We start from the raw sequence: 57,671 nt of genomic DNA, 5'->3' as shown, positions 1-57,671 counted from the left end.
CAATGAGTATAATAACATGTTGTTCAAACTGGAGGCCAGTAAGAATGTCCTGGCCAGTACAGAAAAAGAGTCTGCCTGGAGAGAGATGGCCAAACAGGTGGCCCATGAGATCAAAAATCCCCTGACCCCGATGAAACTGACCCTGCAACATCTGCTCAGGTTGCAGTCAGAGGGAAAAATAGATGACCCCAAAAAACTTAAGAAGCCGATTGAAACATTGATCCATCAGGTAGACACCTTAAGTGATATAGCTACATCGTTCTCCACTTTTGCAAAAATGCCGCTTCCAAAGAATGAATTGATGGATTTCCGAAAGGTGGTTCAGGATACATTGGAGTTATTCAAAAATAGGGAGAAAGGTACGATCAGCTTTGAAGATTTGAGCCACTCGGACAGGCTTAAGATTATGGGGGACGACCATCTGTTTGGAAGGGTTATTTCCAATCTGATCATCAATGGTATACAGGCTGTTGAAGAACCCGATAAACCTGAGATCAAAGTCCGTCTCAAAGAAGAGGAAGGGCAAGTGATTTTGGAAATCCAGGACAATGGAAAAGGAATTCCTGAAGAATTAAAGGACAAGATTTTTATTCCAAATTTCAGCACCAAATCCGAGGGGTCTGGGCTTGGCCTTGCGATTGCCAAAAGAGGTGTTGAAACTGCCGGTGGTCGTATTTGGTTTGAAACGGAATTGGGAAAGGGCACTTCTTTCTTCTTGTCTTTTGATCTGGTCAACTGATTTTTTCAGGATACGATTTCAATTTTTCTGTAGGCTAACTCCCTGATTTTAATTCTTCATCCATAAAATTTACCTTAGTATGTATTTTGTGTGTGAATATGCTTAGGGTTAGTGCCATTTTAATTTTCCTTTTGTGCCTTACAAGCTTCGGTAAATGGGCAAGTGCCCAGACTGAAACCTGTAAAACAATCTCAGGAGAACTCGCAGCCCAAACTTTTATTTTAGATTCTTTATCTGTTCTGGAAGAAACCATCCGCATTACAGATAGCAAGGAAAGAGCATATGATTTTTCCTATCATCTTGGTTCGGGTATCATAAAGATACATTTCCCTGATGTTAATAGACCAGATTCTTTGCTGATCTGTTATCGAACTATACCGATTGCTTTTCATGAAAGGGTGGCGAAAAGAACCCTCTTGGCAGATTACGATTCCATGGCCTATTTCAAAGATAGGAGGATGGCCGCTTCTCCTCTGTTTGATTTTAGGGAGGAATTGTTCCCGTCCACCAACCTCAACAAATCGGGAAACCTTACCAGAGGGATTTCATTCGGTAATACTCAGAATTTATTTGTCAATTCCTCTTTGAATCTGCAAATGAACGGTGAGCTTTCGGAGAATCTGAATATCAGGGCAAGCATTACTGATCAAAATGTACCTTTTCAACCGGAAGGCAATACCCAACAATTACAGGATTTTGATAATGTACTGGTGGAGCTTTACAATGAGCGGTTTAACCTGGCAGCGGGGGATGTGGTATTGCAACAGCGTAAATCAGAGTTTCTTCGGCATTATAAAAATGTCCAAGGGGCGCAGTTGACGACTAAATATGCGATAGGAGATAAATGGAAAGCTTCCACCCAGGCTGCGGCTTCTGTGGCAAAGGGTAAATTTGCTTCCATAAACTTGGAAGTTACTGAGGGTACTCTTGGGCCTTATCGGATTCCCGGGCCACAGAACGAGCGCTTTGTGATCATCATGGCCAATTCCGAAAGGGTTTTCCTAGATGGTAAGCAGCTGCAAAGGGGCTTTAATTACGATTATGTCATAGACTATAACCAAGGGGAAATCACTTTTACCCCTAATGTATTGATTACCCAATATACCCGTATAAGGATAGATTATGAATATGCCGAAAGGAATTTTACCCGGTCTATCCTGACAACTAACCATATTCAGGAAACAGATAAGGTTGCTTTGTATATGAATTTTTACAGGGAAATGGATAACCGAAACCGCCCGCTTTTTTTTGAACTCAGCGATGCGGATAAAAGACTGCTGGCCTCCGTCGGGAATGACTTAGAGTCAGCTGCCGTTCCAAGGGTGGATTCTGTAGCTTTTGATCCAAACCGTGTATTGTACAGGAGGGTACTGGATGTAGATGATCAAGGCAATCCCATAGTTTTTTATGAATATTCAACTGATCCAGAGCAGACCCATTTTGCCATCGGATTCTCGGAAGTTGGACAAGGTAATGGGGATTATGTGAGGGACCGGCAATTGGCCAATGGGCCGGTATTTGTGTTCAGACCTAGGGTCAATGGTGTGCCCCAAGGGAATTATTCCATCTTATCCCCTCTTCCAGCTCCCAATAAAAAACAGATGTTCACTACGGGCGCCAGGGTAAGGCTCAGTTCATTTGAGCAGGTTTATACAGAAATGGCTTTCTCCAACGTGGACCAAAACCTGTTTTCTGAAATTGATAATGAAACCAACAATGGCTTTGGTATCAAGTCAGGCTTTGTTTCAGAAAATAGACCCTTGGAAAAGTTAAAGGGTTACCGCTTCAATGCCCTGACGGAATTTGAATATAACTCGGATAATTTCAGCTTCATTGACCGGTTACGGTATATAGAATTTGACCGGGACTGGAGCTTGAGCAGAGAGGATATGCTGGAAGCTGGACATGAGCGGATCTTTAATGCCGGTTTCGGGTTCATGAAGGACCAGCATAATGAATTGAGCTATCGCTTTAATTTTAGGAACCGTGGAGCCATTCAGTCCGGAACCCAGCATATGGCCAAATTCAACCAGCAATTGGGAAGAAGGTTTTTTCTTAAAAATGAGCTTTTTGTGCTGGATTCAGATGTCCGGAATCTCAACTCCGATTGGTTCAGATATACCGGAGATTTTCAGTATAGATCCAAAATTTTGGTTCCCGGTTACCGGCTAATGCTCGATAGAAATGCGGTCAGAAACATGGAAACGGATTCTGTGGTGAGTACCGCCATGAACTTTGTGGAGCATATGGCCTATCTTAACAGTAACGATACTTTGCCTTATTCTTTTTTTATCAATGCTTCAGTTAGGGAAGATCTTTTTCCTGTGAATGGTATTTTGGCTCCTGATACAGAAGCATTTCAGACCATGTTTGGATTGAAGAGGAGGTTCAAAGGGCATGACCTTAGCGCAAGTTTTACTTACCGGGAACTGGAATTTTTGAGGCTGGATGGAGAAAAAGAAACCACTGTTTTGGGAAAGGTGGATTACTTGGGAACAATGGCTAAGGGAGCAATAAGGAACGAACTCAGCTATGCCTTGGGCAATGGCAGGGAATTCCGCAGGGAGTTTGTCTTCCTTCCAGTTCCTACAGGAGAGGGTACCCATACCTGGAGAGATGACAATGGAGATGGGATTCAGCAGTTGAATGAGTTTTACCTGGCCTTCAATCCGGAAGAGAAAAATTTTATAAAGGTATTTGTGCCTACCACTGAGTTTGTACAGGCCTATACAACCATTTTTAATTATCGCCTCAATGCCAGATTTCCTGATTCCTGGAGAAAAGAAGGGGGGATGAAGCAGTTTCTGCAGAAATTTTCCAATACTACAAGCCTGAGTATTGAGAAGAAGATTACTTCCAATGAATTTTGGGACAGGATCAACCCTTTTGTGGGGGGATTCGCGGATGAGGACTTGATTTCGGTCAGGCAGGTGATCCGTTCTTCTTTCTTCTTTAACCGTTCTTCTGCCAAGTATGGTTTTGATGTGTCAGTTTTTGACAGTCAAAACAAACAACTGCTGGCCGGAGGATTTGATGATTTGTTACAAAAGGATTGGCGCTTGAATACGCGTTACAATATCAATCCAAATCTCAATTTACGCTTGATAGGGCAATCGGGCAGGAGAATTGCCGATTCAGATTTTTTGGACAACCGCAATTATTCCATTCAGCAATATGGGTATGGTCCCGAATTCGCTTATCAGCCCAGCAATGTTTTTAGGACAACCATCATGTACCAGTATATGGACAAAGTGAATCAGGCCAATACAGAGTTTGATGAAAAAGCAATGATCCACCAAGCTGGTCTTGACTTTAGGTTTGCCAAGGCCATAAAAACCACGATCAATGCCAACTTCAGGTACATCTATATTGATTATAACGGACAGGCCAATACCCCTACTGGATATGAGATGTTACAGGCTTTGACTACTGGGAACAATGTGACCTGGTCGTTGAATTGGCTGCAAAAAATCGGGGAGGGATTACAGATGAATATGGTGTATGAGGGAAGAAACTCTGAGGGTTTGGGCAGACTGGTGCATATCGGAAGGATGCAGGTGACGGCATTGTTTTGAACCACAACAGTGAGAAAAGGGGACAAAAGAAATGTTGTTTTAATGCTTTGGATATTTTGGCTATTGTGACTTTTGTGGGCTTTTGCGGTTAAAATTTCAATTAGAGTTGTGGCTGAAGATCAAAGGGAAAGCCATCAATCATTGGATTTTATTGAACCACAACAGAGACAAAAGGAAACAAAAGAAATGTTGTTTTAATGCTTTGGATATTTTGGCTATTGTGACTTTTGTGGGCTTTTGTGGTTAAAATTTCAATTAGAGTTGTGGCTGAAGATCAAAGGGAAAGCCATCAATCATTGGATTTTATTGAACCACAACAGTGACAAAAGGAAACAAAAGAAAGGTTGTTGTCAAGGCTTTAGGTAGTATGGCAGTTCTGACTTTTGTGGTTGATTTTGATTTGATTAAGAAAAGCCAATATTTTTGCCACAAAGACACTAAGGTACTAAGGTCTTTTCTTTTCGGATCTTTGTGACTTGGTGCCTTTGTGGCATTTTAAAGTTTTGTCAGTTCCAGCTTCCTAAACTCCACTTCTGCCCCTTCGGCCTGAATGGCGATTTTGCCTTTGCTGGCGGTGGCTCCAAAACCATGGTTGACCAGGTCGCCATTTACCCATACTTTGACCTCATCTCCTTGGCATTCGATCAGCATACGGTTCCATTCTCCCAAAGGTTTTTCTGAGCCGTCAGTGAGGTTAAGAATTCGCCGTCCTTTTCCTTCAGTTACTCCCCAGTTCTCCCTTGGACCTCTTCGGGCTTCCATCTCAGGAACTTGGATATCTTCTCCGATTACCCAAAAATCTCCGGCATTTTCATGCATCATCTGTACTTCTATGGATTTGGGAAACATGTCATAGAGGAATCGGTGGGAAGAAGCATGAACCAAAACGCCACAATTCCCAGGCGCTCCCGGAAAGCGGTATTCTACTTCCAAGCGGTAATTTTCAAATTCTTTTTCCGTAATCAGGTGTCCTAATGGTGTCCCAAGACTTACCAACATCCCTTCCCGTACGATAAAAGGCTTCCTCAAGGAAGCGTCTTTATCAAGTTCGGGTACATCCATATACCAACCGCTAAGGTCTTTTCCATTAAAAAGACTTTGTGCGGAGCTTTCCAAAGCTAAAAGTAAAATCAGGAAGGTGAAGCGAAATTTCATATCGGAAGATACAGAAATAATAGCTTTTCCAGAAAACTTTTGTAAGGACTTGAATTCATTCCATTTGAATTTATTAAAAGACTGAACTTAGTGGTGTGATTTCTATGTATTGTAAACTGTCTTTTTCAAAATAATTAAATAAATGGTTGTTTGGCCCAAAATGAACGGGCATATGCTGGATATCAATTAATACTGCTGTAGGAGTATCATCAAGAGCACATTTTATCAAATGTCGGCTTAATGTTTTCCTGTCTGAATGCTGTGTTACAATTAATAAAAGCTGATCATTGTAAAGTGTGAAATCCATTACTCTGGTGTATTCTTGTAGATCAACCTCTGCTTTAGCGTATTCCTCCATTGTGGCATACCGCTTGTTTTCCGTGAAATTATAGTTGATTTCTTCAGGTACTGAAAATTTTCTTTTCGAAATCAATTTCCCTTTTTTATCAATAGTGAGTAGAAGTTGATAATATGGATTTAAAAGGTGGAATTTGTCGCCTTCTACAAGCACTTGGACAAATTCTGCAACAGGATGTTCCAAGGTTTCTTCAAACAGGAGCTTTGAAGTTTGGGTCTTGATATTGTATAAATAAGTTTTGGATTGATTTAGTTTTTCGAATACAAAAGTGGTTATGATAAGGTGGTTATTATCGAACTTGGTAAAATCTGAAATGAATTCGGTAGAGGGAATGTCTATGGTTAATACCTTGACATTATAGGGGTTTTCAGTGTCGATAAAATGAAATTCATTCGGAGATATTTTTAGAATCGCAAGAGTCTCCGAGTCGAAATAATTTAATTTGGAAACATATTGCCCCTTGATTTCAAATCCTGCATAAGTTTCCTTCATCTCGACCAGCTGAATGGCTGAATCCAATTTGTTCTCCTTATATATATCCAGCTGTGTACGGAAGTTGTGGAGGACAAAAATAGCATCTTGATGAAAAGACATAAGCAGTTCATTGGGGTTTCTGATTTTTTCAATCTTTAATGTTTGCTCAATATCATGAAATGATTCCTTGTGGTTTTCGCAGGAAGATTGAAAAATCAGATGGCAAAAAAGACAGATACACCAAAGGTAATGTTTTGCTGATTTCATTTAATAGAGGAGTTAGTTTGGATGTAATAACTGCTTTTTTCCAAATAATTTTCAAAATAACGCGTGCTGTCCCAAAGAACTTTAATCTTATTTTTACTGCCAAACAACATGGCTTTTTTCTTGGAATTGGAAAGCACTATCACTAAAGTAGATGAATCGTTTGTGCTTAAATTCAATTTGTCGCTGTATTCTGAGAAGCAGGAATTACAACGGTCCAAATCAATGATAGCAAAATGGGGTGCCGACTTGACTGCATTTTCAAGTTCCGGATTTGTTTTTTTAGGCTTTCCAAGGCAGGATAGCAACAAGAGTATTAAAGCAAATGAAATTTTATTTCGCACTGAATACATCATATACTATTTCATCTTCATTTAGATTTTTATAATTGGGGTGGATCCTTGGTAAGTATATGCCGTCAGGGCCTAAAAAAGGGACTAATGGATCATAAATGCCAGCCTTGAATTTGGTGCTTCCAAAAAATTCACCATTGAGGTTATAGGTGAGAATTTCAAAGTCCTTTGAAAGATAAATATTTATAATGTCGCTATTTTTTGTTTTTGACTCGGCTAGTGGAAGGAACCGAATTCTGTGTATAATGTTTTTTTCCAAATCCAATAAAATTCTTCCATAAACATAGCCTTCAGACATCATTTTAGGCCATTTTTCTTTGTACTTATCTTTAGGAACAGGCTGTGGTTTGGTACTTATTTCTCCATTCATAGGAATTGGTATTGACTCAATTAAAACTCCATTTTCTCCTTTGATATGATAAACTGTGTCTGATAGGTTCCATGAAAAATACCATTCTTCTGGACCAATTTTTACCCTTTTAAATGTTTCCTCGATCCATCTTTGATCATGAAAAACATTGGGTTTTTTTACGTAGTTATATGAAGTAAAATCACCTGAAATTAAATTGAGGCTATGTTCCGTTATAAAATTCCCATCCTGAAGACTTGCATCCAACAAAGGATAGACTGAAAAATGTAATTCGTTTCCAAAAAGAATCGATGGAACAGAAGGTGTTCCAACATGATTTATTAAACCATCAATATCACTGGTAAATTCATTGTGCTTGATCCGGTCTACAATATTTCCACTTAGGTCTACGATAAGTGAGTTTTTCAAAAGGAATTGAGGGAATAAAAAAATAGAGTCAGCATTGTGATAATAGAATGTGTTTAACCTTTCCAATCCATTTACCCCTTCTCTCTCTACAGGTATCCTGTGGATCAGTTTTTGGTCAGACAAACTGTAAAAATCCAAAGAATAATTGACCTGGTTCAAAACCAACAAAGTGTCTCGGACTACCTGATAAATGTAAAATTCATAGGTGGATTTTTCGTCTAATGGTAACCGTAAAGATTTTGTTTTCACCAAAAACTGGTTTTCTGGAACCTGGAGATTTTGGGAAAAATTACAGGAGGAAATAAAGATTAAACTGATATAAGATAAAATGATTTGTCTTCTCATAAAAGCATTATTTGAAGGTAAAAAGATAATAAACCGCTTTGAAATCCTAGGAATGCAAAGCGGTTTTAAATTTGTCTACTGTTGCGCCCCACCTCCACATATGATTTGTGGAGGACAAGAGCTTCCAGTTCCAGCGCAAGCACCTCTGTCTACTTTATTGAATGCACAAAACATACAATCAATTGATTGATCGTAGGCACATGCGCTCTCACTTGAAAAACAAATACCTGCTGAAATCATTACTGTCAGAAGGGAGGCTTTAAAGAAATTTTTCATAATTGTTAAATTTTGGTTAAAGATTTAGTTTTTGAAAACTAAAAAAAAAACAACAACTATGTCAAGAGTTTTGTCTGATTTTTCACAAATTTTCCCTTGAGATGAATCTCATTAGCTCAGAAAAAGGATAAGTTGACAAACGGTATTGCCATAAACATATTTTTTCGGGTATTTCAAATTCTAAAAGAAACCCTTATGAGAATCAGATCCCTCGCATTGAGTGTTTTCGGCGCGCTTATTTCCATTTCTGTAAAGGCTCAAGTGATTCAGCAATCCTACAAAGATCAGGTGGAAACTTTGGTACATGATCCTGCTGTAAAAAAGGCTTTTGAATATATCCTTCGTATCGATGAGCAGACCGTACAGGACATGATTACCCTGACCGAAATTCCATCGCCATCCCATCATGAAGAAGAAAAAGGAAAGGTTTTTGCCCAGATGCTAAGGGATGCGGGAGCAGATTCTGTCTGGACAGATGAGGTTGGAAATGTGATAGGGCTTAGGAAGGGAACCAAAGGCCAAAAGACTTTTTTGGTGGAAGGGCATTTGGATACAGTTTTTCCTTTTGGCACCGATGTAACCGTCAAGGAAAGAGGGGATACCTTATTTGCTCCCGGGATTACAGATGCCAACAGGTCCCTGGCTATTGTAGTGGCTTTACTCAAAACCATGGTACATGAAAATATCCGCACGCAAGATGACATTTGGTTTGCCGGGACGGTGGGTGAAGAGGGTTTGGGAGATCTTAAAGGTATGAAGTTTCTGTTTAGGGAGGGTGCACATCCATTAGCGGCCCATATTGCCATTGATGGAGGAGGACTGGAAGATATCGTGAATGGGGGAATTGGTTCCTTAAGATATAAGGTGACTTTCAAAGGGCCAGGAGGGCATTCTTATGGGGCATTTGGGATAGGAAATCCTCATAATGCTTTGGCCCAGGCCGTGGTTGCCTTTGTGCCTAAAGCTGATGCTTTTACCAAGGAAGGACCTAAAACCACCTACAGTGTTTCAGTACTTGGAGGAGGTACCTCGGTAAACTCTATTCCATATGAATCCTGGATGCTGGTGGATATGCGTTCAGAAAGTCAGGAAAAACTACAGGGCATCAATCAATTGTTTTTGGAGTCCATACAGGAAGGATTGGAAAAAGAAAATGCCATTATCCGACAAGGCAAAGCTTTGACCGTGGATATTGAAAAAGTTGGGGACAGACCCAGTGGATTGGCAGACCCTGATTCCCCTTTGATTCAGCGGACCATGGCCATAGCCAAGCACCTTTCAGGGAATGATCCGGAATTAAGTATCAGCTCGACCAATAGCAATGTGGCTTTTTCATTGGGCATTCCCGCAGTGACCATTGGCCGTGGAGGAGAAGGAGGCGGTGCCCACAGTCTGGATGAATGGTGGGTAAACAAGGATGGACATTTGGCTATTCAGCAGGCTCTTTTGTTGATTTTGATGCAGGGGGGCTGGATTTAGAGAAGAGAAATTAGAAGCGAGAAGCGAGAGCAAATCTGCATTCGAATTAAATTGTATCCCAAAAGCTATCCAATTCCAGTCGGTAAGCTATAGAAAGAAGCATTTCCTTGTCATGCCGAGTATTGAACATTTACGAAAAAGTACAGAAAGGTTAATGAAAAAATTACGCCTCATGCTCAGATTTTAAAATTTGGCATTTAATGCCGTTTAGTTAGTGGTTATTTGAGTGAAATTCATTATATTAGAGGTATAAAATAAGGCTTCCGAAAGCAGGGAGTGCTGGAAGCCTTAAAACTTTAATTGTAAATGAATTCAAGTTAAAACTAAGTTATGAAAAATTTATCATCGAAAGTAGGACTTCGGTGAAAGATTTTCTTCGTGACCGTTTCTTTTCTTTTGAAGTTCTTGTGCTTTTTATTTTGTCAAAGAGCAACAAAGGACTTAATATCTGCCTTGAAGAGTTTTTTGGGGAATCTTTCTTATCGCCCACTAAAAGTGCATTTACCCAGGCCAGGAAAAAACTGTGCTATACAGTTTTCAAAAAGCTTAACAGTTTGATCTGCAGTCTTTTTTACGAACATGCAAAGTTCAAGAAATGGAAGGGTCATAGGGTGCTTTCTGTTGATGGTTCAACGCTTGAACTCCCAGATCATCCCTCCATGTCAGAGAAGTTCAGCTATCATGGTTTTGGGCCCAATGCGGATGCAGGACATTACATGAGCAGGATATCTTACCTGTATGATGTTTACAACGGCCTAGTACTGGATGCCGGTATGGAAAGCTACACCACTTCCGAAGCCACCCTATGTCATGCCCATCTTGGACATATTAAAGAAGGGGATCTTCTTGTGTGCGACAGGTATTATGCATCACTGAGACTTTTTTTCGAGCTGAAAGGAAAGGGGGCCGATTTTCTTTTTAGGATGAAGGACAATTGGTGGAATTGTGTCGAGGATTTTTCCCTGAGCAGTTCCACTGATGCGGAATATACATTAATACTCCCTCCAAAATACGGTTGGCTGCTTGAAAAGTATCCCTCGTTATCCCAAACCATGACCGTAAGACTGATCAAGAAAAAGAATAAGAAGGGTAAGATATCAATATATGCAACTTCGCTGCTGGACAGGAAAAAATATACAGCTTCCTCTCTAATAAACCTGTACAAACAGAGATGGGGAATAGAAGAAGCATATAAACTGATCAAATCAAGACTTGAAGTATCTGATTTTTCCGGCAAAACAGCATGGGCGGTCCAGCAGGACTTCTATGCCAAGACCCTGATCATATCACTCTGCAATATTCTTTGCTATGATGTGGAGCCAAAGACCAAAACAGGACGGACATCAAAGTCAGCAAGGACCTTGATAATCAATAAAACTTATGCACTGTCAAAAACAAAATCCCTGATTCTGAAAATCACAGATTTAAGTGGTGAATTAGAGGAGATTATCCAGAAATATGTAAATAAAATCGCTTCCAAAATAGAATATTCAAGAAGAAACCAGGTATTCAAGCGGAAATTCAGAGCTAAACTGAAATACTCAATGAATTACAAATCTATTTAATCACATTCCTTAACTTAACGGCATTATATTTCAATTGATTAATTAGTAAAAAAAGTTACCTAAAAATTTGATTATAATATATATATATATATATATTAGTTGTCACTAAGCTTAGTTGATTGAAATTCATACTTTAACCAAAAACAAAAAATTTTATGAAAAATCTAATTAAGTCTTTATTTGTAATTATGGTAATGACAATTGTTTGGTTCAAGCCATCTGAAGTGAAATCTCAAGCAGCTCTTTGTGAGTCAATGGGTATAACAGAAAAAGATACAGGAATAGTCTATTGCTTGGGAATTGGGCACACTACCTGTATAGTTCCATGTCCTGAATTTTAGTAAACTTGGAAAAGCAACCTAAAATCAGTTTTTAAATTGGATCCCATTTTGAGTCCATTACTGAATTTTTCAATATTCTTAGGATATTCAATTTTGGTTTCAAATTGGGATCCTTTTATAAAAAGAGATAAAATAAATGAGATATTTAATTTGGTTTTTATTAATTGCACAAATTTCGTGCAAGCAAGAACAAAAGGAAATTGTTCAAATACCCCATGATTCTTTCAAGCTTGAAATTATAGATACAGTTTTTTATGATTTTCCATACTTTAAGTTTGCATCAAAATTTAAAAGTAAGTTGTTAGGATATAACCCCTTTAATAATGATGTAATAATATTTGACATAAGGTCCTTAGAATTATCTTATTTTAATAATTTTGGTTCAGGACCAGAAGAGTATTTACTTCTTTACAATAATTTAGGATTTACGGAAAACCAAGAAATAATTATATCTGGAATTAAAGACTTTAAGTTATTTGACATTAATGGTAATTTTATCAAGAGCTTTATATTTAATAGAGAGTCAACTCGGGCACCGGTTTTAAAACCTTTTGGAATAGATAATTCAATTTTCGGAATAAACCTTCCCCAAGGAATGTCTTCAAATCCTGATTTTTTTAGAAAAGAGCATGATCTGCTAATTGAATTTGACACTGAAAAAGAAAGTTATAATTTGATCTCAAGTTTTCCATTTAAAAAGTTAAATGATTTAGAAGGGTATTATTTAAATAACGGATTAATTATTTCAGACATATATGATAAAAAATTGTATTTAATGGATCAAAATGAAACAGTTTTAAGAAGATATGATCTAAAATCAAAAAAAGAAGAAGAACCTATTGTTCTAGATTTAGAATATTTTGAGCCACAACTGCTTCCATTCGGGAAAAAATATACTTCAGAACAATTAAAATTTCTAAGTGCAATGAACAGCTCTCTATATGATATTTTTATTCAGGAGAATTTGGTTTTTGTAATTTATGACCGGGCTTACACTGAAAATGAAATACAGGATTACTATAAAGATATTTCCAAAATGGATAATAAAAATGGGCCTCCAATTAGGTATGTTTTACATGTTTCAGATAAAGAAGGAAACAGAGTTAAAAATGATATTATAATTCCCCTGGAATTCGGTAGGCCTATTTTCGCATGTAAAGATTATGTATTGACACTGATAGAAGGCAGTAATAATAATTTATTATTAAAACTTAAATTCTCATGATTATGAATTTTAAAATCTTGTTTTATCTGGTATTTTTTTCATTCTTCTTTTTTCAAAAATCTGAAAACTATTATTCTTATTTTGATGAAATAAGGAAAGAAGAATTTAAACAACCAAAAGGCAGCAGATTTATAGTTTATTTGATCAGTGATAATTACAGTGAGGAAAGAGTAAAGAAATTATTTAAAACTTCGGATGATATACTCGGATTGGTAGATTCTTCCAACTTCAAAGCTTTTAAAGCCAAACTAGAAAAAATCCATCCGGATGTGAAATGGGTTGAGTTCAGAGATGAATCAAAGAAAAAAGAATTCCAAAACAAATTCAATTATCAATCCGCACCAATTCTTCTAATTGCCCATGATGGATTGGTCAGCTTCGATCCCAGTCAAACTTATTGATCATTATAATTGTCACAAACCTGGCTTCTAAACTAAAAGCATATTTCAATACCTTTACCCTTAATTTCCCCAAAAAATATCAATGAATATCGCAAAGCAAATATCCATCAATATCACTTAGTAATTCCCGATTCTTAGAATACGTGACAATCTATTTATCTGAAAATACTTTTTTATTTCAAATATATTTCGCGAAGCATATTTCCATTTAAACAGCTAAAGGCTTATCTCCTTTCCACTTCCCTCAAATTCTCCAGTTTCTTATTCCTTAAGAAGCCATTGATGTCTTCAAAATGTTCTTTGACACGTTTGTTGCCAAATTCAAAAACTTTAGTCACCAAACCGTCTAAGAAGTCCCTGTCGTGAGAAACCAAAATCAAGGTGCCATCAAAATCCTTTAAGGCATCCTTGATGATGTCTTTGGTTCGCATGTCCAGGTGATTGGTCGGTTCGTCGAGAATCAGCAAGTTTACGGGTTCCAACAAAAGTTTGATCATGGCCAGGCGGGTCTTTTCCCCTCCGGAAAGCACTTTGACTTTTTTGTTGATGTCATCTCCGGAGAACATAAAGGCACCGAGCAAATCCTTGATTTTGGAGCGTATTTCACCGACGGCAATCTGGTCTATCGTCTCAAAAATAGTTAGGTTTTCATCTAATAAAGAAGCTTGGTTTTGGGCGAAGTAACCGATCTGTGCATTGTGACCCAATTCGCATTTTCCCTCAAAGTCGATCTCGCCCATAATGGCTTTGATCATGGTGGATTTTCCTTCACCGTTTTTGCCCACAAATGCTACTTTCTGTCCTCTTTCAATGGTCATTGAGGCATTTTTAAAAACCACATGCTCCCCATAGGATTTAGAAAGGTCTTCCACGATTAGCGGATACTTGCCTGATCTTGGTGAAGGAGGAAAACGCAAGCGTAAAGCGGATGTATCCACCTCGTCCACTTCGACCAATTCCAGTTTTTCCAACATTTTAACACGGGATTGGACCTGCAGGGTCTTGGAATAAGTGCCTTTGAAGCGTTCGATGAATTCCTTGGTCTCTGCGATCATCTTTTGCTGCTCTTCGTATTGCTTCTGCTGCTGTTCTCTGCGTTCTTTTCTCAATTCCAGGTAATGGCTGTACTTGGCTTTGTAATTATAAATCCGGCCCATCGTTACCTCAATGGTACGGTTGGTGATATTGTCTACAAATGCCCGGTCGTGGGAAATCACCACCACGGCTTTGGCTTTTTCGGTCAAAAATTCCTCCAGCCACTGAATGGATTCTATGTCCAGGTGGTTGGTAGGCTCATCCAGCAGAATCAGATCAGGTTTTTGTAAAAGGATCTTGGCCAGCTCAATCCGCATTCTCCAACCCCCGGAAAATTCCGAAGTGGGTCTTTGGAAGTCCGCCCTTTCAAAGCCAAGGCCCAACAAGACCTTCTCCACTTCTTCCTCGTAATTCACCTCTTCTATGGAATAGAACTTCTCTGAAACCTCTGAAACCCGCTCGATGATTTTGTAATATTCCTCTGAATCATAATCAGTTCTTACTGTCAATTCCTCATTCAATCGGTCAATTTCGGCTTTCAGTCCCAAGTAGGAAGCAAATGCCTTGGCCGTTTCATCAAACACTGTACAGTCGTCTGCGGTCAGCAAATGCTGAGGGAGGTAGGCAATCACCGCATCTTTAGGGGCGGAAACACCACCTTTGGAAGGCTTGGTCACTCCTGCGATGATTTTGAGCATGGTGGATTTTCCTGCGCCATTTTTCCCCATCAAGGCGATTTTATCATTGGGATTGATAGAGAAAGAAACGTCACTGAATAAGGCATGTCCGCCGTGGATAACGGCAATGTTGTCAATTGAGATCATTGGATTAAGAATTCAAGGGGCAAAGGTAGGCTTAAATAGAATTAAAGTGGAAATAAATTTATAAATGAGTAAGGGTACAGGGGAATATTTTATGAAATCTATTGAAACTGGATAAGAAAAAGAGGTCAATATGGACAAGTCATAATGATGTTGATTATTTTATCAAATGGAGCAATTTGAGTTTTTCACATGGGTGAATTTTTCCAAAAAAAATCAAAGCTAAATGTTCAAATCACGGAGTGAACCTCATTCCTTCCAGGAAGAGTAATTGCTTTTTCGTCAATTTTTCGAACTAATACTTGTTTTTTTTTTTTTTTTTTAAATAGAGTTTTAATTAATAATATGTTTAATTTTAATCGTTTAAATTTACTGTCGTCCGAGAACTGATACAAGATAAAAAATAAAATCCTAGAATAGTACAAAAATCAAAGATGGGCAGCTCTTTTGGAACTTACCCATCTTTTTTATATTGTTGTTTCGACCAAGAACCAACAATATGTCTCAAGTTAAGCATAAATTTTTGTCTGGGCATCCTATCATCGCCCAACTTCTTTCTCTTATTCCCAAAGAGCTATTCAATCAGGTCGTTGAGGAAGAAAACTCGGATAGGTACTACAAGAAACTTAAAACAAGTGATCACTTTATCTGTATTTTTTATGCCGTGTTGACCAGAAACAGCAGTCTAAGAGAGGTATGCAAAAACATCGGCCTGATCATTACCAAGCTTATTCCTTTTGGAATGAAGCAGCTGCCTGCAAGGAGTACTCTTTCTGATGCAAACCGTAAGCGCAGTTATCGTGTTTTTGAGCAACTGTACAAAGGGCTGTATTCATACTATAGGGCATCTTTGGTAGGAAATTGGCTTGATATCGGTGGAGAGGTCGACCCCAGCCGTGTTGAGGTTTTTGATTCCTCAACGGTCACGCTGTTCAAGGAAATCCTCAAAGGGGCCGGACGCAATCCCCTGAACGGAAAGAAAAAAGGAGGTGCCAAGATTTTTGCTAAAATGAATCTGGCAGAAGGCGTTCCCAATTTTATATGTATCCGTTCTGCGGCCACAAATGAAAATATGTTTTTAAAAGTGATGGATCTGCCTGAGCATGGGATAGCTGTTTTCGACAAGGGATATAACCGCTATTCCTGCTTTGAAAAATGGGACAGTTCAAACAGATATTTTGTGACCAGAAAAAAAGACAATGCAAGATATGAAGTGGTCAGTGAGTTTGACTGTACGCATGCTATTGATATCATCAAGGACCAGATTATCTCACTGAGCTACAGGGAGAAGGGAGTTTCTCGGACAGTTGAGGCCAGACTGGTGGTTTATGCTGACCCTGAAAGCGGTGAAACGCTGGAATTTATCACCAATCTTAAGGGATTGGATGCATTGACCATAGCTCTTCTGTATAAGAACAGGTGGGTTATCGAAGTGCTTTTCAAGCAGATAAAGCAGAATTTTGAGCTCAGAAATTTTTTGTCGGACAGCGAGAACGGGATCAAAATCCAGATTTGGATGGCATTAATACTCAACCTGCTGTTTACAGTTCTACATAAGCGGATAAAAGAGGCTGAAGACTTCTCGACCATGGTCATGGTAGCAGCAAAAAATCTTTGCTCCTACGTCAGTCTTGAAAAGTTCTTACTTTTTCCTGAAGCTTACTTTAAAAGTATATTTCAAAAAGACCTTCAAAATATGCAAACCCAATTATTCCTCTCAGGATAGGGGGTACTTTTTGAAATCAAAAAAAAAGTCCTCTAACATCATTCTAGAGGACTTTATTCTAATTTTCGTAATTTAGTCGGACGACAGTAGTTTAAATTATGAAAAAAATTGTAATGATTACATTTTTGACGGGTATAATAGGGATATTTAAAGTTGGAGCGCAAGACGCTTCGATTCCAGATTCCTTTCAATGTATTCCTTTCAGTTTGCCTTGTGGAGGAAGTGGTTTGGCTTGTGGATTTACGGAAGCAGAAAGAATCCAAGATGCTGCAAATTGGACGGCATTTTATTGTGGAGGATGAATCTTTAAGGCAATTGGATAAGGAGGCTAAATACTCCTTATCCCAAATTTTTTGTTGAAAAACTAAGGAACTGAAATTTATTTGGAATAAAAAATAACTTTAGATAACCTTCAATTATACTTTTAGAAAGACGAGTTGATTAAGGTCATGATAGTTTTACTATATAAGTATGATTAAAATCTTGTTTATGAAAACCATTGAGCATTTAAGTTTAGTTTTACTTATATTCTTATTGATTAGTTATAATCAAGTAAGAGGTCAGAATTCCAATTTTGCTTTTTTTTATAATTTAGATTTTATCAAAGATACAACTGACCTAGAGTCCAGACAAAAAGAATTAATGGTTTTGTGGTCTGGACCTGAAATGAGCATGTTCCAAAGCTATAATGGCTATTTAAGAGATTCAGTTTTAAATCATTATTTAAATATTGCAAAAGATAACGATAATAATAAGAGACCAGCAGGAAGTACTGATATAAATAAAATGCTTCAAGAAATGAACCAGTTTCCTGTTCCCTTATTTTCTTATAAAGTTGTCAAACACAAAAATAAAGGAGAAATTAATAATTTCAGAAAAATATTCAGGACTGATTATATGTATCAAGAATCCATGGGGGGGATTACTTGGACCATAGAAAAAGAGGCAAAGGAAATCTTAGGGTATCAATGCAATCTTGCTACGTGCACTTATGGGGGCAGGAAATTTATGGCATGGTTTGCACCTGAACTTCCGCTTGACGATGGGCCATATATTTTTCAGGGCTTACCGGGACTTATTTTTGAACTATATGATTCTGAGTGTAACTTTCATTTTACGCTTATCGGATTAGAGAGGAAAAGCATTAATATAGAAAACTACCTTCCTGATAATTATTTAAAAGTTAATAAATTGAAATTTTTTTCAATTGAAGATGAATACAAGAAAAATGTATTTAGTCAAATGAGTGAAGCGGATGCACAAAGAGTTTCCCCTTCGGATGCCTTAAGAGTTCAAGAAAGGGTGAAATCTGAAAATAACCGTTTGGAATTGATTATTGATAACTGAAGTGCGGTTTTTCATATTTTTAATTACTGTCGTCCGAGAACTGAGGCAATATAAAAAATAAAATCCTAGAATAGTACAAAAATCAAAGATGGGCAGCCCTTTTGGAGCTTACCCATCTTTTTCATATTGTTGTTTCGACCAAGAACCAACAACGTGACACAATTTAAGCATAAATTTTTGTCTGGGCATCCTATTATCGCTCAACTCCTCTCTCTTATTCCCAAAGAGCTATTGAATCAGGTCGTTGAGGAAGAAAACTCGGATAGGTACTACAAGAAACTCAAAACAAGTGATCACTTCATCTGCATGTTTTATGCGGTGTTGACCAGAAACAGCAGTCTTAGAGAGGTCTGCAAAAACATCGGCCTGATCATAACCAAGCTTATTCCTTTTGGAATGAAGCAGCTACCTGCCAGGAGTACCCTTTCTGATGCAAACCGTAAACGCAGTTATCGTGTTTTTGAACAACTATACAAAGGGCTGTATTCATACTATAGGGCATCTTTGGTAGGAAATTGGCTCGATATCGGTGGAGAGGTCGACCTCAGCCGTGTTGAGGTTTTTGATTCCTCAACGGTCACGCTGTTCAAGGAAATCCTCAGAGGGGCCGGACGCAATCCCCTGAACGGAAAGAAAAAAGGTGGTGCCAAGATATTTGCCAAAATGAATCTGGCAGAAGGCGTTCCCAACTTCATATGTATCCGTTCTGCGGCCACAAATGAAAATATGTTTTTAAAAGTGATGGATCTGCCTGAGCACGGGATAGCTGTTTTCGACAAAGGATATAACCGCTATTCCTGCTTTGAAAAGTGGGACAGTTCAAACAGATATTTTGTGACCAGAAAAAAAGACAATGCAAGATATGAAGTGGTCAGTGAGTTTGACTGTACGCATGCCTTGGACATCATCAAGGACCAGATTATCTCACTGAGCTACAGGGAGAAGGGAGTTTCTCGGACAGTTGAAGCCAGACTGGTGGTTTATGCTGACCCTGAAAGCGGTGAAACGCTGGAGTTTATCACCAATCTTAAGGGATTGGATGCCCTAACCATAGCTCTTCTCTATAAGAACAGGTGGGTTATCGAAGTGCTTTTCAAGCAGATCAAGCAGAATTTTGAACTCAGATATTTTTTGTCGGACAGCGAGAACGGGATCAAAATCCAGATTTGGGTGGCATTGATACTCAACCTCCTGTTTACAGTTCTACATAAGCGGATAAAAGAGGCTGAAGACTTCTCGACCATGGTCATGGTAGCCGCAAAAAATCTTTGCTCCTACGTCAGTCTTGAAAAGTTCCTACTTTTTCCTGAAGCTTACTTTAAAAGTATATTTCAAAAAGACATCCAAAATGTACAAACCCAATTATTCCTTTCCGGATAGGGGGTGCTTTTTGACTTTCAACAAAAAACACCTCTAAAACTTCATTAGAGGACTTTATTTTAAATTTCTTATTTTAGTCGGACGACAGTAATTTTTAATTGTAATAGTCGTTACTTTAATTAACCCAATATTAACCATTGGGCAAACAGTGCTGTCTGGAAGGGTTATCCTTCAAACTGATCAAAGCGCTCTTCGCTCAGTGCATGTTTTAGTCAAAAATAAAAGCAGTTCAGAAATTCTTGGGTTTGCGGTAAGTAAAGAAGATGGAAGTTTTTCCATAAATGTAGAGTCTGCGGCAGATAGTTTATGGCTTGTCGGGCAATCAATGACCATAAAAAAGATAGAGCTTAAAATCGCAAACACTACCCAATTTGTAATCTTGGAAGCCCAACCTTCTGTACTACATTTAGAAGAAATTATAGTGGAAGCAGCTAAAAGTCCTGTATTGTCTAAAAATGACACTATATCATTTGATTTGGAGCGATTTTCAAATCAAAATGATAGGGTATTATTAGATGTTTTGAAAAGGCTACCGGGTATAGAAGTTTCGTCGAATGGAGCTATAAGTTACAGAGGTGAATCTATTCGTAAATTTTACATTGAAGGACTGGATTTACTGGAAGGCAGGTACAATATAGCTACCAGGAATCTGCCTGTAGATGCCGTAAAATCTGTAGATATCCTTGAAAACCACCAACCTATCCGATTGCTGGATAGTATAGAGTTTACAAGCCAAGCCTCTATCAATATAAAGTTAAAAAAGAACGATGTGGTGATCGGAAGAGGGTATGCAGGAGGAGGTTTTCCGGGAATTTGGGATGCAAAAATAGCCCCAATGATTTTTAACAAATCTTTTCAGTCTATTGTCAGCATTGGAAGTAATAATGCAGGGGAAAATTTGTCTGATGAAATTCTTGATTTCAGTAAGTCGGGGCGAAGGTTGATCGAAGAAGAGTCGAGACAATGGTTTCAGTCTGCTGGAATAAGAGGAGGTAGTTTGGGGGATGATAGGTATATATTCAATAGAAGTCTTCTAGCTTCTGTCAATACGATAAAAAAGCTGGAAAATGACCTTGAGCTAAAGTCAGCACTGGATTACTCAAGAGAAAATATCAAAAATTCCTTTCTTATCAACAAAAATTACTTCGTGGGGGATAATGTAGTGTCTATTCAGGAATCCGGTCTTCTTTCCGAAAAAGCCGATAGATTTAGGGTTAATTTATCGTTGGAAAAAAATTCTCCGACCAACTATTTTCACAATCGGCTAAAAGTTACTTTGGTAAATTCCTTCTTTACGAGTGATTTCAACTTTGAAAACCAAAGTGTTTTTCAGCACATTAGAAAACCGGACATCGTATTTTCCAATAATTTTAAAAAGATCATCACAATTGGCTCACAACTTCTGGATTTCAATTCTGATGTATTCTTTATCAATCAGAGACCTGTATTGAGCAGTTTGCCTCCCTTTTTGGGATTGGCCGAAAGTTCTTTGTCTGTTGAAGGAATTCAACAGCTTCATTTTAACAGATTTGAAGCTGACAATTACATCTCATACAGAAACATCAAATTACTAGGTCTTCAGGCTTCCGGTGTTTCAGGCTTTGTGTATGGACATTCTGATTTAAACACCAGCGCATTTCTAGGTAACACTGTTCTTGGCTTGCCCTTTGAAAACAAAATGTATTTCAGAGAAGCATCACCCTATGCTTCTTTGTCTTTTGAAAGAAACAGGAAACAGAGCCAGTTGAAATTGGTTTTGCCGACCAAATTCGCATTTTTCAGTGTTCAGGATAGATTGGAGTCGGAAGAAATAGATAATACGAACAGGCTTGTTTTTGAACCAGAAGTTTATTGGAGGCTGGAAAAAGGGCCATATTTTGACTTTAGAAACTCATTCAGAAGAAAGGTTTCGTTTGGAGATCTTTCTGATATATATACAGGTCAGATTTTTACCGGTTTCCAAACAGTGCAGGTGAAAAATTCAGAGCTACCTGTAGTAGATGATTACAGGTTAACATTGAGGCAAAGCTTCAAAGATCCTTTGATTTCATTGTTTATCAATTCTACCATTTCATTAAATTATTCTCAGCGAAACACTATTCTCGAAAATCAGGTAGATAGCAATGGCAGCATTATGATTTCTGCACTAAATTGGGACAACATTGGTAAAGGATTTTCCTGGATGGGGGACGCCAGTAAATTTGTATCAAAATTCCGGACCACTTTTGCTGTGGGGTCATCTTTTAATTGGGTTCAAAGGGAAATTGCAGTGAATGAAAATTTTCAGTTTTTGAATTATTCCAGAACCAATGCCTATGTCAAAGCAGCTTACAGGCCATTGGGTAAAATCAATTTTGAATTAAAATATGAATATGATGAAACAGTAGCATTTTCGGAAGGTGATTTTGACAACCACACCTACATTTCTACACCTTCCCTCTCTTTAATATTCTTGCCGTCTAAAAATCAAACTGCTAATTTCAATTTTGAGTCCTTGACCATCAATTCGAACGCCGGAACTTCAGCAGCTAGAATACATTTTTTGGATTTGGAGTACAATTATCGAATACCTAAAAGCAGGCTGGAGATTTCCCTGCTTGCCCATAATCTACTTGGTCAAAATGAATGGACAACAGTATTTAACTCTGCTTTTGTTTTTGTAGAAGATTTTAGGTTACTTAGGCCGAGGCAGGTAGTGTTCAGGTTGGGTTATGCATTATAAAGAGTGTCTATTTGTTTCGGAATGTTCTTACTTGTATTTACTCTTAGAATTTTAACTACTTGGACCTAAGTATGGATTTGATAAAAAAATAGGATTAGTATTGATGATTTTGGAATGGTCATAGCCTTGACTTTACCACAAAAAAACACCCAGAGTAAACTGGGTGTTTTTTTAAGAAAAGAAATTTAACAATCAAAATAAATAACTAAATATCACATAGGCTAAATGTAAAAATCCATTAAGCTTCAACGCCAAGTACTTTGGCCATTACCGCACCGATTTCGGCAGGTGATTCCACTACATGGATGCCATTTTCACCCATAATGCGCATTTTGGCAGCAGCAGTATCATCAGCTCCTCCAATGATGGCTCCGGCATGTCCCATTCTACGTCCCGGAGGTGCAGTTTGACCTGCGATAAAGCCCACCACAGGCTTTTTATTGCCGGTTTCTCTGATCCATTTAGCCGCTTCTGCTTCGTAATTACCGCCGATTTCCCCGATCATGACGATGGCATCGGTTTCAGGATCTTCCATGAGCATCTGTACAGCTTCTTTGGTAGAAGTACCGATGATTGGATCACCACCGATACCGATGGCTGTAGATACGCCCAAACCAGCTTTAGCGATCTGGTCAGCGGCTTCGTAAGTCAAAGTTCCTGATTTGGATACAATTCCGATTCTGCCTTGCTTGAATACAAAGCCCGGCATGATGCCCACCTTCGCTTCACCTGGTGTGATGACGCCTGGACAGTTAGGCCCGATCAATACAGCTCCTCTTTCTTTGATATAAGGTTTGGCTTTCATCATGTCAGCCACAGGAATTCCTTCGGTGATGGCAATGATAACCTTGATGCCGGCATCCGCTGCTTCCATAATGGCATCCGCTGCAAATGCAGGTGGAACGAAAATAATGGAAGTATTGGCGCCTGTTTTTGCTACTGCTTCTTCCACAGAGTTAAAAACTGGCTTTTCCAAATGGGTTGTACCGCCTTTTCCAGGGGTCACGCCACCCACTACATTTGTTCCATATTCAATCATCTGCTGTGCATGGAATGAACCTTCAGAACCGGTAAAGCCCTGCACGATCACTTTTGAATCCTTATTGACTAAAACACTCATGCTTCGATTTTTAAAGTTTCGACAAAAATAAAAGATTCAGCCCTACCACAAAAAGAAAAGGTAAACAATCTCCAATTAATTTACAGTATGCATATCTTTTTATAATTTAGATGGCTGTTCTTAGTGCTTATGAGAGTTATCATCGGGTGCATATTCGCTTTGTTTCTATTAGGTGAAGCGCCCGCCCAGAATTTTCCCATCAACGATCAAATCAGAGGAGTGGAGCTTCCCTCTGATGTGGTCTATGATATCATGCAGGATGCAGAAGGGCAAATCTGGTTCAATACGGCCTTAGGACTCTTTTATTCAGACGGATTCTTTACTTATCCTGTCCCAGACTCTGTTCAATTCCTATTATCTAAAAGAATCGGTTTGCTCAGGGGAAAAGATGGGGCTATTTGGGTATACAACAAAATAGGAAAACCTGAGCTGCTCAAATTCCATAAGGGAAATTGGGTGATAGCGGATCTGCCTGAGCCAATGAACGCTCAAACATTTCCTTACCTATATTTTGATATTAGTTTTCATGATAACAAAGAGCATTATTTTTATGTGACGCCGGATAGCATATATATTTCAAACAGTGAAAAATGGAGTAATTTCAGTTGGGATGTAAAAAAGAATGGAGGTTTACATTCGGTATTTTCCCAGATGGATACTACGTTGCTTTTATTTGATAAGAATACCCTTTCTTTTGACGGAAATGACTTTTACGATTTTTCCTGGAAGGGCTTGGATCTTCCCGATCGGGTAATAAGGATAATAAAAGATGAAAAAAACAGCAGGTATTATTTTTTGGGAAAGGTTTTTTTGGCGACCGGTCCGAGTGTAGATTATGTGGACAGGATCATCCACCAGGGTTTTGTCAAAAGTTTTTATATCACAGAACCCCACAGTGGATTGACGCAAATTGATAAGGATATATTTTACCATTACAATTCCCAGCTTTTCAAATATTCCATTGATGAGGATCAAGTAGTCGAGTTAAGTACTTTTGATGAACTGAGAACCCATCACATCTACTGTCACTTAAAAGATAGGGAAGGGATTCTTTGGATAGGCTCACATCGCGGAGTGGTGAATATCAATTCTTTGAGGTTTCAGAATTATGGTTCCAGGATATTTCTGGATGATGAAGTCACCGCTTTAAGCAAATTGGAAGGTGGCTTTTTGGTAGGCTTTAACAATGGCCTTCAATTATGGAAAAATGGGGAAGTGAAAACTCTTTTTAAGGATGAGGAATTGAGGGGAATGCCAGAAATTAGGATCACCAATTTTTCAAAAGATAGAAGGGGGAAAATATGGTTTACAGCAAATGCCTTGGGATTGGGGAGCTTCGATCCATTAACAAATCGCCTGTCTCTTCAAAAAAATCCTTATGAAAGGTTTGTCAACTCTGTCCATGTTGTTGGTGATAGTCTTTTTACTATCAGCAATAAAAAGATTTTCCTTTCTTCCATAGATCAGCCAATTGATAAACATTTTGAAAATGATATTACCGGTCAGATGCTTCAGGCATTTGGCCAGTCCCAATTTTTCCTGAGGAAGATAGGGAAATTATCAAATGGAAAGTTGGTCTTTATGCAGGGTGGGAATGCGATACCGGAGGTGGACAAATTAATTGAATTCGAAGGTGCGGTAGCTGTGATAGGGTATGATTTTTTGGAACTTGGTGACAGGATTTACTTCGGGACGGAAACAGGCCTTAAAGTATATCAAAATGGTAAAATGGTGCCTTTTGAATGGGAAGGTCAAAAAATACAAAGGCCGGTTTATGCCATTCTCCATGATAAATCTGGAAGAGTTTGGGCAGGAACAGATAGGGGGATTTTTTTAATTGACAGGTTTGGACTTCGGAATTTCAATGAAAATAGCGGGCTTGCAGGATCGGAAATCAACCGAGGGGCATTGGTGGAGGATGATGAGGGGAATATTTGGATAGGTACTTCCAAAGGGCTTTCAAAATTTAATTCACGGGAAGATTTCTACATTTTTTCTCAACCACTGCTCAGTATCGGCGAAGTACAATTACTTGATTTCCCGGCAAGAAAAATTGACATCAACAAAATTCCCTTTAGTAATAACAGTGTTATTATTCCTTTTAAGGCAGTTACTTTTCTACAGGATACACAATTGACTTTGAAATATAAACTGGAGGGGCTGCATGATTCCTGGTTGGAGATCAGAAACCCAAAAGAAAATGAATTGATTTTCAATAATCTGCCTCCGGGATCGTATCAACTTATTTTAATGGCAAGCAATGATGGATTTACTTTTACCTCTCCTGTGTCCACTCCTCCTTTTAAAATCCTAAAGCCCGTTTATCTTCAAAATTGGTTTTTGATCATTGTTGCTTTGGCTTTGCTGGGTATAGGTTACCTGATCAGGATTCTTTTTGCACAAAGCAAAAAAGCAGGTGCTTTAAAAATCGAAATTGACGAGAAAACCAAGGAAGTTATTCAATCTGAAGACCAATTTAGGATGGTTTGGGAAAGCTCCAAAGATGGTCTGCTATTGAGCTCTGAGGATGGAAAAGTAATTGCTGCCAATCAAGCTTTGGCGGATTTGGCAGGGATTAAGCTGGAAGATTTTCGGAATGGCTTTATATGGGAAATGTTTGATGATAAAAAATTCTATGAAGAACAAAGGAAAAGCCTGGAAGAAATTTATAAGGACCATCCTGTCAAACAGGTTAATTTTGAAATCAAACTTCCATTTAAGAGCGGTTTAAAATATGTGGATTATTATGCCAGTGAATTGAAGTCCGAATACAATGGGCAAAAGGTCTATTTTTCTGTATTCAGGGATATCACAGACAGAAAGATTTACGAAGAAGGATTGAAAATTGCCAAAGAGAAAGCAGAACAAGCAGCCAAGGTTAAATCCAGCTTTTTGTCCAACATGAGTCATGAAATCAGGACCCCGCTCAATGGGATTCTTGGTACTGCTGAAAACATTATGCTGAACAGACAAAATGACCCGGAACTTATTGCCCAACTGGAGATCATACAGGAATCGGGTGAACGCTTGCTCAAAACGATCAACAGTATCTTAGATCTGTCTAAAATTGAATCGAATAAACTGGAATTTAAACCGGAACCCATCAATCTCAATGAGTATTTGTCCAAATTGTTGTTGCCATTGAAGTCTTTGGCCATTAAAAAAGGTATCTTGATTTCAGTCAAGAATCTTACCCAAGCTATGGTGGTAGAAATTGATCCCAGGTATTTTGAAATGATAGTAAATAATATTGTAGGGAATGCGATCAAATATTCGGATAGGGGCTTGATTATTGTTAAATTATCGGGAAGTGATGGATTCATTGAGTTGGAGGTGATCGATCAGGGGATTGGTATGAGTGAGGAATTCTTGGAGCGGATTTTTGAACCTTTTGAGCAGGAAAGTGACGGCTACGGGAGGGTGTATGAAGGTACCGGATTGGGTCTTGCCATTACAAAAAATCTCGTTCAGATGATGAAAGGTGAAATTTTTATAAACAGTAAAAAGGATGAGGGTACAAGTGTCAGGATAATTTTGCCTGTATTTCAAAAATGATTTCTGATATCCATTTTATCTTGTAATTTGCATGCTGGAGAGAATACGCCTATGTTTCCATTAAGGATATTGATTACAGAAGATGACCATGTGTCGGCTCTTCTACTGAAAAAAGCGCTTGAAAAAAACAACCATCAAATCATTGGTATCTCTGATTCGGGAGAAAAAGCTCTTGAGATCTTAGCGGAACATCATGCAGATATTGTGATGATGGATATCAATTTGGCGGGTGAATTGGATGGTATAAGAACCACTGAAATCATAAATGAGAAATATGATATTCCAGTGGTTTACCTTTCTGCCAGCTCGGATGCAGAAACCCTCACCAAGGTGGTGGGAACAAACCCTTCTGCATATGTTATCAAGCCCTTTAACATCAGGGAGTTGAATATGGTTATTGAGTTGGCCATTTTTAAGGACCGTAAGGAAAAAGAACTTCAAAAACTCAATAATGAATTAGAGGAAAAGGTGAGGCAAAGGACGAAGGATCTTGCTGAAGCCAATAAAGAACTTACACGGGCTTTGGAAAAGGAAAGGGAAATTGGTGAACTCAAGTCAAGGATTGTTTTGAATGTGTCCCATGGGTTCAAAACCCCTTTAACCTCTATCTTGAGCTCTGCGCAATTGCTTCAAAAATATGCTGAAAAAGACCATCCTTTCAAAGCAAAAATCATGAAGCATGCGGAGAAAATCGAGCATTCTGTAAGGAACCTGAACAGTCTTTTGACTTCGGTGCTCTTTTTTGGTAAGGCCGATGCCAATAAAATTGATTACAAGCCCAAGAAACTATTCCTAAATGCCCTGATCAATGAGGTGGTAGATGTAGTCAAAGCGGGAAGTGAAAACGATGTCAAGATCAATCTAAAACTAGGGAATATTCCCAAAACCATCACTTCCGACTCAGATCTTTTGTACCAAATATTTGAAAACCTGCTTTCGAATGCAGTAAAATATTCCAAAGACGGTCAGTCGGTGGAATTTGAACTCACGGAAGAAAATGGCTATCTGCATGCAAAAATATCCGATCATGGAATTGGTATACCCATAGAAGAACAGGATCAGCTTTTTGACCGTTTCTTTAGAGCAAAGAACGTCGGAATTATTGAAGGCTCCGGACTTGGGCTTTCCATAGTAAAAAAATGTGTGGATGTTCTTGAAGGTGAAATTACTTTTAAAAGTAAACCGAACGAAGGCACAACTTTCTTCGTAAAGATTCCCATAACAAAATAAAGCATGCTTGTCGCAAAGAATATTGAATTCCATTACAGTCCAGATCAAAATTTTAATATCCCCGATATTTCTTTAAATCAAGGTGAGCAATTGCTCATACTCGGAAAATCAGGTAGCGGTAAAACAACCATCTTAAACATGTTGGGTGGATTGTTAAAACCGCTTAAAGGGGAAGTGTTGATTGATGGCACTTCACTTTACCAATTGAGTGGTGCTGCCCTGGATAAATTCAGAGGGAAAAACATAGGCATCATTTTCCAGAAGCCTCATATTCTTTCCCCTTTGACGGTGGAAGAAAATCTTCGGTTGGCCAATTATTTTTCCAAAGCAAAGGGAGATAAAAATGAGGTTCTGCTAAAGGATTTGGGGATTTTTGAAAAAAGGAAAGCCAAAGTAAATACACTTTCAGAAGGGGAAGCACAGCGCGTTTCGATTGCAAGGGCATTGGCCAATTCCCCGAAAATAATTTTAGCGGATGAACCGACAGCCAGTCTTGATGATGAAAATGCCGGGAAAGTCGTTAAGCTCCTTAAGGAGCAGGCAGAAAAATTCAATGCCGTTCTTATAATAGTAACCCATGATCAGAGGGTAAAAGATCATATTTCCAATCAAATTACGATAGGAGGTGAAGTATGAACATGTTCAAACTGAGTTGGAAATATCTCGTGGCTAAGCCACTTAATACTGGTCTAAATATACTTTTGCTTGCTTTAGGTCTTGCGATTATCACCGTCCTGATTCTTATTCAGGATCAGTTCGAAAAGAAAATGACCAGAGATGCAGAAGGGATAGATCTGGTTGTCGGCGCCAAGGGTAGTCCGCTTCAACTGATTCTATCCAGTGTTTACCATATTGATTTCCCCACCGGGAATATTGATATGGAGGATGCCATTGCCCTTTCCAAAAACCGTCTCATCAAGAATGTCATTCCATTGGGGCTTGGAGATAATTATCAGGGATACCGAATCGTAGGGACCAATTACGATTACCTTGAACTGTATAATGCCCAAATGGGAGAAGGATTGATTTGGAAAAAACCTTTTGATGTAGTTTTAGGTCATGAAGTTGCAGTAAAACTTGGGCTGAAGGTTGGAGATAATTTCGTTGGTTCACATGGGATTGGCAGTAGCAGTCATGAACATGATGAACATCCTTACACCGTTACAGGTATTTTGGCACCACAGGGGAATGTTCTTGATAAATTGGTCCTGACAAGTATAGAGTCGGTGTGGTACACCCATGATGAAGATCATGATCATGATAAGTTTGAAAAACCGGTTGCCAAAACCGGATTTCCTGAAACTGACGAGGACAGAGAAGTAACCTCCCTCTTGGTTCAGTACCGCAATCCCATGGCAGCAGTTCAATTGCCACGATATATCAATAGTAGAAGTGCATTACAGGCAGCCTCCCCTTCATTTGAAATATCAAGGTTGTTTGAGCTTTTAGGGGTAGGAGTTAAATTGATCCAGGGCCTGGCTATCGTGATTATTGTTATTGCAGGTCTGGGAATTTTTATAGCGCTGTTCAATTCATTAAAAGAAAGAAAATATGACCTGGCAGTGATGAGGACATTAGGGGCTTCAAGAGGACAGCTGTTCTTGCATATAGTTCTTGAGGGGGTGATTTTAACCGTTCTTGGAGCCATTGTAGGGATATTAATGGGGCACCTTTTCCTGGCTTTGCTTGTTATGCAGAATGAACAGGGTGCCATCAGTGGACTTTCCGCAGCTGTGTTCCTCCAGGAAGAGTTATGGATTTTGGGTTATGCGGTATTGGTGGGTATTATTGCCTCTCTTATACCTGCATGGAACGCTTATCAAACAGATATTGCAAAGCAATTGTCCAAATCTTAACTTCACAATCGGATTAACTTGTTATACATAAAAGGTATGGTATTGAAAAGAATAGTATTCGTCTTTGGTTTTGTCCTTCTTAGTAATTGGGCAATCAGTCAGACTTCCCAAAATGTATGGAGGGATTTGTCTGATGTGACTTATAAAATAGGACAGGATGAATTCGGTGAATTATATATTCCGGTTTTCAGTCAAAAAATAAAAAGTCTGGAGGGCAAAGTAGTTGAAGCGGATGGCTTTATCATTCCTTTCGAAGGGATGTTTAAACCTGAGCATATCATTTTATCCTCCCTTCCTTTAGCAGAGTGTTTTTTCTGTGGATCAGGCGGGCCTGAGACGGTTATGGAAGTAATGCTGAAAAACCCTATTAAGTATACTTCCAAAAGGGTAAAAGTCAGAGGTAAATTGACCTTGAATGACAAAGATCCTGAAAAGCTGATGTACATTTTAAAAGATGCTGAGCTTTTGACAAATTAATGGAATCTTACAACTGAATTTCATAAAAAAAGGGGGTGTCCGAAAAGTCGAGACACCCTTTTTTTATTGTTGATTTTCTCTAAAATTATTATTTTAGAGTTGAACAAAATACAACAATGTCTAAGGTAGTTTTTAAAAATCAGACTGGCAATTGTCCAGAATTATTTCCGGCAAATATTTTTGATAAAATCCCTGATAACCACCCTGCTCGATTGGTTGACACTGTGGTTAACTCTTTGGATATCAGTGATATTATAAAGAGGTACAAGGGAGGCGGTACATCAGCCTATCATCCACGAATGATGATTAAAGTGCTGTTCTACAGCTATTTATCCAATGTGTATTCATGTAGGAAAATAGCCAAAGCACTTAATGAGAACATACATTTCATGTTTATCTCAGGAAACTCAACCCCCGATTTCAGAACCATCAACGATTTCCGCGGTAAAATCTTAAAAGACTCCATCAAGACATTGTTTGCCGAAGTGGTAAAAATGCTTGTTGAGATGGGATATGTAAGCCTTGATGTACAATACATTGACGGAACCAAGATTGAAGCAAAATCCAATAAGTACACTTTTGTCTGGCGTAAGACAGTTGAAAAGCACAAAGAAAGGTTAGAAGGTAAGATCAAGAGTGTTTTATCAGATATCGAAGAAAGCATCCTATCAGATAATCAAGAAGTTAATCAAGAAGAATTGCCTAAAAAAATTGATTCTGAAGAATTAAGGGAGCGGCTTTCAGCCATAAATAAAAAGCTAAAAGAGCCTTCAAAGAAGATTGCTAAGGAGCTTCAAAAACTTCAGGAAGAACATCTTCCCAAGCTGGAGAAGTATGAAAAAGACCTGGAGATTTTGGGGGATAGAAATTCGTACAGTAAGACAGATCATGATGCCACATTCATGAGAATGAAAGAGGACCACATGAAAAACGGACAACTAAAACCCGCTTACAATCCTCAGATATCAACTGAAAATCAATTCATTACCCATGCTACTATCCACCAAACAGCAGGGGATACCACCACTTTAAAATCCCACTTGGACAGTTTTGAAAAATCGTATAGTAAACAAAGTAAAGAGATAGTAGCTGATGCAGGATACGGCAGTGAGGAGAATTATGAAATGCTTGAAAAAAAGGGAGTTGATGCCTATGTGAAATACAATTACTTCCACATGGAGCAAAAGAAGAAGACAAAGAACAATCCTTTTCTTCCCCAAAATCTTTTCTACAATGCAGCGCAAGATTTTTACGTATGCCCCATGGGACAGCGGATGGAGAATGTTGGACAAGGAAAGCGCACTTCAAGCAATGGGTATGTATCTCAAGTAACTTATTATCAGGCAAAAAACTGTGAAGGATGCCCCTTAAGAGCACAATGCCACAAAGCGACAGGTAACAGAAGAATCGAAGTGAACCATAGGTTAAACTTCTTAAAACAGCAGGCCAAGGAAAAACTAATGAATAAAAAGGGGCTTGAACACAGGAGCAAAAGACCAATAGAGGCGGAAGCTGCGTTTGGCCAGCTGAAAAGCAATAATAAATTCAACAGATTTACACTCACTGGTTTAGAAAAAGTGGAATTAGAGTTCTTATTGATGGCAATTGGCCATAATCTGAGAAAAATGGTGGCTAAAAGTATGCACTCTGGACTAAAACTATCTAAAAAATCATCTTTGGGTTATAAACCCTACAATAGTCGGCCGGTATTTTACGTTCCAAAGGAAAATTCTAATCAAAGATCACTGGTAATGGCATTGGATTTTCAAAATCAAAAAATAGCGGCATAAAAAAAGCTGCCCTTTTCGGACAGCCCCTTTTTTTAAAGTTTTTTTACCGATTGGATGATTGACTTTTCCATTTCGAGGAATTCCTTTAATAGGTTTTCGGTAATTGGGCCGGGTTTTCCGTTGCCAATTTTATGCCCCTCAATTTGGGTTATTGGAAGGATTTTCTTAGTGGTGCTTGTCATGAATACCTCATCAGCATCCAAGACTTCCTCAAGTGAAATTTCTCTGACCTCTGTTGCGGGAGCCAATTCAAGAACCCTTTTTCTGGTAATTCCGTGAAGGATGTGTTTGTCTGGAGTTGCTATCTTGTTGTCTTTAATGACAAAAATATTGGACCTTGAACTTTCAGAGATAGTCCCGTTCAAATGATAGAGAACATCCTCAGCACCCTCTTTTTTCCAAATGGCACTATGCCATACGGGGAATGCATAATTGGTGGTCTTGATGTCAGCAATTGCCCGGATGTGTTCAACGGCCAATAATTTCACCCCAGACTCATATTTGGCAGGAGAGGGGAAATCCAGGTCTTCACAAAAAATGAAAAGTTTACCCTGAGTAGGAGAAAAATGATTGGCTGAAACGCCTCCCGTTAATACCATTCTTATCCCTCCAAACTCCAAATCATTTCTTTGTATCAGGTCGTGTATGATTTGGGCCAGCTCCTCCTTGGAGTAGGGTAGGTATAGGTGGGTTTTTTCCGCTGAGCGTACAAACCTATCCAAATAATCACTTAGAAATAAAGGTGTGTAATTTGATGTACGGAAGAAATCAAATATCCCATATCCCCTTATTAACCCAATGTCCATTGGGTGCAATGAAGCTTCAGTTGAAGGGATGATCTTATCTATTGAGAAACAGAATGGTTTCATGGTCAATCGTTAAGGTTTATAATTTTCAAAATTACATATTCTTGCGTAAGGAAAAATATTTTATATAGGTCTCCGTTATCAATGGTGCTGCTGTTAGATGTTTTAGTAACTATTTAAATCTAAAACAGGACTTTTTTGATTTGTTTTAAAAAAATGATGATAAAATGAATTTTTATTAATCAAATAAATCCTAACTTGCAGGAGAAATGTCGGTTTAATATGAAATCTATTGCCAGATCTATCTTTTTTATGTTACTCTTCGTGCAATTTGCATGTAATTCAGAAAAAGTTGATGAAACAAAGTTGCTTAGAGATGAAGTTATCGCTATTCATGATGAGGTCATGCCTCTGATGGGGGAGCTTAAGTCTTTAAAGAAAGAAATTAAAATAAAAACCGATAGTTTGATAGCGGAAGATTCTGTTGTCAATGCAGAAAAGATCCATGAGCTAAGGAATATTGAAAACCAACTGGAGGATGCTTTTGAAGGGATGTTTGTTTGGATGAGGCAGTACAAAGCTCCTGATGAATCTGTCGATGAAAAAGAAGCAAAGGCCTATCTTACCGAACAGAAAGTTTTGGTAGAGAAGGTGAATAAAGACATCAAAGAAGCGCTCAAGGCAGCCAAGCAGGAGTTAGGAAAGGGTTAATTTTTCTTTTCTAAAAACTCCTGACTTCGACACTGGGACACCCAAAATCAAAAACCGAACATTTTTGCGAGTTTTTGTTGACTTTCGTTCAAAAGCAGGGTCTTTCTCAGCTTTTTACCTGAAGATTTGAGCTGTATTTCAACAGTGTAAATCCCTTTTGCTATTTCTATGGCTTTCTGAGGAGAAAGTTTTGATCCTTTTTCCAATAACTGCCTTTCCAGTTCCTTAAACACTTTGTAAGCGACGAATGCGATGCTTATATGTGCTTCGATCCTGCGTTGTTTATAATGGAAAACAGGCCTGACTTTGATTTCATTTTTTGTTATCCTGAAGGCCTTTTCTATTTTCCAAAGGTTGTTGTAATTCTCAATGACCTCGTCTTTGTCAAGGTTTGTGTTGGTAATATACCCTTTGAGACCGTCCCATTTCCCATCCTGTTCAAACTTTTCAATATCAAGTGCAATCTTTACCTCCCCTTCCATTTTAAGATACTTGTTATAGCCCCTGTTGTTGATGTGGCTTTTGTTGAGCTTTCCTGATTTTAACTGTTTCTCGAGCTTTTTAAGACCTTTCTCCCTGTTGATCCTGTCTTTTTTGGCTCTTCTGTCTGAATAACTGACAACCATTCTGAGCCCGTCCTCCCAATCCAGCAGCCTGCTCTCGCCGTTTTCAAGTTCAAAAGCCAATATCCTCTCTTTACTTTTATCAGGGGAAGCTTTCAGCCTTGCTCCCAGAATAAACTCGTAACCGTTGTCCCGTAACTCTTTTACATTGCTTTTTGACAGTAAACCTGAATCGGCAACAACAATCGGAGCAGGTAAGCTATACTTCTTTCTAAAAGCTTCTATCACAGGGATCATCGTATGCCCTTCAAACTTGTTTCCCTCAAAAATCTCATAAGCCAGAGGATATCCCTCTAGTCCAACCAGCAGACCCAAAACAATCTGTGGATTTTGATGCTTTCCCTCCTTGGAAAAACCACTCTTTCTAAGATCATCTTCATGATCCACTTCAAAATAAAGCGTAGTAACATCATAGAAAACGATATTGATACTCCCTCCGAGTATTCTCTTGGTATGTTCAAAGCTGATCAGCTGGACCGTTTCCTTATAGTTGTTGTAAAGCTTGTCCATGTACCTGTAAAGGTCCTGAACCTGGAATTCGAGGCCGTGGTAGGTGAGCAGGTAATCACAGGTTTTCAGCTTGCTGGCAGGAAAACAGATCCTGGAATATACCAGCCACCTGAAGATATCATCTTGGATTGCGCTGAACCCAATATCATTGAAAATCCTGTCCAAAAGCAGCTCGGTACCTGAAACAGTGATGTTTTCAACACTTTCCAGAACAGAATCGGCAATCCGTTCTTCATCACTGAAGGGGATTTCAAGTGCTCCTTTATGGTTTTTTATCCATTCCTCCCCAAGAATAAAAAGTCTTTCAACCTCAGATCGATCAGAACTGCTTCCGATCGTTTTTACAACCTTGCTTTTACCTTTGATCTTCTCAATTACCTGAACACTGATCTTGCCACTTTTATTGGGTTTTCTCCGAACAAACATGCCTAAAAGTACAAAAAACCACCCCGGGACACCCAAATTGAGAATCTGAAAATTATAATGATCTATATTTCAATACTTTATGTAAAAATGGGACTGACGACTGTCGAAGTCAGGAAAAAGAAGCAAAGGCCTATCTTACCGAACAGAAAGTTTTGGTAGAGAAGGTGAATAAAGACATCAAAGAAGCGCTCAAGGCAGCCAAGCAGGAGTTAGGAAAGGGTTAATTTTTCTTTTCTAAAAACTTTTCCACTGAGTTAGCATCGATTACCCCTTCCTCATTTCCCCAAATATTATAAATATAGGTCATTATCCTTGCAATTTCCAAATTGGTAAGGTTGGGGTTTCCCGGCATAGGCTGATTATAGACTTGCCCGTTTACCATGATTTCTCCCTGTAAACCATATTTTATGATTCTTGCTGTTCTTCCCACATCTTCGGCCATATAATCGGAAGGATTAAGTGGGGGGATTAGTTTTCCCAAACCTGTCCCATCTTTTTGATGACAATTAGCGCAGTACAATTCATACAAGTTTTTCCCTTCAATGGCATACTGAAGCACTTTGGTATCTTTGATGGAGGCAAGAGTCTTATCTTTGTCTGACTGATTGGGATTGCAGCTAAAACAAAGGAAGATCAAAATGCCGATTCCCGTCCCGATTTTCCACATGTTTTTATTTCAGTAATTTGGGTATATCCTTCATCAATCTATTGACTTGTTCTTCTTTGGTCCCATCATAGACACCTCTAATCCTGCCCTGCTGATCTACCAATACAAAAGCTCCGGAATGTAAAATCCCTCCTGGTTCATTTTTATCCGACATGGCAGTGGTAAGGTAGCTTGTTTGGCCGATTTCGAAGATTTTTTCCTGATCTCCTGACAAGAAATTCCAGGTTTTATCATCCTCTACCCCGATTTTGGCTGCATAATCTTTTAAAAGTTCCGGTGTGTCATGCTCGGGATCAAGGGTGTGGCTCAGGATCATAAAGTTGGGTTCGTGTTTAAATTTCTCATAAACCCTGAGCATTTGAGTTTTCATGATGGGGCAGATAGTGGGACAAGTCGTGAAGAAAAAGTCTGCCACATACACCTTTCCTTCCACAGTAGCATTATTCACTTCTTTTCCTTCCTGATTGATAAATGAAAATTCTGCAATCTTATGATAGACAGTGTCTTTAACAATTTTGCCTTCGATTTCAAATTCATTGACATACTTGTTTCCCAAAATAGGTAGAGAAGAAGAACTGTTGTCATTTTCTTTAGGTCCAGAACAAGAAAACAGTAAAACCAGTGAGGCAAAGAAAATGGTTGCTATGCTAGATTTCATATAAGTTTTTGAATTAATTATGGATTCGCTTTTTCCCGAACTTTTTTGTACCATTTGATGCCAAGCATCATCAGGACACTAAGGCCCAATAAACCAACAATACCCCAGACCACACTAATAAGGCTTTTGAGTACAATGAGGAATACGATAGCAAATAGCAAGAGGGTTGCCAATTCGTTCCACATTCTTAACTGTGTTGAGGTCCATTTTGCTATTCCATTTTGTAAATCTTTAAAAATTTTATGGCAAATTATGTGATAAATGTACAGTACAAGAACAAAACCCAATTTGGCATGCATAAAGCCCAACTGCATATATCCCCATCTGTAATACAATACCCAAAAACCCAAGATCAAAGTCAAAATGGCGGAAGGCCAGGTAATGATATACCATAAGCGCTGTGCCATAAGATTGAGTTGTGGCATCAGTATTGCTTTTTCCTGTTCTGTTTTTTCCAGGGCCTCAACCTGATAGATGAATAACCTCACTATGTAGAATAGGCCCGCAAACCAGGTCACGACAAAGATGATATGCAGCGCTTTTAAATATTCGAAAGCCATCATGGAATTTTTCCCCTAAATTAAGGCTTTAAATTTAAACCGCTAATTCCTATGAGTAACCGTTTTGTCTTTTTTGCCCTTTTCCTGTCGGTCATTTTGATCATCATTTGGATTATTAGAGATACAATTTCGCAGCCGGGAATAGGGGATTTGAAGGGTGAGTTTGTGGAAACAGCCTTTTACCGCAATGAAAACAATACCGGTCCCATCATTAGGATATATGCTGTTTACTCCCCGGATACCCTATGGGATGAAATGAAGGCTTACGGTGCATTTATGCCTCATACAAAATACGGCAATACCAAAGTGTATTTTTTCAGTTCCTTAGATTATGCCCCCAAAAAACTGCAGCCTGACATTCCTCATTTTGATCCCGCACGGAATACTTATTGCATTGGGATGTACGAAAAATCAGCTATGGGTCAGGAGAATTTTGTCAGGTACCCTTTCAAATAATTCAGATATATTAGGGGAATCTTTGGTGCGTAATCTTTTAAAAATTGAAAAAGAAAAGCAGACTTCCCGTTGAGGATTACATAGATGGTGTGTTGAAGGGGGATAGAATGGTGCTCAGTAGGGCTATTACCCTGGTAGAAAGCTCCCTGCCTTCAGATCAAATGTTGGCCGAAAAAGTGATGGAGGGAATCCTTCCCTATTCTGGAAAGTCTATCAGGATAGGTATTACTGGTGTTCCGGGTGTAGGGAAAAGTACTTTTATTGAAAATTTTGGCAAAATACTCGTGGAAAGAGGCCATCAATTGGCGGTGTTGGCAATTGATCCCAGTAGCCAAAAGTCAGGGGGAAGTATTTTGGGAGACAAGACCAGGATGGAGGCACTCTCTTCGGACAAAAGAGCTTATATACGCCCCAGTCCGGCAGGTGCTGCTTTGGGAGGCGTGAGTGCAAGGACAAGGGAGGCCATGTTGCTGTGTGAGGCTGCTGGTTTTGATGTGGTCCTGATAGAAACAGTGGGTGTAGGTCAATCTGAAACTGCCGTTAAAGGAATGGTGGATTTTTTTCTTCTGTTGATGTTGGCCGGAGCAGGGGATGAGCTGCAAGGAATTAAAAAAGGGATCATAGAAATGTGCGACGCATTGATCATCAATAAAGCTGATGGCAGCAATGTTGAAGCAGCCAAAAGGGCAAAGAGGGAATATGCCAATGCCCTGCACCTTTTTCCCGCAAAGGAGAATGGCTGGATCCCTCAGGTCAAAACCTGTTCTGCTATAGAAAAATCAGGGCTAGAGGAAATTTGGACAATGATTGATGATTTTAGAGACAAGATGACCAAGAATGGATTCCTCGAGTCCAACAGGCAAGAACAGAGGGTTAATTGGTTGCAGGAACACATCAGGTACCTGATGGAAAGCTCTTTTTTCCATCATTCCCAGGTCAAAAAGAGGATGGAGGAATTACTTCCTGGTATAAAATCCGGGAAATTCTCCGCCATTGCCAAAGCCCGTGAATTGTTCGATTTATTCCTAAAGAATAGAGGAAATGATTGAATCCCTTTTTGAAATCAAGGTGTGTCTGATCACTAAAAAAAAGCCAAAAGCAAGTAAATACAAAAAAAATGCGGTCAATAGGACCGCATTTTGAATTTCTTTTTCAGGTCATTTACTGAGTTTCTGAAAGCAGTATCTGTGTCCATCAGGTCATTGACCGTCTGCACGGCATGGATGACCGTACTGTGGTCCCTTCCGCCAAAATGATAACCAATGGATTTCAAAGAATGATTGGTGAATTCTTTGGAAAAATACATGGCGACCTGTCTTGCTGTTACAATTTCTTTTTTCCTGGTCTTGGCCTTCAGGTCTTCCGTCTTGATGTCAAAGTATTCAGAGACTGTTTTTTGGATAAAATCAATCCCAACTTCATTTTCAATGTCCTTGACGATGTTTTTCATGATCGTCTTGGCCAGGGTAAGATCAATGTCTACCCGGTTCAGTGAAGCATGGGCAATCAGGGAAATCAAAACGCCTTCCAGTTCCCTTACATTTGTGTCAACAGTATAAGCAAGGTATTCTACAACATCATCTGGAATAAAGATGCCTTCTGACTGCATTTTTCTTCTGATAATGGCCACCCTGGTTTCAAAATCAGGCATTTGCAAGTCTGCTGTTAATCCCCATTTGAACCTGGACAGCAACCTTTCCTCCAATCCTTTCAGATCTTTGGGAGGACAGTCTGAGGTCATGATGATCTGCTTTTTGTTTTGGTGCAGGTGGTTGAAGATATGGAAGAACATTTCCTGGGTCCTGTCTTTACCTGCCAAAAACTGAATATCATCGATGATCAGAACATCTACCTGCATGTAAAAATTAGTAAAGCTTTTCACATTTCCATCTTTGATGGCATCCATGAACTGGTTTACAAATTTTTCTGAAGAGACATAAAGTACAAATTTGTCATCTGGTCCGTTTTTGATCTCATTTCCAATGGCCTGAACCAAATGGGTTTTGCCAAGCCCCACTCCTCCATATACCATCAAAGGGTTGAATGAAGTTACCCCTGGCTTGGTCGCAACGGCAAACCCTGCAGATCTGGCCAAACGGTTACAGTCACCCTCTATGTAAGTACTGAAAGTATAATTCGGGTTGAGGTTGGATTGAAGCAGCATTTCGCTGTCCAAAGACTGCATGTCAAATGGACTTTTGCTTTCAGCTAAAGCAGTATTGGATTTTTTTGGACTTGAAGCAGAATTTCCTTGAGGGAAACTTACCACATAGGGCTGGTTTTGAGAATTGCCCTTGTCCACTACTACAGCATATTCCAACCTGCCGTTGGGTCCCAGCGTGGATTTGATGGCAAGCTTTAAAACCTGTACATAGTTGTCCTCTAACCACTCATAAAAAAACTGACTGGGTACCTGAATGGTGAGGGTGCTTCCCTCTAATCTAACAGGGTTTATTGGTTTGAACCAGGTTGAAAAACTCTGTTCATTGACGTGCTGCTTGATTACACGCAAACATTCATTCCAAACTGCATTAGCCTCTGAACTCATTTAGTACTCAATAATTATCCAAGCGAAAGAATTGTAGATTTAGCTGATTCCCTGCCTTTTTGGAGGGCATCAAATTTGGGGAAAATAAATTTAAATAAAAAATCAAAAACTGCTTGACTTTCTAATAAATCGGTAAACTTTTTGCGCTGGCAAAATTAATTTTGTTCTCTTTAGTGAATACAAAATCTACTTTCCCTAATCGCAATGCGCCCGTTCCCACCTGATGTATAATTGTGGTGTGGCCTTCTGTATTTTTGATTTGGGTAGGCTCATCCAAAAAGGTATGTGTATGACCTCCTATGATCAAATCAATTTCATTCACAGCTGCTGCCAATTTGAGATCATCGATTTTTGTCCCCCGATAAGCATAACCCAAGTGCGAAAGGCATATGATCAGATCTGATTTTTTTGCCTTTAATTCTTGGACCATTTCCTTCGCTACACCAACAGGATCAAGGTATTGTGTGTTTTCATAATTCTTTTTTCCGACCAAACCTTCCAATTCTATTCCAAGCCCAAATACCCCGATTCGTAAACCTGATTTTTTGAAAATCTTATAAGGTATGGTGGCGTCTTTCATCAAGGTGTTGGAAAAATCATAGTTGGAGCAGATGTGGGGAAAAGATGCGTGCGGAAGTTGCTCATACAGGCCTTGGAGCCCATTGTCAAACTCATGATTTCCAAGGGTGGAGGCATCAAAGCCCATTTGGCTCATGAGCTTAAATTCAAGTTCCCCTCCATAAAAATTGAAGTAAGGCGTACCCTGAAATACATCCCCGGCATCCAATAATAGCATATTTTCCTCCTCGTTTCTAAATTTTGATACCAAGGAAGCCAGTTTGATCATCCCGCCCTGATTTGCATTTCGGCTGCCGTCATTGGGAAAAGGTTCAATCCGGGAATGCATGTCATTGGTATGAAGGATGCTGATTCTTTTTCCTTTTTTTGAAAGCATCTCATCTGCCAAAAGTGGGCTGCCAAAACTTAAAGCTGCTCCTGTAAGTAAGCTGCTTTTAATAAAATCCCTTCTTTTCATTTCAATCAAATTTTTGTCTTCCTTCAACCTTAGCTTCGATATTCAACCCGGATGCCGTTTTTGCTTTAATCCTATCTATAAGGATTTCCCGGAGCAGGTAATCGGTCTCAGCTTTTCTGGGAATTTCCGAGAGAAACCCCATGCCGTCCCCGCCATTTGCAAGGTAATCGTTCACGGCCAAAATATATTTTTTTGCAGGATTTACTTCTTCTCCATTTATTTTCAATTCGAGGATTTTTCCATCTTGGGCATGAATTGTCATTCCTGAAATTCCAAGTATTTTTCTGGAGACAGCAAACTCCGCGAGAGCAATAAGCTCTCGATGGTCTAATTCCAGAATTTGGAGGTAATTATCAAAAGGAGATAATTCATAGATGTTGCCTAAGGTAATGTTTCCCTTGGGCAGGGTGTTTCGTATTCCTCCGTTGTTGATAATGGAAATATCAATGGGGTAACCAAGTAAATTCTCTGCAAACTCTTTCTGAAAATCAGCCACCAGATTACCGATGGCTGTCTCGCCATTTCCGTTTTTCAAGATAGCCTCTGTGGTTCTGCCTATGACCGTGTTCATTTCTTTTTCTAGGTTTTCTTTGAAAGGCTGGATGAATTTTTGGGTAATCGGATCTGCAGGAACTTCCGAGTCAAGGCTGAAAAATTGGGCTTCTCCGGTTTTTACTAGGGCAGGGGCGCAAGCGTACAGAAGGAAAAGGACTGCCGCGAAAACTGGAATTTTGAAAATTTTATTTTTAAGCATTTTTCAATTTGAGGTCTTTTAATGGGTTTTCAGATATCTACCTCTTATTTTTGGGGCTAAAGATAGCTTTCAAATCCCATTTCAACAGTATAATGGGTCAAAGGAAGTTGTTTTTTATCAATCAATATAAACCCAATATGGAAAATAAGCTTTTTGAGGAATTTGGTCCTGTCACCAAAGAACAATGGATTCAACAGGCCATTGCTGATCTTAAAGGCAAAGATTTCACAACGCATTTGGTGTCCAAAACAGCAGGTGGGTTGGAAATCATGCCTTTTTATACGGAAGAAGATCTTGAAACCCTTGCTTTTCTTGAAGCATATCATAACAAAATTCATCCTCCATCAGAGATACCTGGATTGTCTCCCCGGATATGGTCCAATGTTTTTCATGTAGGAATTGAAGACCAAAATAAAGGCAATGCACTAATTTTGGATGCCTTACAAAATGGTTGTGATGCCCTTGTACTGGAAGTGTCAGGTAAAGAGGACTTTAATCAATTGCTCAAAGGGGTTGAACTGCCTTATATCCAGATATTTCTTGTTCTATCAAGCGGATCCCCAAGTGTTGTTCTTGCTCCATTTTTGGATTGGTTCGGTAGAAAAGACTGGGGTTCAGATCAACTTCAGGGAGGAGTCCTTTGGGATGGCATGACCCGGCTTTTTCATGAGGAATCGGAAATGGAAGTTATTTCCCAGGAATTGGCTATGTTGATTGATAAACTGGAACCTTTCCCTGCTTTCAAAGCCTGCTGCATCGATTTTTCCTGTTACCATGAAGCTGGTGCCACTGCAATTCAGGAGTTAAAATTCGGTTTTGCTTCAATTGTGGAATTGCTGGACCATCTTGGAAAAGCCGGTGTTCCTGCTCAAAAGGTTTTTGAAAAGGCAATGCTTAGGTTTTCTGTAGGTTCAGATTATTTTGAAGAAATAAGTAAAATCAGGGCGGGCCGTATTTTTTTTCAAAGTCTTGGTGAGCTCTATCAGGTTGAAGTTTTGCCTGAGAATATCCAAGTGTTTTGCCAGACAAGCAATTGGACCAAATCCCGAATGGATGTTTATACGAATATGTTGAGGAATACGACCGAGGCCATGTCTGCCATTTTAGGGGGTTGTAATGTGCTTTGGGTAAGACCTCATGACGAGGTTTTATCTGGTCCAGACTCTTTTTCCAGAAGAATGGCCAGGAATATTTCCAATATCCTTAGGGAGGAAAGCTACCTTGATAAGGTACTGGATCCTGTAGCAGGAAGTTATTTCATAGAAAACCTTACAGGCATTCTTTTGGACAGAACAAAAGAAAGTTTAGAAAATGTGGAAGCCAGTGGAGGTTGGTGGAAATTATACAAAGACCAATTGATTCAGGAGGAAGTGAAATCCACCCGTAAAAAACGCCAAAGCGATATTCTTGAGCTTCAAAAATCTAAAATTGGTGCGAACAAATACCAATTGAAGGAAGAAAAGGCAAAATTTACTTTGTCTGAAAAGGTGGAAGAGTTGCCCTGGCAACTGTTTGCTGGTAGAGAAACTGATCTTTTGGAGTCAAAAAATGAAACTGTAGCATGAGACCCGATATAAAGCAATTGAAATTTTCAAACACATCCCAGCCTGACAATGTAGCATCTGAGATTTGGGAAACAGCTGAAAAGATTCCTGTACCTTCTGTGTTTTCAAAGGAAATCACAAAGGGATTTTCCCATTTGGCTTATGTAGCGGGAATACCTCCTTATCTGAGGGGACCGTACAGTACCATGTATGTTATGCGGCCTTGGACAATCCGTCAATATGCAGGTTTTTCTACTGCGGAGGAGTCCAATGCATTTTATAGAAGAAACCTCGCCGCCGGTCAAAAGGGCCTCTCGGTGGCTTTTGACCTGGCTACCCACAGGGGCTATGATTCCGACCATCCCAGGGTAGTAGGGGATGTGGGCAAAGCAGGTGTGGCTATAGATTCCATTTTGGATATGAAGGTCCTGTTTGATGGGATCCCACTTGATCAGATGTCTGTTTCCATGACCATGAACGGTGCGGTGATTCCTATTTTGGCTTTTTATATTGTGGCAGCCGAAGAACAAGGGGTCAAAGCGGATCAGTTGAGCGGTACGATACAAAATGACATCCTGAAAGAATTCATGGTGAGGAATACCTACATTTATCCACCCCAGCCATCCATGAAGATCATAGCCGATATTTTTGAGTTTACTTCACGACACATGCCAAAGTTCAATTCCATTTCTATTTCCGGTTACCACATGCAGGAAGCAGGAGCAACAGCTGACCTTGAATTGGCTTATACTTTGGCAGATGGGCTGGAATATTTGAGAGCAGGTATTGCTGCGGGTCTGGACATAGATGATTTTGCCCCAAGGCTGTCATTCTTTTGGGCAATAGGAATGAATCATTTTATGGAAATTGCCAAGATGCGAGCTGGTAGGTTGATCTGGTCTAAAATTGTCAATCAGTTTAATCCTAAGGATCCTAAATCTCTGGCTTTAAGAACGCACTGTCAGACATCCGGTTGGTCCCTGACAGAGCAGGATGCGTTCAATAACGTGACAAGGACCACTGTTGAAGCGATGGCGGCAGCCTTGGGGCATACCCAGTCTTTACATACCAATTCATTTGATGAAGCCATAGCCCTACCTACGGATTTTTCTGCCAGGATTGCAAGAAACACACAGCTTTATCTTCAGGAAGAGACCGGGATTACCAAGACAGTTGATCCCTGGGGAGGTTCGTTTTATGTGGAATACCTTACCGATCAATTGGCCAAAAAGGCCTGGGAACTAATACAAGAAGTTGAAAGCCTTGGTGGGATGGCAAAGGCAATTGAGGCAGGAATTCCCAAAATGCGGATTGAAGAAGCGGCAGCCAGAAAACAGGCAAGGATAGATAGTGGGAAGGATATCATAGTTGGGGTAAATAGGTACCAAACAGATGAGGAAGCGGCGTTTGATATTCTTGAAGTGGACAATAAGGCGGTGAGAGAGAAGCAGATTGAGAGATTGAACCAACTTAAAGCCAACAGGAATCAAAAGGAAGTGGAAGCCGCATTGGGGGCGATAACAGAGGCTGCAAGGACCGGCAAGGGAAATTTGTTGGAATTTGCGGTGGAGGCAGCAAGAAAAAGAGCTACTTTAGGAGAAATATCCTTTGCCATGGAAAAGGAATTTGGGAGACATAAAGCCACTGTAAAATCTATATCAGGCGTGTATTCAGGAGAGGCCAAAGACGATAAGAGCTTTAAGGAAGCCAGGGAATTGGCGGACCGCTTTGCAGAATTAGAGGGTAGAAGACCAAGGATCATGGTGGCCAAAATGGGTCAGGATGGTCATGACAGGGGGGCAAAAGTGATTGCAACCGGATTTGCTGATCTGGGATTTGATGTGGATATAGGACCGCTTTTCCAAACCCCGGAGGAAGTTGCCATGCAGGCAGTGGAAAATGACGTGCATATAGTAGGTGCTTCTTCTCTTGCTGCCGGGCATAAAACACTCGTGCCGGCATTGATTGAGGAGTTGAAAAAACTTGGCAGGGAGGATATTATGGTTATAGCAGGAGGGGTAATCCCACCAAAGGATTATGATTTTCTTTATGATTCCGGAGTGGCGGCAGTATTCGGTCCCGGTACGGTAATATCCAAGGCTGCCATTGAGATTTTAACCAAATTGATGCAGGCTTGATTTTCGAATAGCAAGTTAATTTATTAAGTGGGCTGGAACTCAATTCAGCCCATTTTCATTAATAGGAAAAAGATTTTGGGTTATCTTTGAAGAAACTAAACTTAGAAAAATGATTTTATTAGCGGAGTTGAACTTTAATTTACCTTGGTCTAATCCGGTTTTGATTTTTTCAAGTATCCTATTTATTATACTTTTTGCCCCCATTTTGTTAAACAGAATTAAAATCCCCCAATTGATAGGCTTAATTGTCGCCGGTGCGGTGATTGGGCCCAATGGGATTAATCTTTTGCAAAGGGACAGCAGTGTAATTCTTTTTGGAACCGTAGGTCTTTTGTATATCATGTTCTTGGCAGGGTTGGAAGTGGATATGGCTGATTTCAAAAAGAACAGTAATAAATCAATAATATTTGGCCTTTACACATTTCTGATTCCCATGATAGTGGGTACAGTGGCAGGGTTTTATCTTTTGGAATTTTCTTTTCCTTCTTCAGTTTTACTGGCATCCATGTTTGCTTCCCATACTTTATTGGCTTACCCTATCATCAGTAAGATGGGAATTGCAAAAAATAAAGCAGTAAATATAGCAGTGGGCGGAACTGTAATCACGGATACCCTTGCCCTCTTGGTGCTTGCCGTGGTAGTAGGTGTTTCTGTGGGGGAACTTACCAGTGATTTTTGGATCAGGTTGATTGTTTCATTGATCATTTTTGCTGCCATCGTAAGTTTTATTTTTCCAATATTAGGGAGATGGTTTTTTAAAAGGTTCGATGACAACATCTCACAGTACATTTTTGTGCTCGCTTTGGTTTTTCTGGCGGCATTCCTGGCAGAAGCTGCAGGGGTAGAGGCCATTATAGGGGCCTTCTTGGCGGGTTTGGCATTAAATAAACTGATCCCCCATACTTCCCCGTTGATGAACAGGATCGAGTTTGTGGGGAATGCGCTTTTCATCCCCTTTTTCCTGATAGGAGTAGGGATGTTGATTGATTTCCGGGTTTTCTTCAATGATTTAGAAACCATCAAGGTGGCAGTGGTAATGACAGTAGTGGCTACATTGTGCAAATACCTGGCAGCTTTGCTGACACAAAAGACATTTAATTTTTCCGCCGCACAAAGGGATGTGATTTTTGGGTTGAGCAATGCCCAGGCAGCAGCCACACTTGCAGCGGTATTGGTGGGTTATAATATCATTCTGGGAGAGGCCGAAGATGGTACTCCTATCAGGCTATTGAGTGAAAGTGTGCTGAACGGAAGTATTTTGATGATTTTGGTTACCTGTACCATTGCTTCTTTTGTGGCCCAAAAGGGTGCTACAAAATTAGCATTGGAAGAAGAAGACGGAGAAGATGAGAATGATGGAAAAAGTACGGAAGAAAAAATCCTCATCCCGGTAAATTATCCTGAAAACATTTCAGAATTGATCAACTTGGGCGTGACCATTAAAACGCAATCCCAAAAAGACGCATTGATAGCTTTGAATATTATCCCTTCGGATTCTGAAGACCCTTCCAAAGAGAAATATGCCAAAAAACTTTTGGAAAAAGCCAGTATCTGTGCCGCAGCAACGGACAATAACCTTACGGAACTGATCCGGTACGATTCCAATGTGATCAATGGGATTACCAATGCAGTAAAGGAAAACAAGGCAACGGATATCATCCTTGGTCTCCATAAAGATGCAGGGATATCGGGATCGTTTTTAGGGAAACTTACTGAAGGCATCCTGGGAAAAATCAATGTAACTGCCTTAATTTATAATAGCGTGCAGCCACTCAATACGGTTGCCAGATATTTGGTAGTAGTACCGCAGAATGCTGAAAAAGAAATGGGTTTTGCCTTTTGGTTGCTGAGGATTTGGAATATTGGAAGGAATACGGGAGCAAAGCTTATTTTTTATGGATCAAAGGAGACACTTAAATATATCAAACAGGTACAGAAAAAATTTAGTGTAGAGGCGGACTTTTTAGAGTTTTCCGACTGGGAAGATTTCTTAATCCTAGCAAAGGACCTTAAAGAAAACGATGCCCTTGTGGTCGTGATGAGCAGAAAAAGTGGGGCATCCTATGAAAGTCAGATGGAAAAACTTCCTAAGTACCTGAACAAATATTTTATGCAGAACAACTACGTATTGATCTATCCCATGCAGTTCAATTTTGACGACAAGGATATGAATTCCTACGGTAGTGCGCCCCTGCTTAAGCCTATCATGTCCGGAGTTGATAGTTTGGAAAATTTCACCCAATTGGTAGGTCAGTTGTTCAAAAAGAAATAAAAAAAAGGCCGAAAAGGCCTTTTTTTTGTTAATTATCTTCTCCTCTCAGTTTTATTACAGCCCCTTCAAGTAATGGGCTTATCCTCACCTGACAGGCTAACCTGCTGGTCGGAAAATACTCAGGAAGATTTTCCAATTGGTCCAATTCTACATCTGTTGCCTCTCCCAATGCATCCTCTCCTTCTAAGATTTCTACATGGCAGGTAGCGCAGAGTGCCATGCCTCCACAAGTAGCCAGAACGGGGTATTCGGAAGCTTTCAATACTTCCATTAAGCTTAAGCCCATATCATCAGGAGCTTCTACGGTCTGACGGTTTCCGTCATGATCTTCAACTGTAAATGTTACCATGATGCAAAGGTATATTAAAATGCATTTACTCCGTTAACAGTGGTGTATTTGAAGCTTAGCTTTTGATCAGGGTACACATACTTGAAGGCAGAGTGCATCATGATGGCAGCTTCATGGAATCCGCATAAAATCAGCTTAAGTTTTCCGGGATAGGTATTGATATCGCCTATGGCGTAAATCCTTTCTACTCCAGTGGAATAATCCCTGGTGTCCACTTCTATGGCATTTTTGTCAATACTCAATCCCCAGTCTGCAATCGGGCCAAGTTTTGGGCTCAGTCCAAACAAAGGGATCAGGTAATCTGCATCAATGACAATTTCTTCTTTGTTTTTTCCTTCGAGGGTAACACTTGACAGTTTGCCGTTTCCGCCAAGTTCTTTCAGGTTAGCTGATAGGATAAGGTCAATTTTTCCATTGTTGGCCAGATCAAAAACCTTGGCGGCTGAATCAGGTGCACCTCTGAACGTCTCATTTCTATGCACTAAGGTTACCCTTTCTGCCACATTGGCCAAATATATGGTCCAGTCCAATGCAGAATCACCTCCGCCTGCCAGTACAACTTTCTTGTTTCTGAAGGTTTCCGGATTTTTCACCATATAGGCAACACCTTTTCCCTCAAAATGATCCAGTTTTTCCAGGGCCGGCTTCCTTGGTTCAAATACGCCCAGCCCACCCGCTATAACAATTACTTTTGCATGGATTTGTGTATTTTCATTGGTGACCACGATGTAGGAACCATCTGCTTGCTTATTGAGGTGCTCCACTCTTTCCCCCAAAGTGAAAGTCGGCTGAAACGGTTTGATCTGTTCCATCAGATTGTCTACCAACTCCTGGGCTTTGATCTCAGGATATCCGGGGATGTCATATATGGGTTTCTGAGGATAAATTTCAGATAGTTGTCCACCTACTTGCGGCAAGTAATCCACCAGATGGCAACGCATCTTCAATAAGCCAGCTTCAAATACAGCAAAAAGGCCTACCGGTCCTGCCCCAATGATACAAATGTCAGTAGAAATCATGATGTGTGTTTTGTTTATTGTAGAAACCAGATTAGCTTCAAATTGTTCGTGCAAATATAATTAGTATAACAAGTATTTTTCAACTTGAGGTCAATTTTCATTCCAGGTTTTTGTAGATGGTGTTAAGGATCCTTTTGAATTCTTCAAAATCCTGTTCATTCAAGTTTTCCCAGGCCTTTTCGCGTATAGAAGCTACTTTGGGTTTGAGTTCCTGAACCTTTGCATTTCCTGCTTCAGTCAGAACCAATTGAAAACTTCTCCTGTCGAGAGGATGGGGAATCCTTTCCACATATCCTTTTTTGCTTAGTATATCTATTATTCTTGTCAAGGTAGGTTGATCCTTGAAAACCAACTGTGCTAATTCCGCCTGACTGAGCAGTTCATTTTCTGACAGGTTTTTCATGATCAGCCATTGATCTACTGTCAGGTCAAAATCTCCCAATTTAAATTTCCTTTGGGCATACTGCTTTACCCGTTTTGCTGTCCTGTCCAAAAGGAAAGAATATTTACTGAATTGCTCCTGTGTCATACCAATAATTAGCATGACAAATATAGGGCTTTGATTTAAGAAAAAATAATAGTCTACAAAAAATATAGGGTTAATAGAATTTAGTTTCTCGCTCTTTCCTCATTCCTGTAGACCAAATTGCCGTCTTTGTCCCATTCAGCCCGGATAAATGGCCTGAAGTTTTTTGTAAAAGGTTGTTCCTGGTACTGGATTTCTCTTTTTTTAACTACTTTATTTTTATGGTTCCAGTATTCTGTCCACAGTCCCACTTTTTCACCAAAATGGTACTCACCGGAAACTGCAATTTGTCCATCTTCAAAAAAATGGAAGAAGTTACCCTCTTTCAATTCATATTCAATAGGGGTAAGGGTCTCAATCTGTTGTGAAGCTTGGTTGTAATAGGTGACCCTTGAATCTTTTGGCCAACCCTCAGAAAAGTGCAATTTATCCAACAATACGCTTTTGTCATCAAATTTGAGCCAGATCCCATGTCTTGTACCGTAATAAAAGTTACCTTCTTCTATCACAGTTTCATTGATATATTTGGTGTACGGACCATGTAGGAGATAGCCTTTTGATGGATCAAAATCCTTTGTTCTTACCATATTGTCTTTTTTGTCATACCAGAAAATGTCCCTTATGTAAGGGTCTACGACTTTTCTTTGTGTTGTTATAAAAAAGTTCTGCAGTTGGCTTTGGCTCCTGAAGTTTGTCCTGATTCTTACCCTTTTTGTTCTTTCCCCGTAGTAAATATTTTTGCGATTGCTCTTTTTCTCTTTTTTCTTTTTCTCTTTTCGCTCACGTTCATCAAATAATAATAAGGGAAGATTGGTAGGCATCAATATATCACTCACCACTCCAGAGGAGTCAGGGTCTTCGGCTTTGTTTTTCTTTTTTTTGCTCTGTGCCAAAGCTATTTGGCTAAACTGAACCAGTAAAATGAAAATGAAGAATTTCCTGATCATGTTGATAAAACGCGGCAATTAGATGGAATATTTTGTGATAAATTTACAAATACAAAATCAATTCCAAGTTTTGATTTAGAATTAATAATTGTTATCCGTATTTTTGGCGGAATTTATTAAACCTACCATAAAATGACATCAGTTCTATCCGACCGCATCAATCAAATGGAAGAATCGGCCACTTTGGCCATGGCTAAAAAAGCCAGGGAGTTGAAAGCCCAGGGCAAAGATATTATCAGCTTAAGTTTGGGGGAACCTGATTTTAAGACACCTAAACACATTCAGGAAGCTGCTAAGGCAGCCATTGATGAAGGAAAATATTTTGCCTATCCTCCTGTAGCGGGATATCAAGACTTAAGAGAGGCAATCGCCAAAAAACTTAGGGAAGAAAATAAAATAACAGAAGCTAAGGCTGAAAATATTGTCGTTTCTACCGGTGCGAAACACAGTATTGCCAATGTCTTCATGTGTTTGATCAATGAAGGGGACGAGGTGGTGATTTTCTCTCCGTATTGGGTTTCTTATGCGGAAATCATCAAATTGGCAGGAGGGATCCCGGTTACTATAGAGGGTACATTGGAAAACAACTTCAAAGCCACTGCCCAGCAATTGGAAGAAGCCATTACAGATAAAACTAAAGCAGTCATCTATTCTTCTCCCTGCAACCCAACAGGGTCGGTTTTTAGCAAGGAAGAACTTGAGGCAATCGCTGAAGTGGTGAAGAAGAGAGAAAATCTTTTCGTGATTGCTGATGAGATTTATGAGCTGATCAATTTCACAGGAAAGCATACAAGTATTGCCTCTTTCCCCGGAATGTTTGAAAGAACCATCACTGTCAATGGATTCTCCAAAGGTTATGCCATGACTGGTTGGAGGGTAGGATATATCTGTGCTCCTGTATTCATAGCTAAGGCCTGTGAAAAAATGCAGGGACAATTCACCTCAGGAGGTACAGGTATTGCCCAAAGGGCTGCCTTGGCAGCTATATCAGGTGATCAGACTCCTTCAAAAGAAATGGAGAAGGCTTACCTCAAGAGAAGAGATTTGGTTTTGAAACTTATCCAGGAAATCCCGGGATTTAAAACCCATGTTCCTGAAGGGGCTTTCTATTTCTTCCCAGATATTACTTATTTCTTCGGGAAATCAGCCGATGGGTTTACTATAAAGAATGCAGATGATTTCTGCCTGTATCTTTTGGAAAAAGCAAACGTTTCATTGGTGACCGGAGAAGCTTTTGGTGCGCCTAATTGCGTCAGATTGTCTTATGCGGCTTCCGAAGAAGAACTTGTAGAAGCTATGAAAAGGATCAAAGAGGCTTGTGCCCTTTTGAAATAAATCAGGCTAAGTAAATTTTAAATGAAAGCCTTCCTTACAATATAGGGAAGGCTTTTTTATGTCTGAGTTTTTGGCAAATTCCAATAAAGCCTTCCCTTAACATCAATTATAAGCCTGGTTGTGGAATGTCCAAACTTCTAATGAATCAATTAAAAATTGAAAAATATCAATAAAAAATTGGCTTCATATTTTTTTTGTCCCATACTTACTTGCTTTTTGACCAGCCAGACTCTTTCTCTCCTGCTTGAGAAACCTGTTTTTCTTAATTTGTTATGACGTTGATTAATCAGTATTTTAAACGCAAAAAAATGTTTTCAAAATTATTTTTTAGGAAACTGCCTATCTTTTAAATAGATTAAAGGATTACTGCATTTTCATTGATTTGGTTTTATATCCTGATATATTTTCGGGATTTTCGATTCCCTTCCTAAATCGAATTGTTATTTTTTTGCTAAAAAATCAAAAAAAACTAAGTCAAAATTTTGGATTGTATTTGATGTCTTGCTTATATTTGTTGCGGGTGATTAAGCAACTTTTTCTGCTTGGTGTTTTTAATGAAATTCGAATGGAGGTTATTTCGATAATTGCTTTTTCTAGCCTTCATTTAAAAAATAAAATCCGCAGCGATGCGGATTTTTTTATTAGGTTAGTGTAAGATTTCAATACTGACTAAAATGCAACAAAACTCCAGGCCTTTAGCTGATTTCTCTGGATATCAATTGCTGTTTTTCCTTGCCTTATTTTTTTTGATTCCTCCAAAAAAAACCTTTGCTCAGGATACAACCTATTATGAGTCTTATAAAAATTACCTGACTACCCGTCTCTACACATCGAGGAAATATACCGCTTTGACAGTCCTGGATAAGTTTGATGATTCCCGCTGGAGGTTTGAGCCCAATTCTAATTTAAATCTTGGGGTTGGGGCTACCTACAATGATGTCACTTTGAATATAGGTTTAGGATTCGGGTTTATGAATCCCGAAAGAGGTAGGGGAGATACCAAGATGCTTGACCTTCAGGCCCACATTTATCCAAAGAATTTTGTGATCGATCTCTTTGCACAGTTTTATACTGGCTACTATCTCAGGAGATTGGATGATGAAATTTTCACACTCAATCCTGTCCTTTATCCTGATCTGACAGTAAGGATGTTTGGTGCTAACTTTCAGTATTTATTTAATGGGGATAAGCTTTCTATGAAGGCGGCTTTTTTACAGAGTGCCAGGCAGAAAAAATCAGCGGGGAGTCTTTTGGCGGGTTTTGAAGCCTTTGGAGGTTTTGCGGATAACCGCGGGCTTTTTTTTCCGGAAGACCGAGTTCCTCTCAATAGGAATTTTTCCCGGTTAGGTTTTTTCCAGTTGGGGCCTAATGCGGGATATGTGCATACCTTGGTTTTCCTGAAGCATTTTTTTATTACAGGTATGGTATCCGCTAACTTGGACTTAGGAAAAAATTATTTGGATATGGCGGAAAGAAGGGATTTCAGATGGAGTGCGCAGCCCAATTTTTTTGCAAGGGGATTTTTGGGGTATAATTCCCCAAAATGGTCTATCAATGCGAATTATGTAAGGAGCTATGTCAGGATGTCCACCGTTGATGATTTTAATCCTGCTTTTATCACAGGTAATTATCGGATTAATCTGATTTACCGATTTTTGCCAGGGCTCAAGCTCCAACGGTATCTGGACTATGTGGAACCGTCCAGGTATTTGCCTTCAAAATGGAGACAAAAGACCAAAAATTAGGTGGCTCGAAGGTAATTTTCTTAGATTTGCCATCATTTCATAAGCAAATAAACCAAAATAACATGTTAGATAAATTTGGCATCAAAGAAGCATTGCAAAGGCTGGGGGTCAGCAATCAGAACCTTGGAACCTCTACCGGGAACCAGTGGATAAAGACCAATGGAGATTATTTCGGCTCTTTTTCGCCTGTGGATGCTGCGCTCATAGGAAAAATTCAGACCACTGATGAATCGGCTTATGAGGCCGTGGTCCAAAAGGCGGAAGAAGCTTTTAAGATTTGGAGGGCAAAGCCCGCTCCTCAAAGAGGTGAGATCGTCAGGCAAATAGGAAATGCCTTGAGAGAGGTGAAGGAAGATCTTGGGAAATTGGTTTCTTATGAGATGGGTAAATCTTATCAGGAGGGCTTGGGAGAAGTACAGGAAATGATCGATATATGTGATTTTGCGGTTGGACTTTCCAGGCAGTTGTACGGTTTGACCATGCATTCCGAAAGGCCGGGCCATAGGATGTATGAGCAATGGCATCCGCTAGGTGTGATAGGAATCATTTCTGCTTTTAATTTTCCTGTTGCTGTCTGGTCTTGGAACAGCATGATTGCCTGGGTATGTGGTGATGTCTGTATCTGGAAACCCTCTGAAAAAGCACCTCTGTCCGCTGTGGCATGTCAACATATCGTTGCCAAGGTATTTAAAGACAATGGTCTTCCGGAAGGGATTTCGAATTTGATTGTGGGAGATTACAAGGTGGGTGAAATGATGACCAAAGATAAAAGGCTTCCTCTCATATCCGCCACAGGATCTGTCCGTATGGGTAAAATCGTAGGGCAGGAGGTGGCCGGCAGGTTAGGGAGGTCTTTGTTGGAGTTAGGGGGCAATAACGGCATCATCATCACCGAGCATGCTGATTTGGATATTGCTGTCAGAGGAGCTTTGTTTGGAGCAGTGGGGACAGCAGGCCAGCGTTGTACTTCCACAAGGCGGTTGATTATCCAAGAGTCTGTTTATGAAACGGTAAAAGAAAGGTTGGCTTCTGCATACAATAAACTTGTCATCGGTAATCCCTTGGATGCAAAGAATCATGTTGGTCCATTGATTGACAAGGCAGCTGTGGTTATGTACCTCAAAGCCATAGAGAAAGTGAAGGCGGAAGGAGGAAAAGAGGTGGTAAAAGGAGGGGTATTAGATGGTCCTGGATTTGAGTCGGGTTGTTATGTAAAGCCTTGTATTATTGAAGTGGAAAGTCATTTCGAGATGGTTCAGGAGGAAACCTTTGCCCCGATTTTGTATATCATGAAATACAGGACTTTGGAAGAGGCGATTGCCATGCACAATGCTGTGCCACAGGGCTTATCCTCAGCCATCATGACCCTCAATATGAGGGAAGCAGAATTTTTCCTTTCTGCTTCGGGTTCTGATTGTGGCATTGCCAATGTGAATATAGGTACTTCCGGTGCTGAAATAGGAGGAGCTTTTGGAGGAGAAAAGGAAACCGGTGGAGGAAGAGAGTCCGGATCTGATTCCTGGAAAGCCTATATGAGGCGACAGACCAATACCATTAATTATAGTACTGCACTGCCGTTGGCACAGGGGATTAAGTTTGAAATTTAAAAAAAATATGTGGTGAGGGAAATTTTTCCTTCACCACAAAAGAGTTTGGGTAAGTTTTAAAAAGTAAAAAAAAACAAGATTCATTTTCAGGGTGTTAAAAAAAATGATGTATATTTTTTGAGATTAAAATTTGCAGCGTATAAAAATACCTCTACATTTGCATTCCGTTTGGTAAGCAAACGTTTCTGATGGGAAGTTAGCTCAGCTGGTTCAGAGCATCTGCCTTACAAGCAGAGGGTCGGGGGTTCGAATCCCTCACCTCCCACTTATTAAAAATCATGGGAAGTTAGCTCAGCTGGTTCAGAGCATCTGCCTTACAAGCAGAGGGTCGGGGGTTCGAATCCCTCACCTCCCACTAAGCCTCTTTGATAGAGGCTTTTTTTTTATTCATCATTTTCTACTCTCAAAAGATTAACCTGGGCCTGAAAAGGATTTTGATTGGTAGACTTGGAAAAGGATTTTTTAATAAATATTTGTTTTGATGGATTTGCCTTGGGAGAAGCGAAAAAACACCGTCTTTTATTTTCAACTTTATGTTTCAATCCTTGTTTTGATGGATTTGCCTTGGGAGGCTTTGTAAATCCAGTTTGTTGTCATGGTGTAGATGGTTTCAATCCTTGTTTTGATGGATTTGCCTTGGGAGGCTGCATTGGAATTATCCCCGTTCCATTCGCTAACAGTTTCAATCCTTGTTTTGATGGATTTGCCTTGGGAGGAACCCTGTAGACGTCATCCCCGGTCACTTCTCCTAAGGTTTCAATCCTTGTTTTGATGGATTTGCCTTGGGAGGCTATAATGGAATTGGGAAGGTTATCGAAGGGTCCAGTTTCAATCCTTGTTTTGATGGATTTGCCTTGGGAGGAGTTAAAGAAATTCCTTTGCGCAAGTCCTTCAAGGTGTTTCAATCCTTGTTTTGATGGATTTGCCTTGGGAGGTTAGTTTGTTCTATAATTAATCTTTTAGTAGACTTACGTTTCAATCCTTGTTTTGATGGATTTGCCTTGGGAGGTATTTCTGTCCTTGCTATCCTTTCGGCTCGGTATGTGGGTTTCAATCCTTGTTTTGATGGATTTGCCTTGGGAGGTAAATATATGCTACTCCCGTTGAAAGGAGATATCCAGTTTCAATCCTTGTTTTGATGGATTTGCCTTGGGAGGTTTAGGCTTTGCCTGGTGACCAATATCTCATAGCTTTGGTTTCAATCCTTGTTTTGATGGATTTGCCTTGGGAGGTGGACCCAATTTTTCTAGCTGATAAGCAGAATGGAGGGTTTCAATCCTTGTTTTGATGGATTTGCCTTGGGAGGATTCAAAACAGATAGGGAGACGGTAATTGACCATCTGTTTCAATCCTTGTTTTGATGGATTTGCCTTGGGAGGTATTTTGCGCCAGGGTGTTTTCGGCCCCGGCGCTGTAAGTTTCAATCCTTGTTTTGATGGATTTGCCTTGGGAGGTCCTATTTTTCGCGTATATTTCCCGCATGGCGAATTTGTTTCAATCCTTGTTTTGATGGATTTGCCTTGGGAGGCTTCATGGGCCCAAAATTCAGCGTTTGGGTTATAGTCGTTTCAATCCTTGTTTTGATGGATTTGCCTTGGGAGGTTCCCCTCTCCTTTCTCTTTCTTTGGAAGCAGTTCTTGTTTCAATCCTTGTTTTGATGGATTTGCCTTGGGAGGAGCGGAAGGAGGTTCCCGGAAGTATTTCCCCAGGCATGTTTCAATCCTTGTTTTGATGGATTTGCCTTGGGAGGATGATTCAGGAACGGTTACGGCAATCAGTTATTCCATGTTTCAATCCTTGTTTTGATGGATTTGCCTTGGGAGGCTGGCAGGAGTGGCCGGCTGAAAACTGTCCAGGTCTAGTTTCAATCCTTGTTTTGATGGATTTGCCTTGGGAGGCTGGGCCAAATTACTAAGGGCATCAAACAAAGTACCTAGTTTCAATCCTTGTTTTGATGGATTTGCCTTGGGAGGGAATTATTTCTATCTGGTTTATATTGTCAAGTTTGGTTTCAATCCTTGTTTTGATGGATTTGCCTTGGGAGGTA

General features: G+C 39.6%; 44 protein-coding genes, 2 tRNA genes and 1 CRISPR repeat array (1 of these 47 running past the window's edge). Of the genes, 28 read left to right on the top strand and 18 right to left on the bottom strand.

Features of this window, described 5'->3' with window-relative positions; genetic code table 11:
- Both BC751_RS00230 and BC751_RS00225 read left to right on the top strand, forming a co-directional pair.
- Nucleotides 1-739, top strand: the end of a protein-coding gene (locus tag BC751_RS00230) for a sensor histidine kinase (RefSeq protein ID WP_130273788.1). The gene continues 2,963 nt to the left of window position 1, outside the view; the window shows 739 of its 3,702 coding nt (coding positions 2,964-3,702); the start codon falls outside the window, past its left edge; its stop codon occupies nucleotides 737-739.
- Between the two features lie 98 nt (nucleotides 740-837).
- The gene (locus BC751_RS00225; RefSeq protein ID WP_130273787.1) at nucleotides 838-4,314 is read left to right on the top strand and encodes a hypothetical protein; all 3,477 of its coding nucleotides are present in this window, start codon (nucleotides 838-840) and stop codon (nucleotides 4,312-4,314) included.
- Between the two features lie 495 nt (nucleotides 4,315-4,809).
- Here BC751_RS00225 and BC751_RS00220 read toward each other — a convergent pair whose 3' ends face one another.
- From BC751_RS00220 to BC751_RS00205, 4 genes are all read right to left on the bottom strand, one after another.
- On the bottom strand, nucleotides 4,810-5,469 hold the full coding sequence (locus tag BC751_RS00220; RefSeq protein ID WP_130273786.1) for a 3-keto-disaccharide hydrolase: 660 nt from the start codon (nucleotides 5,467-5,469) through the stop codon (nucleotides 4,810-4,812).
- Nucleotides 5,470-5,542: 73 nt separating this feature from the next.
- Nucleotides 5,543-6,568 (bottom strand): hypothetical protein, encoded by a 1,026-nt coding sequence (locus BC751_RS00215; RefSeq protein ID WP_130273785.1) that lies wholly within the window; start codon nucleotides 6,566-6,568, stop codon nucleotides 5,543-5,545.
- The gene (locus BC751_RS00210; RefSeq protein ID WP_130273784.1) at nucleotides 6,565-6,876 is read right to left on the bottom strand and encodes a hypothetical protein; all 312 of its coding nucleotides are present in this window, start codon (nucleotides 6,874-6,876) and stop codon (nucleotides 6,565-6,567) included. The genes BC751_RS00215 and BC751_RS00210 overlap by 4 nt, the downstream gene beginning before the upstream one ends.
- 22 nt (nucleotides 6,877-6,898) lie before the next feature.
- Nucleotides 6,899-8,041, bottom strand: coding sequence for a DUF4221 family protein (locus BC751_RS00205; RefSeq protein WP_130273783.1), 1,143 nt, complete (start codon nucleotides 8,039-8,041; stop codon nucleotides 6,899-6,901).
- Between the two features lie 471 nt (nucleotides 8,042-8,512).
- Between BC751_RS00205 and BC751_RS00200 the strand changes: the two genes are divergently transcribed.
- The 4 genes from BC751_RS00200 (at nucleotide 8,513) to BC751_RS00185 (ending at nucleotide 13,328) form a co-directional block, all read left to right on the top strand.
- A complete protein-coding gene (locus BC751_RS00200; RefSeq protein WP_130273782.1) occupies nucleotides 8,513-9,796 on the top strand; it encodes a M20/M25/M40 family metallo-hydrolase in 1,284 nt (427 codons plus the stop codon).
- 362 nt (nucleotides 9,797-10,158) lie between these two features.
- Nucleotides 10,159-11,361: an IS4 family transposase gene (locus tag BC751_RS00195; protein ID WP_165389770.1), complete on the top strand. Its 1,203-nt coding sequence runs from the start codon at nucleotides 10,159-10,161 to the stop codon at nucleotides 11,359-11,361.
- 477 nt (nucleotides 11,362-11,838) lie between these two features.
- Nucleotides 11,839-12,927 carry a hypothetical protein gene (locus tag BC751_RS00190; RefSeq protein WP_130273780.1) on the top strand — a complete coding sequence of 363 codons (1,089 nt, stop codon included), beginning with the start codon at nucleotides 11,839-11,841 and terminating at the stop codon, nucleotides 12,925-12,927.
- Between the two features lie 2 nt (nucleotides 12,928-12,929).
- Entirely contained in the window at nucleotides 12,930-13,328 is a 399-nt protein-coding gene (locus BC751_RS00185) for a hypothetical protein (protein WP_130273779.1), read from the top strand.
- A 224-nt stretch (nucleotides 13,329-13,552) separates the two neighbouring features.
- On the opposite strand, the gene BC751_RS00180 is transcribed toward BC751_RS00185, so the two are convergent.
- Nucleotides 13,553-15,187, bottom strand: a complete 1,635-nt coding sequence (locus BC751_RS00180; protein ID WP_130273778.1) for an ABC-F family ATP-binding cassette domain-containing protein — start codon at nucleotides 15,185-15,187, stop codon at nucleotides 13,553-13,555.
- Between the two features lie 496 nt (nucleotides 15,188-15,683).
- Here BC751_RS00180 and BC751_RS00175 point away from each other — a divergent pair, with 496 nt between their 5' ends.
- From BC751_RS00175 to BC751_RS00155, 5 genes are all read left to right on the top strand, one after another.
- The gene (locus BC751_RS00175) at nucleotides 15,684-16,910 is read left to right on the top strand and encodes an IS4 family transposase (RefSeq protein WP_130273777.1); all 1,227 of its coding nucleotides are present in this window, start codon (nucleotides 15,684-15,686) and stop codon (nucleotides 16,908-16,910) included.
- Between the two features lie 98 nt (nucleotides 16,911-17,008).
- Nucleotides 17,009-17,212: a hypothetical protein gene (locus BC751_RS00170; RefSeq protein WP_130273776.1), complete on the top strand. Its 204-nt coding sequence runs from the start codon at nucleotides 17,009-17,011 to the stop codon at nucleotides 17,210-17,212.
- Between the two features lie 187 nt (nucleotides 17,213-17,399).
- Nucleotides 17,400-18,257: a GLPGLI family protein gene (locus tag BC751_RS00165; protein ID WP_165389769.1), complete on the top strand. Its 858-nt coding sequence runs from the start codon at nucleotides 17,400-17,402 to the stop codon at nucleotides 18,255-18,257.
- 153 nt (nucleotides 18,258-18,410) lie between these two features.
- Nucleotides 18,411-19,637, top strand: coding sequence for an IS4 family transposase (locus tag BC751_RS00160; RefSeq protein WP_130273774.1), 1,227 nt, complete (start codon nucleotides 18,411-18,413; stop codon nucleotides 19,635-19,637).
- Nucleotides 19,638-19,836: 199 nt separating this feature from the next.
- Nucleotides 19,837-22,359, top strand: coding sequence for a TonB-dependent receptor (locus BC751_RS00155; protein WP_130273773.1), 2,523 nt, complete (start codon nucleotides 19,837-19,839; stop codon nucleotides 22,357-22,359).
- 238 nt (nucleotides 22,360-22,597) lie between these two features.
- Here BC751_RS00155 and sucD read toward each other — a convergent pair whose 3' ends face one another.
- Nucleotides 22,598-23,479 carry a succinate--CoA ligase subunit alpha gene (sucD, locus tag BC751_RS00150; RefSeq protein WP_130273772.1) on the bottom strand — a complete coding sequence of 294 codons (882 nt, stop codon included), beginning with the start codon at nucleotides 23,477-23,479 and terminating at the stop codon, nucleotides 22,598-22,600.
- A gap of 129 nt (nucleotides 23,480-23,608) precedes the next feature.
- Between sucD and BC751_RS00145 the strand changes: the two genes are divergently transcribed.
- The 6 genes from BC751_RS00145 (at nucleotide 23,609) to BC751_RS00120 (ending at nucleotide 32,387) form a co-directional block, all read left to right on the top strand.
- Complete coding sequence (locus BC751_RS00145; protein ID WP_130273771.1) at nucleotides 23,609-27,034, top strand: sensor histidine kinase; 3,426 nt, start codon at nucleotides 23,609-23,611, stop codon at nucleotides 27,032-27,034.
- A gap of 51 nt (nucleotides 27,035-27,085) precedes the next feature.
- Nucleotides 27,086-28,264, top strand: coding sequence for a hybrid sensor histidine kinase/response regulator (locus BC751_RS00140; RefSeq protein ID WP_130273770.1), 1,179 nt, complete (start codon nucleotides 27,086-27,088; stop codon nucleotides 28,262-28,264).
- A gap of 3 nt (nucleotides 28,265-28,267) precedes the next feature.
- Nucleotides 28,268-28,900, top strand: coding sequence for an ABC transporter ATP-binding protein (locus BC751_RS00135; protein ID WP_130273769.1), 633 nt, complete (start codon nucleotides 28,268-28,270; stop codon nucleotides 28,898-28,900).
- Complete coding sequence (locus BC751_RS00130; protein WP_130273768.1) at nucleotides 28,897-30,120, top strand: ABC transporter permease; 1,224 nt, start codon at nucleotides 28,897-28,899, stop codon at nucleotides 30,118-30,120. Before BC751_RS00135 ends, BC751_RS00130 begins: the two co-directional genes overlap by 4 nt.
- 36 nt (nucleotides 30,121-30,156) lie before the next feature.
- Complete coding sequence (locus BC751_RS00125) at nucleotides 30,157-30,597, top strand: hypothetical protein (protein WP_130273767.1); 441 nt, start codon at nucleotides 30,157-30,159, stop codon at nucleotides 30,595-30,597.
- A gap of 116 nt (nucleotides 30,598-30,713) precedes the next feature.
- The gene (locus BC751_RS00120; protein WP_130273766.1) at nucleotides 30,714-32,387 is read left to right on the top strand and encodes an IS1182 family transposase; all 1,674 of its coding nucleotides are present in this window, start codon (nucleotides 30,714-30,716) and stop codon (nucleotides 32,385-32,387) included.
- A gap of 32 nt (nucleotides 32,388-32,419) precedes the next feature.
- Here BC751_RS00120 and BC751_RS00115 read toward each other — a convergent pair whose 3' ends face one another.
- Nucleotides 32,420-33,256 (bottom strand): aminotransferase class IV, encoded by an 837-nt coding sequence (locus BC751_RS00115; RefSeq protein WP_130273765.1) that lies wholly within the window; start codon nucleotides 33,254-33,256, stop codon nucleotides 32,420-32,422.
- Nucleotides 33,257-33,505: 249 nt separating this feature from the next.
- Between BC751_RS00115 and BC751_RS00110 the strand changes: the two genes are divergently transcribed.
- Nucleotides 33,506-33,904, top strand: coding sequence for an HEM-1/HEM-2 family protein (locus BC751_RS00110; protein ID WP_242617318.1), 399 nt, complete (start codon nucleotides 33,506-33,508; stop codon nucleotides 33,902-33,904).
- A gap of 47 nt (nucleotides 33,905-33,951) precedes the next feature.
- On the opposite strand, the gene BC751_RS00105 is transcribed toward BC751_RS00110, so the two are convergent.
- The 4 genes from BC751_RS00105 to BC751_RS00090 form a co-directional block, all read right to left on the bottom strand.
- The gene (locus BC751_RS00105; RefSeq protein ID WP_130273763.1) at nucleotides 33,952-35,463 is read right to left on the bottom strand and encodes an IS1634 family transposase; all 1,512 of its coding nucleotides are present in this window, start codon (nucleotides 35,461-35,463) and stop codon (nucleotides 33,952-33,954) included.
- 220 nt (nucleotides 35,464-35,683) lie between these two features.
- On the bottom strand, nucleotides 35,684-36,130 hold the full coding sequence (locus BC751_RS00100) for a c-type cytochrome (RefSeq protein ID WP_130273762.1): 447 nt from the start codon (nucleotides 36,128-36,130) through the stop codon (nucleotides 35,684-35,686).
- Between the two features lie 4 nt (nucleotides 36,131-36,134).
- Entirely contained in the window at nucleotides 36,135-36,788 is a 654-nt protein-coding gene (locus tag BC751_RS00095) for an SCO family protein (protein WP_130273761.1), read from the bottom strand.
- Nucleotides 36,789-36,805: 17 nt separating this feature from the next.
- A complete protein-coding gene (locus BC751_RS00090) occupies nucleotides 36,806-37,348 on the bottom strand; it encodes a CopD family protein (RefSeq protein WP_130277453.1) in 543 nt (180 codons plus the stop codon).
- Between the two features lie 51 nt (nucleotides 37,349-37,399).
- Between BC751_RS00090 and BC751_RS00085 the strand changes: the two genes are divergently transcribed.
- Both BC751_RS00085 and meaB read left to right on the top strand, forming a co-directional pair.
- Nucleotides 37,400-37,804, top strand: coding sequence for a hypothetical protein (locus BC751_RS00085; RefSeq protein WP_130273760.1), 405 nt, complete (start codon nucleotides 37,400-37,402; stop codon nucleotides 37,802-37,804).
- Between the two features lie 44 nt (nucleotides 37,805-37,848).
- Entirely contained in the window at nucleotides 37,849-38,853 is a 1,005-nt protein-coding gene (meaB, locus tag BC751_RS00080; RefSeq protein ID WP_130273759.1) for a methylmalonyl Co-A mutase-associated GTPase MeaB, read from the top strand.
- Between the two features lie 74 nt (nucleotides 38,854-38,927).
- Here meaB and dnaA read toward each other — a convergent pair whose 3' ends face one another.
- The 3 genes from dnaA to BC751_RS00065 form a co-directional block, all read right to left on the bottom strand.
- Nucleotides 38,928-40,352: a chromosomal replication initiator protein DnaA gene (gene dnaA, locus BC751_RS00075; RefSeq protein ID WP_130273758.1), complete on the bottom strand. Its 1,425-nt coding sequence runs from the start codon at nucleotides 40,350-40,352 to the stop codon at nucleotides 38,928-38,930.
- 121 nt (nucleotides 40,353-40,473) lie between these two features.
- On the bottom strand, nucleotides 40,474-41,388 hold the full coding sequence (locus BC751_RS00070) for a metallophosphoesterase (RefSeq protein WP_130273757.1): 915 nt from the start codon (nucleotides 41,386-41,388) through the stop codon (nucleotides 40,474-40,476).
- Between the two features lies 1 nt (nucleotide 41,389).
- Entirely contained in the window at nucleotides 41,390-42,142 is a 753-nt protein-coding gene (locus tag BC751_RS00065; RefSeq protein ID WP_130273756.1) for a 5'-nucleotidase C-terminal domain-containing protein, read from the bottom strand.
- A 137-nt stretch (nucleotides 42,143-42,279) separates the two neighbouring features.
- Between BC751_RS00065 and BC751_RS00060 the strand changes: the two genes are divergently transcribed.
- The 3 genes from BC751_RS00060 (at nucleotide 42,280) to BC751_RS00050 (ending at nucleotide 48,096) form a co-directional block, all read left to right on the top strand.
- Nucleotides 42,280-43,707: a methylmalonyl-CoA mutase family protein gene (locus BC751_RS00060; protein WP_165389768.1), complete on the top strand. Its 1,428-nt coding sequence runs from the start codon at nucleotides 42,280-42,282 to the stop codon at nucleotides 43,705-43,707.
- Nucleotides 43,704-45,824: a methylmalonyl-CoA mutase gene (gene scpA / locus BC751_RS00055; protein ID WP_130273754.1), complete on the top strand. Its 2,121-nt coding sequence runs from the start codon at nucleotides 43,704-43,706 to the stop codon at nucleotides 45,822-45,824. Before BC751_RS00060 ends, scpA begins: the two co-directional genes overlap by 4 nt.
- A gap of 109 nt (nucleotides 45,825-45,933) precedes the next feature.
- Nucleotides 45,934-48,096, top strand: coding sequence for a cation:proton antiporter (locus BC751_RS00050; protein ID WP_130273753.1), 2,163 nt, complete (start codon nucleotides 45,934-45,936; stop codon nucleotides 48,094-48,096).
- A 28-nt stretch (nucleotides 48,097-48,124) separates the two neighbouring features.
- Here BC751_RS00050 and BC751_RS00045 read toward each other — a convergent pair whose 3' ends face one another.
- The 4 genes from BC751_RS00045 to BC751_RS00030 all read right to left on the bottom strand — a co-directional run bounded on the left by BC751_RS00045 (nucleotide 48,125) and on the right by BC751_RS00030 (nucleotide 50,937).
- Nucleotides 48,125-48,445, bottom strand: a complete 321-nt coding sequence (locus BC751_RS00045) for a 2Fe-2S iron-sulfur cluster-binding protein (RefSeq protein ID WP_130273752.1) — start codon at nucleotides 48,443-48,445, stop codon at nucleotides 48,125-48,127.
- Between the two features lie 14 nt (nucleotides 48,446-48,459).
- Nucleotides 48,460-49,464 (bottom strand): NAD(P)/FAD-dependent oxidoreductase, encoded by a 1,005-nt coding sequence (locus BC751_RS00040; protein ID WP_130273751.1) that lies wholly within the window; start codon nucleotides 49,462-49,464, stop codon nucleotides 48,460-48,462.
- Nucleotides 49,465-49,561: 97 nt separating this feature from the next.
- A complete protein-coding gene (locus tag BC751_RS00035; RefSeq protein ID WP_130277452.1) occupies nucleotides 49,562-49,993 on the bottom strand; it encodes a MarR family winged helix-turn-helix transcriptional regulator in 432 nt (143 codons plus the stop codon).
- An 80-nt stretch (nucleotides 49,994-50,073) separates the two neighbouring features.
- Nucleotides 50,074-50,937: a toxin-antitoxin system YwqK family antitoxin gene (locus BC751_RS00030; RefSeq protein WP_130273750.1), complete on the bottom strand. Its 864-nt coding sequence runs from the start codon at nucleotides 50,935-50,937 to the stop codon at nucleotides 50,074-50,076.
- Nucleotides 50,938-51,069: 132 nt separating this feature from the next.
- Between BC751_RS00030 and BC751_RS00025 the strand changes: the two genes are divergently transcribed.
- The 5 genes from BC751_RS00025 (at nucleotide 51,070) to BC751_RS00005 (ending at nucleotide 55,979) form a co-directional block, all read left to right on the top strand.
- Nucleotides 51,070-52,272, top strand: a complete 1,203-nt coding sequence (locus BC751_RS00025; protein WP_130273749.1) for a pyridoxal phosphate-dependent aminotransferase — start codon at nucleotides 51,070-51,072, stop codon at nucleotides 52,270-52,272.
- Nucleotides 52,273-52,946: 674 nt separating this feature from the next.
- Complete coding sequence (locus BC751_RS00020; RefSeq protein WP_130273748.1) at nucleotides 52,947-54,017, top strand: DUF4421 domain-containing protein; 1,071 nt, start codon at nucleotides 52,947-52,949, stop codon at nucleotides 54,015-54,017.
- Between the two features lie 62 nt (nucleotides 54,018-54,079).
- Nucleotides 54,080-55,624, top strand: a complete 1,545-nt coding sequence (gene amaB, locus BC751_RS00015) for an L-piperidine-6-carboxylate dehydrogenase (RefSeq protein ID WP_130273747.1) — start codon at nucleotides 54,080-54,082, stop codon at nucleotides 55,622-55,624.
- A gap of 190 nt (nucleotides 55,625-55,814) precedes the next feature.
- Nucleotides 55,815-55,889, top strand: a tRNA-Val gene (locus BC751_RS00010).
- A 15-nt stretch (nucleotides 55,890-55,904) separates the two neighbouring features.
- Nucleotides 55,905-55,979 (top strand) — tRNA-Val (locus BC751_RS00005).
- A gap of 108 nt (nucleotides 55,980-56,087) precedes the next feature.
- Nucleotides 56,088-57,669: direct repeats of the CRISPR family, unit length 37 nt; unit sequence GTTTCAATCCTTGTTTTGATGGATTTGCCTTGGGAGG.
- Nucleotides 57,670-57,671: the final 2 nt, after the last annotated feature.

The organism is Cecembia calidifontis, from assembly GCF_004216715.1.
Taxonomy (GTDB): Bacteria; Bacteroidota; Bacteroidia; order Cytophagales; family Cyclobacteriaceae; genus Cecembia_A; species Cecembia_A calidifontis.
The sequence above is the reverse complement of the archived record's forward strand: the minus strand, read 5'-3'. Positions and strand labels throughout refer to the sequence as shown.

Excerpts from the sequence above, each read along its gene's own strand:
- BC751_RS00040 (WP_130273751.1), bottom strand. The coding sequence starts at position 49,464 with ATGATTTCTACTGACATTTGTATCATTGGGGCAGGACCGGTAGGCCTT.
- BC751_RS00220 (WP_130273786.1), bottom strand. The coding sequence starts at position 5,469 with ATGAAATTTCGCTTCACCTTCCTGATTTTACTTTTAGCTTTGGAAAGC.
- BC751_RS00190 (WP_130273780.1), top strand. The coding sequence starts at position 11,839 with ATGAGATATTTAATTTGGTTTTTATTAATTGCACAAATTTCGTGCAAG.
- BC751_RS00025 (WP_130273749.1), top strand. The coding sequence starts at position 51,070 with ATGACATCAGTTCTATCCGACCGCATCAATCAAATGGAAGAATCGGCC.
- BC751_RS00070 (WP_130273757.1), bottom strand. The coding sequence starts at position 41,388 with ATGAAAAGAAGGGATTTTATTAAAAGCAGCTTACTTACAGGAGCAGCT.
- BC751_RS00165 (WP_165389769.1), top strand. The coding sequence starts at position 17,400 with ATGAAAACCATTGAGCATTTAAGTTTAGTTTTACTTATATTCTTATTG.
- BC751_RS00205 (WP_130273783.1), bottom strand. The coding sequence starts at position 8,041 with ATGAGAAGACAAATCATTTTATCTTATATCAGTTTAATCTTTATTTCC.
- BC751_RS00180 (WP_130273778.1), bottom strand. The coding sequence starts at position 15,187 with ATGATCTCAATTGACAACATTGCCGTTATCCACGGCGGACATGCCTTA.
- BC751_RS00215 (WP_130273785.1), bottom strand. The coding sequence starts at position 6,568 with ATGAAATCAGCAAAACATTACCTTTGGTGTATCTGTCTTTTTTGCCAT.
- BC751_RS00135 (WP_130273769.1), top strand. The coding sequence starts at position 28,268 with ATGCTTGTCGCAAAGAATATTGAATTCCATTACAGTCCAGATCAAAAT.
- BC751_RS00050 (WP_130273753.1), top strand. The coding sequence starts at position 45,934 with ATGATTTTATTAGCGGAGTTGAACTTTAATTTACCTTGGTCTAATCCG.
- BC751_RS00035 (WP_130277452.1), bottom strand. The coding sequence starts at position 49,993 with ATGACACAGGAGCAATTCAGTAAATATTCTTTCCTTTTGGACAGGACA.
- BC751_RS00170 (WP_130273776.1), top strand. The coding sequence starts at position 17,009 with ATGAAAAAAATTGTAATGATTACATTTTTGACGGGTATAATAGGGATA.
- BC751_RS00115 (WP_130273765.1), bottom strand. The coding sequence starts at position 33,256 with ATGAAACCATTCTGTTTCTCAATAGATAAGATCATCCCTTCAACTGAA.
- BC751_RS00090 (WP_130277453.1), bottom strand. The coding sequence starts at position 37,348 with ATGGCTTTCGAATATTTAAAAGCGCTGCATATCATCTTTGTCGTGACC.
- BC751_RS00095 (WP_130273761.1), bottom strand. The coding sequence starts at position 36,788 with ATGAAATCTAGCATAGCAACCATTTTCTTTGCCTCACTGGTTTTACTG.
- BC751_RS00225 (WP_130273787.1), top strand. The coding sequence starts at position 838 with ATGCTTAGGGTTAGTGCCATTTTAATTTTCCTTTTGTGCCTTACAAGC.
- BC751_RS00100 (WP_130273762.1), bottom strand. The coding sequence starts at position 36,130 with ATGTGGAAAATCGGGACGGGAATCGGCATTTTGATCTTCCTTTGTTTT.
- BC751_RS00085 (WP_130273760.1), top strand. The coding sequence starts at position 37,400 with ATGAGTAACCGTTTTGTCTTTTTTGCCCTTTTCCTGTCGGTCATTTTG.
- BC751_RS00185 (WP_130273779.1), top strand. The coding sequence starts at position 12,930 with ATGAATTTTAAAATCTTGTTTTATCTGGTATTTTTTTCATTCTTCTTT.
- BC751_RS00120 (WP_130273766.1), top strand. The coding sequence starts at position 30,714 with ATGTCTAAGGTAGTTTTTAAAAATCAGACTGGCAATTGTCCAGAATTA.
- BC751_RS00130 (WP_130273768.1), top strand. The coding sequence starts at position 28,897 with ATGAACATGTTCAAACTGAGTTGGAAATATCTCGTGGCTAAGCCACTT.
- sucD (WP_130273772.1), bottom strand. The coding sequence starts at position 23,479 with ATGAGTGTTTTAGTCAATAAGGATTCAAAAGTGATCGTGCAGGGCTTT.
- dnaA (WP_130273758.1), bottom strand. The coding sequence starts at position 40,352 with ATGAGTTCAGAGGCTAATGCAGTTTGGAATGAATGTTTGCGTGTAATC.
- BC751_RS00200 (WP_130273782.1), top strand. The coding sequence starts at position 8,513 with ATGAGAATCAGATCCCTCGCATTGAGTGTTTTCGGCGCGCTTATTTCC.
- BC751_RS00020 (WP_130273748.1), top strand. The coding sequence starts at position 52,947 with ATGCAACAAAACTCCAGGCCTTTAGCTGATTTCTCTGGATATCAATTG.
- BC751_RS00105 (WP_130273763.1), bottom strand. The coding sequence starts at position 35,463 with ATGTTTGTTCGGAGAAAACCCAATAAAAGTGGCAAGATCAGTGTTCAG.
- BC751_RS00125 (WP_130273767.1), top strand. The coding sequence starts at position 30,157 with ATGGTATTGAAAAGAATAGTATTCGTCTTTGGTTTTGTCCTTCTTAGT.
- BC751_RS00145 (WP_130273771.1), top strand. The coding sequence starts at position 23,609 with ATGAGAGTTATCATCGGGTGCATATTCGCTTTGTTTCTATTAGGTGAA.
- amaB (WP_130273747.1), top strand. The coding sequence starts at position 54,080 with ATGTTAGATAAATTTGGCATCAAAGAAGCATTGCAAAGGCTGGGGGTC.
- BC751_RS00110 (WP_242617318.1), top strand. The coding sequence starts at position 33,506 with ATGTTACTCTTCGTGCAATTTGCATGTAATTCAGAAAAAGTTGATGAA.
- scpA (WP_130273754.1), top strand. The coding sequence starts at position 43,704 with ATGAGACCCGATATAAAGCAATTGAAATTTTCAAACACATCCCAGCCT.
- BC751_RS00175 (WP_130273777.1), top strand. The coding sequence starts at position 15,684 with ATGTCTCAAGTTAAGCATAAATTTTTGTCTGGGCATCCTATCATCGCC.
- BC751_RS00030 (WP_130273750.1), bottom strand. The coding sequence starts at position 50,937 with ATGATCAGGAAATTCTTCATTTTCATTTTACTGGTTCAGTTTAGCCAA.
- BC751_RS00140 (WP_130273770.1), top strand. The coding sequence starts at position 27,086 with ATGTTTCCATTAAGGATATTGATTACAGAAGATGACCATGTGTCGGCT.
- BC751_RS00065 (WP_130273756.1), bottom strand. The coding sequence starts at position 42,142 with ATGCTTAAAAATAAAATTTTCAAAATTCCAGTTTTCGCGGCAGTCCTT.
- BC751_RS00045 (WP_130273752.1), bottom strand. The coding sequence starts at position 48,445 with ATGGTAACATTTACAGTTGAAGATCATGACGGAAACCGTCAGACCGTA.
- BC751_RS00060 (WP_165389768.1), top strand. The coding sequence starts at position 42,280 with ATGGAAAATAAGCTTTTTGAGGAATTTGGTCCTGTCACCAAAGAACAA.